58 protein-coding genes and 4 pseudogenes (1 of these 62 only partly in view) are annotated in these 57,671 nt (G+C 38.3%); 45 read left to right on the top strand and 17 right to left on the bottom strand.

Annotated elements, in window-relative coordinates; all coding sequences use genetic code 11:
• A protein-coding gene (gene rpsI, locus AC4HAN_RS08805) for a 30S ribosomal protein S9 (protein WP_491092187.1) crosses the window boundary here: on the top strand, positions 1-67 show its 3' portion. It extends 326 nt beyond the left edge of the window; the window shows 67 of its 393 coding nt (coding positions 327-393); the start codon falls outside the window, past its left edge; it ends in the stop codon at positions 65-67.
• Between the two features lie 110 nt (positions 68-177).
• Here the strand turns inward: rpsI and AC4HAN_RS08800 are convergent, their stop codons facing one another.
• From AC4HAN_RS08800 to AC4HAN_RS08760, 9 genes are all read right to left on the bottom strand, one after another.
• Complete coding sequence (locus AC4HAN_RS08800; protein ID WP_491092186.1) at positions 178-1,395, bottom strand: site-specific integrase; 1,218 nt, start codon at positions 1,393-1,395, stop codon at positions 178-180.
• Positions 1,396-1,462: 67 nt separating this feature from the next.
• A complete protein-coding gene (locus tag AC4HAN_RS08795; protein WP_491092185.1) occupies positions 1,463-1,723 on the bottom strand; it encodes a helix-turn-helix domain-containing protein in 261 nt (86 codons plus the stop codon).
• 288 nt (positions 1,724-2,011) lie between these two features.
• Entirely contained in the window at positions 2,012-3,160 is a 1,149-nt protein-coding gene (locus tag AC4HAN_RS08790) for a replication initiation factor domain-containing protein (RefSeq protein ID WP_491092184.1), read from the bottom strand.
• Between the two features lie 492 nt (positions 3,161-3,652).
• Positions 3,653-3,949 (bottom strand): DUF5960 family protein, encoded by a 297-nt coding sequence (locus AC4HAN_RS08785; RefSeq protein WP_491092183.1) that lies wholly within the window; start codon positions 3,947-3,949, stop codon positions 3,653-3,655.
• Positions 3,936-4,307: a hypothetical protein gene (locus AC4HAN_RS08780; RefSeq protein ID WP_491092182.1), complete on the bottom strand. Its 372-nt coding sequence runs from the start codon at positions 4,305-4,307 to the stop codon at positions 3,936-3,938. The genes AC4HAN_RS08785 and AC4HAN_RS08780 overlap by 14 nt, the downstream gene beginning before the upstream one ends.
• Positions 4,304-5,719, bottom strand: coding sequence for a Y-family DNA polymerase (locus AC4HAN_RS08775; RefSeq protein WP_491092181.1), 1,416 nt, complete (start codon positions 5,717-5,719; stop codon positions 4,304-4,306). Before AC4HAN_RS08775 ends, AC4HAN_RS08780 begins: the two co-directional genes overlap by 4 nt.
• Before the next feature lie 129 nt (positions 5,720-5,848).
• Positions 5,849-6,541 carry an XRE family transcriptional regulator gene (locus AC4HAN_RS08770; RefSeq protein WP_491092180.1) on the bottom strand — a complete coding sequence of 231 codons (693 nt, stop codon included), beginning with the start codon at positions 6,539-6,541 and terminating at the stop codon, positions 5,849-5,851.
• A gap of 88 nt (positions 6,542-6,629) precedes the next feature.
• Positions 6,630-7,442 carry a plasmid recombination protein gene (locus tag AC4HAN_RS08765; RefSeq protein WP_027975859.1) on the bottom strand — a complete coding sequence of 271 codons (813 nt, stop codon included), beginning with the start codon at positions 7,440-7,442 and terminating at the stop codon, positions 6,630-6,632.
• A 399-nt stretch (positions 7,443-7,841) separates the two neighbouring features.
• Complete coding sequence (locus AC4HAN_RS08760) at positions 7,842-8,168, bottom strand: helix-turn-helix domain-containing protein (RefSeq protein WP_491092179.1); 327 nt, start codon at positions 8,166-8,168, stop codon at positions 7,842-7,844.
• A 124-nt stretch (positions 8,169-8,292) separates the two neighbouring features.
• Between AC4HAN_RS08760 and AC4HAN_RS08755 the strand changes: the two genes are divergently transcribed.
• From AC4HAN_RS08755 to AC4HAN_RS08730, 6 genes are all read left to right on the top strand, one after another.
• Positions 8,293-9,417 carry a M48 family metalloprotease gene (locus AC4HAN_RS08755; RefSeq protein WP_491092178.1) on the top strand — a complete coding sequence of 375 codons (1,125 nt, stop codon included), beginning with the start codon at positions 8,293-8,295 and terminating at the stop codon, positions 9,415-9,417.
• A 24-nt stretch (positions 9,418-9,441) separates the two neighbouring features.
• Positions 9,442-10,080, top strand: a complete 639-nt coding sequence (locus AC4HAN_RS08750; RefSeq protein ID WP_491092177.1) for a hypothetical protein — start codon at positions 9,442-9,444, stop codon at positions 10,078-10,080.
• Positions 10,081-10,974: a hypothetical protein gene (locus AC4HAN_RS08745; RefSeq protein ID WP_491092176.1), complete on the top strand. Its 894-nt coding sequence runs from the start codon at positions 10,081-10,083 to the stop codon at positions 10,972-10,974. It begins immediately after the preceding gene.
• Positions 10,975-13,028: 2,054 nt separating this feature from the next.
• A complete protein-coding gene (locus AC4HAN_RS08740; protein WP_491092175.1) occupies positions 13,029-13,922 on the top strand; it encodes a Fic family protein in 894 nt (297 codons plus the stop codon).
• 295 nt (positions 13,923-14,217) lie between these two features.
• Complete coding sequence (locus AC4HAN_RS08735) at positions 14,218-14,979, top strand: DUF6414 family protein (protein ID WP_491092174.1); 762 nt, start codon at positions 14,218-14,220, stop codon at positions 14,977-14,979.
• The gene (locus tag AC4HAN_RS08730; protein WP_491092173.1) at positions 14,979-16,094 is read left to right on the top strand and encodes an AAA family ATPase; all 1,116 of its coding nucleotides are present in this window, start codon (positions 14,979-14,981) and stop codon (positions 16,092-16,094) included. Before AC4HAN_RS08735 ends, AC4HAN_RS08730 begins: the two co-directional genes overlap by 1 nt.
• Positions 16,095-16,478: 384 nt before the next feature.
• Here AC4HAN_RS08730 and AC4HAN_RS08725 read toward each other — a convergent pair.
• The 3 genes and pseudogenes from AC4HAN_RS08725 to AC4HAN_RS08715 all read right to left on the bottom strand — a co-directional run.
• Positions 16,479-16,728: pseudogene (locus tag AC4HAN_RS08725) on the bottom strand (transposase); the annotation flags it as partial.
• 391 nt (positions 16,729-17,119) lie between these two features.
• Positions 17,120-18,265, bottom strand: a complete 1,146-nt coding sequence (locus AC4HAN_RS08720; protein WP_491092172.1) for a tyrosine-type recombinase/integrase — start codon at positions 18,263-18,265, stop codon at positions 17,120-17,122.
• A 66-nt stretch (positions 18,266-18,331) separates the two neighbouring features.
• A complete protein-coding gene (locus AC4HAN_RS08715) occupies positions 18,332-18,895 on the bottom strand; it encodes a helix-turn-helix domain-containing protein (RefSeq protein ID WP_002292078.1) in 564 nt (187 codons plus the stop codon).
• Positions 18,896-19,055: 160 nt separating this feature from the next.
• Here AC4HAN_RS08715 and AC4HAN_RS08710 point away from each other — a divergent pair, with 160 nt between their 5' ends.
• The 15 genes and pseudogenes from AC4HAN_RS08710 to msrA form a co-directional block, all read left to right on the top strand.
• Positions 19,056-19,334 (top strand): hypothetical protein, encoded by a 279-nt coding sequence (locus tag AC4HAN_RS08710; protein ID WP_002282923.1) that lies wholly within the window; start codon positions 19,056-19,058, stop codon positions 19,332-19,334.
• A 13-nt stretch (positions 19,335-19,347) separates the two neighbouring features.
• Positions 19,348-19,671 (top strand): replication initiator protein A, encoded by a 324-nt coding sequence (locus AC4HAN_RS08705; protein WP_002282922.1) that lies wholly within the window; start codon positions 19,348-19,350, stop codon positions 19,669-19,671.
• A complete protein-coding gene (locus AC4HAN_RS08700) occupies positions 19,661-20,326 on the top strand; it encodes a thioredoxin domain-containing protein (RefSeq protein WP_491092171.1) in 666 nt (221 codons plus the stop codon). Before AC4HAN_RS08705 ends, AC4HAN_RS08700 begins: the two co-directional genes overlap by 11 nt.
• Before the next feature lie 314 nt (positions 20,327-20,640).
• Positions 20,641-21,498 carry a replication initiation protein gene (locus tag AC4HAN_RS08695; protein WP_491092170.1) on the top strand — a complete coding sequence of 286 codons (858 nt, stop codon included), beginning with the start codon at positions 20,641-20,643 and terminating at the stop codon, positions 21,496-21,498.
• 305 nt (positions 21,499-21,803) lie between these two features.
• Positions 21,804-22,985 (top strand): MobV family relaxase, encoded by a 1,182-nt coding sequence (gene mobV / locus AC4HAN_RS08690; protein ID WP_491092169.1) that lies wholly within the window; start codon positions 21,804-21,806, stop codon positions 22,983-22,985.
• A gap of 165 nt (positions 22,986-23,150) precedes the next feature.
• Complete coding sequence (locus tag AC4HAN_RS08685) at positions 23,151-23,612, top strand: hypothetical protein (RefSeq protein ID WP_491092168.1); 462 nt, start codon at positions 23,151-23,153, stop codon at positions 23,610-23,612.
• Between the two features lie 165 nt (positions 23,613-23,777).
• Entirely contained in the window at positions 23,778-23,876 is a 99-nt protein-coding gene (locus tag AC4HAN_RS08680; RefSeq protein WP_002282917.1) for a type I toxin-antitoxin system Fst family toxin, read from the top strand.
• A gap of 1,087 nt (positions 23,877-24,963) precedes the next feature.
• Entirely contained in the window at positions 24,964-25,623 is a 660-nt protein-coding gene (locus tag AC4HAN_RS08675) for a hypothetical protein (protein WP_491092167.1), read from the top strand.
• 127 nt (positions 25,624-25,750) lie between these two features.
• Complete coding sequence (locus tag AC4HAN_RS08670; RefSeq protein ID WP_491092166.1) at positions 25,751-26,740, top strand: zinc-binding dehydrogenase; 990 nt, start codon at positions 25,751-25,753, stop codon at positions 26,738-26,740.
• A 267-nt stretch (positions 26,741-27,007) separates the two neighbouring features.
• A complete protein-coding gene (locus tag AC4HAN_RS08665) occupies positions 27,008-27,487 on the top strand; it encodes a MarR family winged helix-turn-helix transcriptional regulator (protein WP_491092165.1) in 480 nt (159 codons plus the stop codon).
• Between the two features lie 6 nt (positions 27,488-27,493).
• Positions 27,494-27,853 (top strand): class Ib ribonucleoside-diphosphate reductase assembly flavoprotein NrdI, encoded by a 360-nt coding sequence (locus tag AC4HAN_RS08660; protein ID WP_491092164.1) that lies wholly within the window; start codon positions 27,494-27,496, stop codon positions 27,851-27,853.
• Between the two features lie 39 nt (positions 27,854-27,892).
• Positions 27,893-28,201: an antibiotic biosynthesis monooxygenase family protein gene (locus tag AC4HAN_RS08655; RefSeq protein ID WP_491092163.1), complete on the top strand. Its 309-nt coding sequence runs from the start codon at positions 27,893-27,895 to the stop codon at positions 28,199-28,201.
• A gap of 27 nt (positions 28,202-28,228) precedes the next feature.
• Complete coding sequence (locus tag AC4HAN_RS08650; RefSeq protein WP_491092162.1) at positions 28,229-29,578, top strand: dihydrolipoyl dehydrogenase family protein; 1,350 nt, start codon at positions 28,229-28,231, stop codon at positions 29,576-29,578.
• A 51-nt stretch (positions 29,579-29,629) separates the two neighbouring features.
• Positions 29,630-30,067 (top strand): peptide-methionine (R)-S-oxide reductase MsrB, encoded by a 438-nt coding sequence (gene msrB, locus AC4HAN_RS08645; RefSeq protein WP_491092161.1) that lies wholly within the window; start codon positions 29,630-29,632, stop codon positions 30,065-30,067.
• Between the two features lie 30 nt (positions 30,068-30,097).
• A pseudogene (gene msrA, locus AC4HAN_RS08640) lies at positions 30,098-30,592 on the top strand (peptide-methionine (S)-S-oxide reductase MsrA); the annotation flags it as partial.
• A 187-nt stretch (positions 30,593-30,779) separates the two neighbouring features.
• On the opposite strand, the pseudogene AC4HAN_RS08635 reads toward msrA, so the two are convergent.
• A pseudogene (locus tag AC4HAN_RS08635) lies at positions 30,780-31,147 on the bottom strand (tyrosine-type recombinase/integrase); the annotation flags it as partial.
• Between the two features lie 350 nt (positions 31,148-31,497).
• Between AC4HAN_RS08635 and AC4HAN_RS08630 the strand changes: the two are divergent.
• From AC4HAN_RS08630 to AC4HAN_RS08600, 7 genes are all read left to right on the top strand, one after another.
• Positions 31,498-32,166, top strand: a complete 669-nt coding sequence (locus AC4HAN_RS08630) for an ArsR/SmtB family transcription factor (RefSeq protein WP_491092160.1) — start codon at positions 31,498-31,500, stop codon at positions 32,164-32,166.
• Between the two features lie 306 nt (positions 32,167-32,472).
• Positions 32,473-32,787 carry a thioredoxin gene (gene trxA / locus AC4HAN_RS08625; RefSeq protein WP_491092159.1) on the top strand — a complete coding sequence of 105 codons (315 nt, stop codon included), beginning with the start codon at positions 32,473-32,475 and terminating at the stop codon, positions 32,785-32,787.
• A gap of 8 nt (positions 32,788-32,795) precedes the next feature.
• The gene (gene trxB / locus AC4HAN_RS08620) at positions 32,796-33,716 is read left to right on the top strand and encodes a thioredoxin-disulfide reductase (protein ID WP_491092158.1); all 921 of its coding nucleotides are present in this window, start codon (positions 32,796-32,798) and stop codon (positions 33,714-33,716) included.
• Positions 33,713-33,982 carry a hypothetical protein gene (locus tag AC4HAN_RS08615; protein ID WP_491092157.1) on the top strand — a complete coding sequence of 90 codons (270 nt, stop codon included), beginning with the start codon at positions 33,713-33,715 and terminating at the stop codon, positions 33,980-33,982. The genes trxB and AC4HAN_RS08615 overlap by 4 nt, the downstream gene beginning before the upstream one ends.
• The gene (locus AC4HAN_RS08610; RefSeq protein WP_491092156.1) at positions 33,983-34,162 is read left to right on the top strand and encodes a type Z 30S ribosomal protein S14; all 180 of its coding nucleotides are present in this window, start codon (positions 33,983-33,985) and stop codon (positions 34,160-34,162) included. It abuts the gene before it with no gap.
• A 19-nt stretch (positions 34,163-34,181) separates the two neighbouring features.
• Positions 34,182-34,832 (top strand): DsbA family oxidoreductase, encoded by a 651-nt coding sequence (locus AC4HAN_RS08605; RefSeq protein ID WP_491092155.1) that lies wholly within the window; start codon positions 34,182-34,184, stop codon positions 34,830-34,832.
• Between the two features lie 138 nt (positions 34,833-34,970).
• Entirely contained in the window at positions 34,971-35,534 is a 564-nt protein-coding gene (locus tag AC4HAN_RS08600; protein ID WP_491092154.1) for a TMEM175 family protein, read from the top strand.
• 483 nt (positions 35,535-36,017) lie between these two features.
• Here the strand turns inward: AC4HAN_RS08600 and AC4HAN_RS08595 are convergent, their stop codons facing one another.
• A complete protein-coding gene (locus AC4HAN_RS08595; RefSeq protein ID WP_491092153.1) occupies positions 36,018-37,130 on the bottom strand; it encodes an oxidoreductase in 1,113 nt (370 codons plus the stop codon).
• Positions 37,131-37,252: 122 nt separating this feature from the next.
• On the opposite strand from AC4HAN_RS08595, the gene AC4HAN_RS08590 reads away from it, so the two are divergent.
• Positions 37,253-37,783: a TetR/AcrR family transcriptional regulator C-terminal domain-containing protein gene (locus AC4HAN_RS08590; RefSeq protein WP_075347224.1), complete on the top strand. Its 531-nt coding sequence runs from the start codon at positions 37,253-37,255 to the stop codon at positions 37,781-37,783.
• A gap of 245 nt (positions 37,784-38,028) precedes the next feature.
• Here the strand turns inward: AC4HAN_RS08590 and AC4HAN_RS08585 are convergent.
• Positions 38,029-38,160 (bottom strand): annotated as a pseudogene (locus AC4HAN_RS08585) (site-specific integrase); the annotation flags it as partial.
• A gap of 59 nt (positions 38,161-38,219) precedes the next feature.
• Entirely contained in the window at positions 38,220-39,071 is an 852-nt protein-coding gene (locus AC4HAN_RS08580) for a MurR/RpiR family transcriptional regulator (protein ID WP_491092152.1), read from the bottom strand.
• A gap of 137 nt (positions 39,072-39,208) precedes the next feature.
• On the opposite strand from AC4HAN_RS08580, the gene gnd reads away from it, so the two are divergent.
• The 12 genes from gnd (at position 39,209) to AC4HAN_RS08520 (ending at position 51,971) form a co-directional block, all read left to right on the top strand.
• On the top strand, positions 39,209-40,120 hold the full coding sequence (gnd, locus tag AC4HAN_RS08575) for a phosphogluconate dehydrogenase (NAD(+)-dependent, decarboxylating) (protein WP_491092151.1): 912 nt from the start codon (positions 39,209-39,211) through the stop codon (positions 40,118-40,120).
• On the top strand, positions 40,120-41,988 hold the full coding sequence (gene ascF, locus AC4HAN_RS08570) for a PTS cellobiose/arbutin/salicin transporter subunit IIBC (RefSeq protein ID WP_491092150.1): 1,869 nt from the start codon (positions 40,120-40,122) through the stop codon (positions 41,986-41,988). Before gnd ends, ascF begins: the two co-directional genes overlap by 1 nt.
• Positions 41,985-43,406, top strand: coding sequence for a 6-phospho-beta-glucosidase (ascB, locus tag AC4HAN_RS08565; protein ID WP_491092149.1), 1,422 nt, complete (start codon positions 41,985-41,987; stop codon positions 43,404-43,406). Before ascF ends, ascB begins: the two co-directional genes overlap by 4 nt.
• Positions 43,407-43,418: 12 nt before the next feature.
• On the top strand, positions 43,419-44,873 hold the full coding sequence (locus tag AC4HAN_RS08560) for a gluconokinase (protein ID WP_491092148.1): 1,455 nt from the start codon (positions 43,419-43,421) through the stop codon (positions 44,871-44,873).
• A gap of 355 nt (positions 44,874-45,228) precedes the next feature.
• Positions 45,229-45,387: a hypothetical protein gene (locus AC4HAN_RS08555; protein WP_491092147.1), complete on the top strand. Its 159-nt coding sequence runs from the start codon at positions 45,229-45,231 to the stop codon at positions 45,385-45,387.
• A gap of 242 nt (positions 45,388-45,629) precedes the next feature.
• Positions 45,630-46,511, top strand: a complete 882-nt coding sequence (locus tag AC4HAN_RS08550; protein ID WP_491092146.1) for a substrate-binding domain-containing protein — start codon at positions 45,630-45,632, stop codon at positions 46,509-46,511.
• 10 nt (positions 46,512-46,521) lie between these two features.
• Positions 46,522-47,367 carry a phosphate ABC transporter permease subunit PstC gene (gene pstC / locus AC4HAN_RS08545; RefSeq protein WP_491092145.1) on the top strand — a complete coding sequence of 282 codons (846 nt, stop codon included), beginning with the start codon at positions 46,522-46,524 and terminating at the stop codon, positions 47,365-47,367.
• Between the two features lie 2 nt (positions 47,368-47,369).
• The gene (pstA, locus tag AC4HAN_RS08540) at positions 47,370-48,254 is read left to right on the top strand and encodes a phosphate ABC transporter permease PstA (RefSeq protein ID WP_491092144.1); all 885 of its coding nucleotides are present in this window, start codon (positions 47,370-47,372) and stop codon (positions 48,252-48,254) included.
• The gene (gene pstB, locus AC4HAN_RS08535; protein ID WP_027975455.1) at positions 48,247-48,996 is read left to right on the top strand and encodes a phosphate ABC transporter ATP-binding protein PstB; all 750 of its coding nucleotides are present in this window, start codon (positions 48,247-48,249) and stop codon (positions 48,994-48,996) included. Before pstA ends, pstB begins: the two co-directional genes overlap by 8 nt.
• Entirely contained in the window at positions 48,993-49,649 is a 657-nt protein-coding gene (gene phoU, locus AC4HAN_RS08530; protein ID WP_491092143.1) for a phosphate signaling complex protein PhoU, read from the top strand. The genes pstB and phoU overlap by 4 nt, the downstream gene beginning before the upstream one ends.
• Positions 49,646-50,323: a winged helix-turn-helix domain-containing protein gene (locus AC4HAN_RS08525; RefSeq protein ID WP_491092142.1), complete on the top strand. Its 678-nt coding sequence runs from the start codon at positions 49,646-49,648 to the stop codon at positions 50,321-50,323. Before phoU ends, AC4HAN_RS08525 begins: the two co-directional genes overlap by 4 nt.
• Complete coding sequence (locus tag AC4HAN_RS08520) at positions 50,316-51,971, top strand: sensor histidine kinase (RefSeq protein ID WP_491092141.1); 1,656 nt, start codon at positions 50,316-50,318, stop codon at positions 51,969-51,971. Before AC4HAN_RS08525 ends, AC4HAN_RS08520 begins: the two co-directional genes overlap by 8 nt.
• 184 nt (positions 51,972-52,155) lie before the next feature.
• Here AC4HAN_RS08520 and AC4HAN_RS08515 read toward each other — a convergent pair whose 3' ends face one another.
• Positions 52,156-52,908, bottom strand: a complete 753-nt coding sequence (locus AC4HAN_RS08515; RefSeq protein ID WP_491092140.1) for a MurR/RpiR family transcriptional regulator — start codon at positions 52,906-52,908, stop codon at positions 52,156-52,158.
• A 158-nt stretch (positions 52,909-53,066) separates the two neighbouring features.
• Between AC4HAN_RS08515 and AC4HAN_RS08510 the strand changes: the two genes are divergently transcribed.
• The 3 genes from AC4HAN_RS08510 (at position 53,067) to mvk (ending at position 57,493) form a co-directional block, all read left to right on the top strand.
• A complete protein-coding gene (locus AC4HAN_RS08510) occupies positions 53,067-54,914 on the top strand; it encodes a glucose PTS transporter subunit IIA (protein ID WP_491092139.1) in 1,848 nt (615 codons plus the stop codon).
• A gap of 10 nt (positions 54,915-54,924) precedes the next feature.
• Entirely contained in the window at positions 54,925-56,388 is a 1,464-nt protein-coding gene (locus AC4HAN_RS08505) for a glycoside hydrolase family 1 protein (protein WP_491092138.1), read from the top strand.
• A gap of 109 nt (positions 56,389-56,497) precedes the next feature.
• A complete protein-coding gene (gene mvk / locus AC4HAN_RS08500; RefSeq protein WP_491092137.1) occupies positions 56,498-57,493 on the top strand; it encodes a mevalonate kinase in 996 nt (331 codons plus the stop codon).
• Positions 57,494-57,671: the final 178 nt, after the last annotated feature.

The raw sequence follows: 57,671 nt of genomic DNA, 5'->3' as shown, positions 1-57,671 counted from the left end.
TATGGTTGAACGTAAGAAACCAGGTCTTAAGAAAGCACGTAAAGCTTCACAATTCTCAAAACGTTAATCAGTACGATTATATCAACGTTTCAAAGCACTTCATGGTTCACACCATGGGGTGTTTTTTTGATACTTTTTAGCAAAATTCACACCACTTTTCACACCAAATTCACACCATTACTTTTTAAGATTGCGATAGGCGATTTCTCCAACAGCCATAGGAACAATATTAGAAGTATTGACATAAGTTTTTGTTGTGAGAGTGTCGCTATGTGTCAGAGCTTCTGAAATGGCTTCTAGTGATGTTCCTGCTTGCTTGGCAAGAGTTGCACCAGTATGGCGTAACTTGTGTGGTGTGGCGTGTGTAAGCTTCTTATGACAACGGTTAACTGACTTCATCTTATTGTTAAGATAGTCAGAATGTAATAGACTATTTACATTGCCTTTCATGTCGATATACGTAAAGACATATTGTTCATCAGATTGGATAATGCCAAATTTGGCTAGTTCAGCTTTTTGTTGCTTTTTCCAAGATTGAAGTAAGTCAGCTAATTCAACAGGAATTTGAAAGGTAGTTTTCTTATTCCCCTTTGTAGACTTAGGATTTTTGTATTTATCCAAGGCTTGCACTAATTGAATTTCTTGCTTCTTAGTGTTGATATGTTTCCATTGAAGGGCATAACTTTCAGATTTCCTATCTCCTAAGAAAAAAGTTGTGTAGAATAATACATAGTCCTTGAATAGGAGTTTATCGTTTTCCAAGTCTTCCTCAAACGCTGTAAACCATGCTTGAAGCTCTGCCTGTGATAGATACAAATTTTCATCATTTTTAGCTTCTTCTAACTTGATTTTCTTAGTTGCCTTGATATGGCTTATGGTTTTGGAAAGACGGTTAGTTTCGATATATTCCAATTCCTCAGCCCAATCAAAAACAGAGTTAACGTAGCTTCTGATGACTTTGAAGTTGGCATATTCTTCTGCTTTTTGGGTTAATAGGTTCAAAACAACTTGTCTATTTTGATTGAGAAAATCAATAGAATAATTTCCAAGTAAAGGCAGGATATGCTTTCTAAAGACAATTTCAGTACCATCAATAGTAGCTTGTGAAGGTGGTTTTGTAGTAGATGTTGTTTGACCTGCTTTATAGGATTCCCACCAAATATTGTGATAAAAATCTTCAAAGAGAATTGAACCATTTGTTTCTAAAGGGGTAGATTCTCCGCTTAAAATTTTATCAATCTTGTTTTGCAAATCAAGTTCGTATTTTTTAGCCTCACTCCTTAATTTGAAACGTTTTTCAATCACTTTTTTATCAATTCCAAGAGAAGATTTTACTTCTTCTGGGATGTAGACACGTAAGCGATAAGTTCCATTTTTGGTTTTGGTAATTGACATAGTATTCTCCTCTTGAATTGAGCTAGAAAATACCGTGGCTCTATTATATCAAATCACGGTCAAAATATTATTGCTTTTGTAACCAGCGAATAACTTCGTTCCTATCAAAACGTACGGTTTTGTTAACACGAATTACTGGTAACCCCATTTGAATCCAGGAATCAAGGGTATTATTGGAGATGCCTAGAAATTGACAGGTTTGTCGTTTGTTTAAAAACGGGCTTACAATATTAATATTATTTAATCTAATTTCGACTTCTTGTTTAATTAAATCAGCTACTAAAAGTTGAATTTGATGAATTTGCTCATCAGGTAGTATGACTTGCATATTATTTACCTCTTGTCTCTTGCTTTAGGTTTTGAGATAATAGCAACAACAGAAATAGTTGTTGACTATTTTTGTGAATGTTTTGGGTTATCATTATTGGCTTGGTCGTTGGTATTGATAACCTTTTTTATGAATTCTATTTTTTATTATGGTATCCGTTTTTAATTTTATATGTTGTAATCTGCTCCATGAACCGATCGTTTCATGAAGTTGAAAACATACAATATTGTTATTTTAAAATAATCATAATTTTTCCCTATGGACATCTTATAAGTTACCTTTTCTGGACTAAATCCACGGTTTTTTTGTGCCTTTAAGCTCGTGTTGATACTTATTAAACCAACTCAAATGGTCTTTATTTGGCTTGAATGTATTTGTGTAAATCCGGTAAAAGTATTCTAGTAATTTTGGGGAACTTCTCTGTCCATAGATTTGGTCAACTTTCCACAAGATTGCTAACAAGCCAGAGCCTTTTATAAGATATTGAATACTTTTTTCTAAGCTATTATCGGTGATTTTTGGTGTAGTAAAAGAAAATATACCATTTTCAAGTTGTTCTAACATTAACTTTGATATTTTATGAATCCTGTTAGATTTAGTATAGAAAAATAGATATTTATCAAGGATAGCTGATAGCATAATATTTTTGGCCTCGTTATCTGATTGACACTCAAGTAAGGCTGAGGTTAGCTGGTGTGCAAATGCTGATTTAAACTCAACTTCAAATCGAACCCAATCTTCCACATTTTTATCTATATTTCTTTCTTGCAATTCTCTTTTTTTATCATAAATACGTACTAGAGCCTTACTGTTTTTAGAACGAGAACCGATATAGATTGTTTCGGTCTTAAAGTCTTTAGAAATATCATTGATTTGAGAAAAATTCCTAGGATAAGGCTTTTTTAAGTTATCCTCTTGAATATTTTTAGGGTTTATTTTATCAGAGTTTTTGTATTTTCCGTATCTGAGCTCGGTTCGTCCAGTTTCTAATGAGCGCTTTAGCTTTGAGATATTGATTTTTTCGTTGATAAAATCAACACAAATATCTATCCGACTTAATCTTATATTGAGAGAAGAAAATTGTAGTTCCTGTAATAAAGTATGGACATTAATAGGTTTGCCAAATCTTTCTTGAAATGCTTGCTGATAGTTATTCCATGCCTTAGCTGAAAAATATATGATAATCCCCATTTGTGGATTGTCAGGATGATATGCAATTGATAACTGAAAGGTCGCATTGTCTATATTGAAACCGACTGTATATCCCCGCGGTAATTTTACGTTCTCATCAGTAAAACTATATAATTCAGAAAGTTTGCTTAGGTGCAATAATTTTTGAATATTTTTTTGGGCTCGTTCCTGCCAAAATGTATGTTCGTGCTGAGAATTATTATCAAATACAACTAAAGTAACTTGATCAACTTTTATGTCTATCATAAATATCTCCTTTTTAAAATTTTTAAATAATTGGAAAGACTATCCTTAAAGGACTTCTTTTGGTTGGTACGACCGGTCGAGAGGGGGTATATTACTCTCCTCTATGTATTTGTGAATGCTTGAAAATTAATCTTTAGAAAATTGTTTGTATTTTAGAGCTCTAAGTAAATCATTTTGATATAATTTATGTTAGATTTATTTTCTCGCATAGATAGTATGCCATGAACAGCTAGGATTTCTTTAAAAATCGTCGTAAAAACCTATGTTGTTTTTGGCAACTATATTATGCCACGAAAAAATTTAGTCTCATTCAAAAATTCATTTTTTTTTAGGGATAAATAATTTTTCAAGTATTTATCTACTAATATTTGTAAATGTTAAAGAATACTCTATTGATAGTTTTTCAATATTATCTATGGATATAACAAAAGGAGTAAGCGATAACGCCTACTCCTTTTGTTCATATATATAATTTAATTGCTATTAGGTACTTCAAGAGAAGAGATGAAGAGTTGTTTTTAAATAGACAAACTTTCGAATTAGCTTTTCTTCCTCTACAGGTTTAATATCAAAGATGAAGTAGTGGTCCCTATTATCCTTAGCATTCTCTTTATTGAGCTTAAAGTAGTTATGTTGGGATTTGGACATGGCCAAGAGAATATCATCTGTTAAGAACGTTAAGGGGATATCTAAGGCAGAGTAGCGGTAGAAGTCTGTTTCAAAACGACGATAGTTATCGCTAAAATAATCCATTTGTAACTCATTGTGATGAAAGTCAAGCTGATTCATGCAGGGGCACCTCCTCCAAAAGTTCAATAGCAAGCATATCTTCAAGCGCGATAGTGACATGCCCATCAGTTGATTTCACTAAAACATGGTCACTTGTGAGCGTTAAGACGTTACCAATGACATAGTTTAAATTGTTCTTTTCTTCTATTGTGATTCGTGCAGTCAATTGATTCACATACAACTGGCTTAGCAGCAGATGTTTCATCTCCATAGTTAATTCAGACTGATAAGTCCTTCTACTCGCATCATCAAAGAGAGCAGCAGTGTGCTCTGACAAGAAAAATCCCATCCATTTTTGCATCCCAACATCTTGATATTCCCTTGCTGATTGAAAAGGTAAATAAGAACGATTTATCATTTTAGTCCCTCTAACCCTCCAGCGGAGTGTCCGCCGATGAGTTTACTTCTTTCAATATTTCTGGAACCTTCTGTAAGGACGGTTCCTTTTTGTATAGCCAAAAAACCAAATTGTTCCCTAACAGTATCAATGGCTGCTTGGAGTCTTTCTTCCTTTTCTATCGTTTCAACATCATCGAAAAGTGATAGGAGCCCAATGCTCTCATCGACAAAGCCACTGTAGAATACGCCGATGTTTCTCACGGCCCCAGAGTTATATTTACTGCGGAATAACTCCAGCACATGATTTACCATTGTTTTTGTCAAGTTGGCAGGCTCTATTTTCTTTTGCGCCATAATAGGTTGTTTCCTCTCTATTTTTGAGTAACCGACTTGGATAGATATTACCGTGGCCTTTTTATGGGCCATTCTTAATCTATTCGCTACCTGTTCTGCCATTTCCGATAAAACGGTCTCAATCTCCCGTTTTGAGTGGTAGTCACGAGGTAAAACCTGAGAATTACCTAGACCATGAGACTTAGGTTTGTAAGGCTTGTGGACGTTACTTTCATCTACTCCATTCGCATGAAACCACAATTGTACGCCGACTTTTCCAAATTCTTTTTGAAGTAAGTCTGGATTAGTGTTAGCCAGTTCTTTGATAGAGGTGATGCCCAATTTATGGAGTCGTTTCTCTGTACGTCTGCCAATACCCCAGAAGTCAGTTAGGTGTGGAAGAGACCAAAGTTTTGATTCGACATCTTCATAAGACCAATTGGCTCGCATGGTCGGTGTCTTTTTCGCTTCATTATCAAGAGCTAATTTAGCTAATAATGGGTTAGCGTTGCTCATACCAACAGTTGAATAGATCCCTGTCTTTTTCCAAATGTCATGTTGTAATTTGGAAGATAGTACATCCAGTTTCTGTTTTCGATTCAATGAGTTATCTCTGATGAAGTAGTTGAGAGAAGAGGTTAGATCAATAAAGCCCTCATCAATAGAGTAGGGAAGAATGTCATCAGGTGCAGCATAGTCTTGAAAGATATGCTGAATTTCGATGTTTTTCTCAATATAGCGATCCATCCGGGGAGGGACAATCAGTGTTCTTTTAGCCCAGCTTTCAATATAAGAGATGTACTTAGGTGTGATGTCAAGTCCTTGGCGTTTAGCATTATAGTAATTGAACTTTCTCGTCTGAATATCAAAGGGTAAATCGTAAGCACGTCCGACATTGTTTTTTCCAAAGACTTTTTTAAACATGGGAGACGATGCTAAAATTAACCCCGCAGCGTTTTCAGCTCTACTCATAACGCACAGAGAAGTGTGCAAGGGATTTAATCCACGGTCAACACATTCTACACTGGCATAGAAAGACTTCATATCAACGAAAGCTATATCAGATTGAGGTTCTTTGGAATAATCAATATAGCCCATGGTTTTAGTTCCTCCTTATCTCCTTCTAACTTTCCAGTTCATCAATATGATCTGTTATCTCATATTCAATATGCTGTGGTGCAATGTAAATTCGTCTATAAATAATAGTTTTAACAGAAAACATTCTAATCAGTTTCTTATAGTAGGCATGAAGTGGCTAACGACTAAACCAACAATACGAGGTTCATCCTCATAGGGGATAAATCGATCAGGATAAGCATCATTTAGAGATACCATCCGAAACCCATTTTCTTCTCGATAGAGTTTCTTGATATAGACGGACTCATTCCATGACAGTGCATAGACGGCTCCGTCGTAATCAAAACCACTGGCACGGATAAGAGCGACTTCACCATCCAGATATATAGGTTCCATAGAGTCTCCTTTAATCCAAGCAGCAACATCGTAGCCATATTGTTCTTCATCTGAATAGACGGTTTCTGTCTCATATTCATCAAAGAGAGATTCACCAAGACCAGCAGAAAGAGCCACATCAGATAGGACTTCCACAGAAAACAGTGGAACAATGTTATCATGTGATTGTTGTGCTTGAAGCAATTCTTCGGCATAGCCATCAACCTTTTTTTGATTATCCGAAGAGAGCTGGAGGTAAGTACTAACAATCTTGTATTCAGATTCAAAGTAAGTCTCTGGAACTTTTAAGATGGTGGCCAGTTGTTGGAGATTCTTTTGATTTGGCTTAGTCTTTCCATTTTCCCAATTGAAGTAGGAGGAACGGTTGATATGAAGTTTATCTGCCACAGCAGATTGCGAATAACCTAATGCTACTCGTCTTTCTTTTAAACGATTTCCCGAAAACATAGAACCTCCTGAATCATCTGTTGTTTTATAAACTAACAAAAGTATACCAGATTTTTTGAGTAAGAGCAATGGGGAAAGTTTATTTTCTTTACCGATCCTGTTGATTGAATTTCTGATTCTGTTCAATTTGTTTAAGCACCTTATTTTCATACTCCCGACTGGTAATGTAACGGATATATGCCTCTTTTGACATGTGCGGACGTTTGCTGTGTTCAACGTCAATGTTAAAGCCCATTTCAATAGCCAGGCGTTCCCCTTCTTCACGAATAAGACGAGTATAGGTCATTAAGCGGTTGTTATACTGGCCTTCAGGTTTTTCAGGATTTGGAAGTGGCAATCCCAATTCTATCATAGCTTTTCTTTTCCCAATCTTGAGGAGCTCTTTTCCATCCTCATTTTTATCATGATATACCCAAACTTGTCGGATATGTGCATGAGGGGTTGCTTCATCGTTGTGAATAGCACCATCAAGGATAAATAAGTTTTCTTTGGTTAATTTCGACTGATATTTTATCAGTTCATTATTCCATATACGAAATTCAGTTGAAGTAGGAGCTATATCTTTGTTTCCAATTTGATAAATCACTTCTTGTGGCTTAGTATTCCGTCCTTTTCTTAAATCTTCACTCGTCTTTTTGCGTTCTGGATGGTATTGTTTGATTGCTTTTGCATTAATATCTTTAAGCCAATCCGAAAAATTAACTCGATAAAATCGTTTTTCCGTTTCAACGAAATTATATTTTAAATCGGGATAGGTAGAAATGTAATGATTTAGGTGAGACCGACTTTCATCAATATGAGAAGCAGATATTATATTAAAATTTCTTGAGTTATGAGAAGGACTTCCTGTATTTCCAATTTGAACAGTAACCTTCATAGGCTTGTTTGCTTTATTTGTCATGTCAGACTCCTTAAAATGTATTCATTAATATCATGCCATATAATTAAAAAAATAAAAACTTGATAATGAAATGTCGTTGAATCTAGGGTTGGAGATATTAATTTTTCCTGATGAAAATAAAGAAAGAGTAGGCACAGGCTGCTCATTTTCCTTTGACTAACAGCGCTGTATACACGCTAAGATTGTGGAGTAGTCAAGAATGAAAAAGACATCCGAAATGGATGCCTAGATAAATACTTTGAGCAGATGGATAGCTATTTCATATGGTTTATCTTTGCCAGTTGTAACTTTATGCGCGTGGAGGCATACAGGATGATGAACAAGCTAGGAGTACTCTCCTCAGTTGATGTTGTAACATTATTCTTAGCTTCACAATGGCTTGAAGATAAATTTATTTCTCTATTTTAGAGACTTAATCAGAATTGATAGAGCCTTCGTGAACTCATGACGTTTCTGTTTGGGAAGTTCGGCTAAGAGTAGTAATAGATCTTCGGCTTCCTCATCAATACCTTGCTTCATATCGAAAAAAGTGGGTATATCTACTTCAAGGGCTTCTATAATTTTGTAAAGTGTACTGATAGTAATATTACTAGGTTTATTTTCTAGTTTGTAAATATAATTAAAACCTAAGCCAGCTTTTTCTTCGAGCTCCATTTGTGTCATACCAGCTTGTTTCCGTAGAATTCTGATGCGCTGAGCAATAAATTTCTGTAGTTTATTTTCCATAAACCTATCATACAGGTATTAATTTTTCAAAGAACCACTATAAAAAACTGAAAATAAATTTAACAGTCACAAAAGACTGAAAATATGGTAAAATAGCTTTATATATAAGAATTAGGAGAATACTATGACAAAAGAAGAATGGTTAGAAGCTTTTGAAGCTATAAATGGAAGAAGAGCTACTGAGGAAGAAATGACTTCCGCGAAATTCAGCGGAGAGTTTATAGAAAATACCACTGCAGCAATGAGTCAACCAAATCTTCAAGAAAATGCCGAAAATAATCTAAATGAACCAACCAAAGCTATGATATTTTGTACTTCTTGTGGTAGCCAAGCTATAGAAGGAACTCAGTTTTGTCAGAACTGTGGTCAGAGATTGAAAGGTGAAAACCACTCAAGTGACATGTCTGCTCAATTTCAGAAGACTTCAATAATAGACTATTTGACAAGTTGCATACAGCATAAAAGATGGATCTTATTAATTTATTTAGCTATAGCCAGTTCTTTTCAATCTGGGATACCGATTCTTTTGATGATGTTTGCGATATCAAAAACAGGGCAGGGGCTAGTGTGTCGGATTATTGGTGCCAGAAAGATTGAACGCCAAGAACAAATAGAATATTTAAAAGTCCCCATAGATAATATGATAGCCAAAGCTAGATCTGAAGGTTTGTTATTGCCTGAGACAATTGATATTCATATTATTAATAGTGATGTACCAGTTGCTTATGCGGTTGGTATGAACAAACTTGTTATATCAGAATCACTGGCTCAACACCCAGAAATTTTTGAATCTAAAGTAATGTTTGAATTGCATCGAATTAGCGATATGGCCCCGAATTTATTATTAGTTGTTATTTCTGCCAACATTATCGTCGTATTAGCAGCAATTGCTATTTTAATCTGGAGTGGATTTAATAAAAACTATGGAGACAGAAGGACATCATTTTGGTCTGGTACGTCACAAAGTAAGGACGGTGCTATCATCTTTTATGTTTCTTTAGCAATAATTGCGGCTTGGGTAGGCCTAACCTATCTATTTGTCAGAAGTACGATTAAAAAAGATGTTTTAGCTGCTGATCAATATGTAGCTGAGCACAACTTAGGAGAAGTGCACTGTTATTATTTAGACAATATAACATCAATTGATAATTCGAGAATTACGAAATTTTTTGAAAGAGGTTTCCCAGCAGTGAGCCAACGTATAGGTTTTATGCAAAATATGGGAGTTGCTTATAATAAAGCTTACTAGACGATTTCAAAAGGATGAATAGCTATGTTTAAAGATGAATGGATTGAGTCTTTTGAAAAAGAAAAAGGCCGCAAACCAACACCAAAAGAGTTTATTGAGGCTAAGAATGCTGGATTGTTTTTAACTGAAGATGCTAAAGGTAGTTCTGATTCTATTGAAAATCCAGAACAAATCCTAAATAGTCCAATCATACCGATGATGGCAGATGGGATAGAACATGGTGAGAAAGTTGAACTGACAACCTCACCTCTATCTAACTCTAATCATTCTCAGAAAGAGCAGCCGTTAAAAAATTTCTGCTATAAATGTGGAAATCAGTTACAAATAGATAGTGACTATTGTCCAAAATGTGGAGCAAAGTTTGGCTCAACAGATGGGGAGCATTCCTTTTTGACAGATATTACAGAGAAAATATCAGGTGTCAGTTCGTTAGCTTCAAAAAAGACAAAAGAGTTGACAAGTAACGTAAGGACTAATATTGAGGTCAGTTTAGAAAAACGGAAACTTGATGCGCTGTTTAAGCAATTAGGCGAGGCTTATTATAGTAAGTTTGCTAATGATTGGGATTCGGAGTTTCGATCATTAGTCGGTCAAATCAAAGAATATGAAGAAAAGATCAATCAATTAAATCCTAGTTATAAGAAATCGAAAGGACGTGTGTAGATGATGAATAAATTAAAATATTTTTTTATCTTGATAATTTGTGGAATGCTATTAGTTGGCTGTGGAAAAGGAAAAAACGGATCAGTAGAAAATAAAAGTTCAGATACAGCAAGCAGTAAAACAATTTCTGCTGATACTGTGCACAATTTTGAAACGTATGAGTCATCAGAAGGTAAATTGGATGACGAGGGAATCTACCGTTATAGTTTTTTGAAAAATAATGATTCTGTATATGATGCAATGTCATACCTAGATATTGACCAAATACTACCAGTTCATAATCAAAAGAAGATAAACGTAACTCTTGGAACAAATTTTGTAATTGACTCTTATCATTTTAATCTGCCTAATACTGTTAGAAAAATTTGGGAAACTGTTGAGGGCGAAGAGATGGAAGGTAACGATGGAGCAATGACTGAAATAGATAATGGAAAGACAGCAACACCATTTGAGTCTATCTCAGCAAAAAGTAGAAGGGAATCAACGACCTTCTTTCTTTCAGCAAGTGTTATCAACACGAATAGACGTAGTGCCCAGGCTGTTGATTCGGATATTAACGGTCTTGCTTTCCAATATAAAGGCAGTGTCAATAGTGCAATTAAGCCAAATGAAAATGCAGGGAATAGGTTATCGTACGAAGGGATTAATTTAGGAATTACAAGAAATCAATTTTTAGATAATGTCAAAATTAAGAACCCTGTATATAAAGATGAGTATTTCAGATATGACAGAGAGTATGATAAGAATGATACACGCTGCTTCATAAGTTACATACTAGATGAGCGTGAAGAAAACGGTTATCCTTCATATGTAGAGTTCACTTTTGATAATGAAATTCTTACTCAAATTAACATACATTGCACAAATGAATACCTTGGTATTGAAGTTCAGTAATAATTATATGGTATAGAATTAGAGAGGGTCTGGAGCAGTAGTTCCAGACCCTCTCTAGTGTATATGCTTTTTATTTCATAGGAAATGTGGTTACACAAAGACCGATTTTTTATTAACTATGATCTACATATAAAGTTCATACTATCATTCTTTCATGAGCTTATTTAGCGGTTCATGAATCAGCAAAAGATGGGCTAGTATAGAAGAGCGCTTATATAAGGTGGTATGGGCATCTATATTAGGATGTAAATTTTCAAATAATGGTCAACTATAGTGGAACATAAGCAGTTAAATCGTGTGCTACTATACAAGACCATAAAATTCCCCATTTGGGTACTTTATACTGGCCCATTATTTCGTCATTGGTGGTTAGCTATAGTTGACCATGAATTAAAGGAACATGGCCCGCTATATTAGACCATCATTTATTATCTTTATGAGGTACTATACTGTACCACGAATATCTCAATAATGGATTACATATAAGGCCCATATTTTTGTTAAACATGGGCTTCTATATTAGGATGTAAATTTTCAAATAATGGTCAATTATAGCGGGACATAAATAGTTAAATCATGTGTTACTATACAAGACCATAAAATTCCCCATTTGGCTACTCTATACTGGCCCATTATTTCGTCATTGGTGGTTAACTATAATTGACCATGAATTAAAGGAACATGGCACACTATATTAGACCATCATTTATTATCTTTATGAGGTACTATACTGTACCACGAATATCTCAATAATGGATTACATATAAAGCCCATATTTTTATTAAACATGGGCTTCTATATCACACCATTATTAAAAAAAAACATGGTTCACTATAGTTATCTGTATTTTTAAATTTCATGGTCTACAATATAAGGCCATGAATTAAAGAAAAGCAGGCTAATATAGTAGGTTATATAAGCCGATAGCATGGACTTCTATAGTTAAACATAATCGTAATTTTAATGGCTCTCTATAGTAGATCACGAATAAGACTCATTATGGACATCTATACTATACAGATATCCACATCATGCGCCATAAGAAAAGAGAGAAAGCTACGCTTGTTATCTTTTAATAATCATGGGCTTCTATACTGTACCGTGTTTTCTAACTGCTATGGGCTTTTATAGTGAGCCGTGATATAAAGGCGAAAGAAAAGAGAAAAGGCAGTGTCATATTTCTTTTATAAGGGATAGAGTTTGCCTTATAAATGGCTTCTTTACGGTCTGCTTTATCTTTGTCCTTTCGGCCTATTTTCTTAGGTTATTGCGCGTGATTTAGTTATTAAAATGTGGATAAACCTTGATATTATGCGCTTTGTGTGAATTTTTCCATATTGTGTCACTACCTTAATTGCGGGAAGAATAGAGAGAAGGCTACGCCATTTTTCTATTACAATTCATGGTCTTATCTTTGTTTTATATGTTCCTTGAACCTTGGTGTCAGTGCGTTTCTTGTGGTAGGGTTGCAGCATCTCTTTTCTTTTTCTCTTCTTATCTCTATCTGAAGTGGTGAGAGAATAGAAAGAAAATAGCATTGTTTTTCTCTTATTTATTATTAGTTGAAGGTTTCTAAACGTTATTTTGATGCGGTTCTTTGTGTGACCTACCATGGATTCATCTTTGAATTTTCAATTCTTTTTCTTAGATTATTGGGTATAAGATTGAAATATCATTTTAGTGATTGATATTTAGTGAGATGAGGCAGATTTTTGTTAGAAAAGAGAGAAAGCTTCGCTGTTTTTTTCTTTTGTTTTATCGAATACTTTACTAGCAAGGGGTTTAGTTTAAATCCGCAACTACATAAACGCAATACGTAGTTGCGGAAATTTTACTAATTTCTTTCTGCTAACGAATGACTGATGTGAACAATAATTTAGAAGGTTTTATGTTGTAGAATCTCAGCTTGTTATAATGGTGGAGAATATCGTTATTCAGTTTTAGATGATAATATAAAAAAACCACTATTATTCCGCAAATAGCTAAATGTTGTTCCGATAATAGACCTAGTGTTCCGAAAATGTTACAATAGAAGTCGAAAAGAGGTGGAGTATATGTACATTACAACACAAGAAGCTGCTATACGTTGGGGAATCTCTGATAGGCGCGTGCGTACCTTGTGTGTACAGGGGAAAATTGAAGGAGCCTACCGTGATGGAAAAATTTGGAGAATCCCAGCGGATGCAGCACAGCCCAGTGACGGTCGTTATAAAAAGGCTTCCAGTTTACTATCAGTGATTGAAGAGAAAAAGGCACTCTTAGCAACAAGGAGGCCCTTGACTAGTGGGGAGTTAGATCGACTAAATGAAGAATTCCTTATAGAGTACACCTATAATTCAAATGCGATTGAAGGGAACACCTTGACTCTTCGGGAAACCGATATGGTGCTAAGAGGATTGACCATTGATCAGAAACCTTTGAAGGACCACCTTGAGGCTATTGGTCACAAGGAAGCCTTTCAATTCGTTCAAACACTGGTTTCAGAAAATCGTCCCTTAACGGAGCAAGTTATTAAAGATATTCATTACCTTGTTCTGTCAGATAAAAAGGAAGATAGAGGTGTCTATCGAAAAGTTCCTGTTAGAATCATGGGAGCTGCTAATGAACCTGCTTCGCCTTATATGATACGTCCAAAAATGGAGCAGCTTCTGCAAGATTATCAAAAGGATTCAAGCTCAATCATTACCAAGCTAGCCAAATTTCATATCGATTTTGAAAGTATACATCCTTTTATTGATGGAAACGGTCGAACAGGCCGGCTTTTGGTTAATCTTGAATTGATGAAAGCAGGATTGCCACCGATTGATATTAAATTTACAGATCGTGTATCCTATTATAAGGCTTTTGATGACTTTCATGCCAGAGGTCAAGTATCCAGCATGGAAGACTTGTTTGCTAAGTATGTCAATGAACGTCTGGATGAGTATCTAGCAATTTTGGCAGAGTGAAAGAGAGAAAAATAATGAGGTATATTATGTCCATTTTAGTTGCTAACAGTTACATGAGTTGAACTGGTATGATTTTATCAAAGTAGTATCAAAGGCAGAGTAGTATGACAAGCTGACGGAGGATGTGCAAGAAAGTGTAAGTCTGGTTCAAAAAAAGTACGTTCTTTATTGATTAGAAGAGAGAAATCAACTAACCTATTTTATGAGTATGTTAGGGATTATAATGGTTAATTTGGTATAATAAAGAAAGCGGAGATTGGCTATCTATAGCTAAAAACAAATAATAGAAAGGACAATGATGGTAGAATTTTTCAATGGAAAAATTGTTTATCTTGACGAACAAGCTGTTTTTGATTATTTAGAATTACATCAGGATGGCATACAGTCTGATATTATAAAACGGGTGTCAGAAACTATGGTTAAGACAGAGAGTGAAGGGAAGGTTGGTATGAATTTTTTCACTCGATTTAAGATAGGGCTTTCTGGCAATGCTTCATATCAACGAAGTGGTGTAGTAGAATCACAGATTACGTCTACGTTATTAAGTAACTTTAAAAAGCTTGTAATTAATAAAAAAGATTCTTCAAAAGTTGAATATTTAGATAATGTTAAGCTTTTTATTGAAAAAGACTCTCCTGCTTTTTACCGTAATATTACTCCTGTTCTCGACATGATTAGTGATATTACTAAAATGAATAGTATTACAGACGATGATAAAAATAATTTTAAAGGTATTGAAATAAAAAATATTGAACGCACTTTAGACAGACTATCGGGATATTATGAAATTAAGGGTATTAGTTCCGAGAATAAAGAAATGATTTTGAGATTCAATATATCAGGTTTGCGTAATAATTATACTTTGAGTGATTTAACCAAGATGGATGTCAAACTTTATGGACTTAAGGTTGGAGAAGTGGATTCAATTGATTTAAGCTTTAATACAATGATTGATAGATTATCAAATCAGGGGCAGTTGCAACTAGGTGCTGACTTTGATGAAGAACAAGATAATGAGAAAATACCGATATATGATGTTCTAGTGGCAGGTGTGTAATGGTAACATTTAATATTTTTTTTGAACCAGTTCAAAAGTTTAATGAACGAGTTACTAAATTAGGTAACTATGTTTCGTTTAATGAAGTACTTATAAATTGGCCAAATGGAGCTGGGATTCAGGACATAGCAGAACCTCTTAAGGAAAAAGATATTTGTATTTTCAGAATGGACTCATATTCATTATCAACAAGTTTAGTTTTTGAGAATATTGATTTATTAGTAAAAATTTTTGAAACTGCTAATATTTTAGAAGTCTACCTTCATAATCCTCCAAAAAAGTTTTTCCACTTAATTAGACAACGAATTTCCTCGGAAAGTATATTTGTTGAGCAAAGTTCTTTTGAAAAGATTAACGAAAAGCAACTCCAAGATGTAACACAAGACTTAAATGAACATATAATTGGTCAAGGAAAAGCTAAGCAAAGTTTATTGAGAAAACTGGTTGCTCAGCTAATACGTCCGAGTGCAAAACCATTAGTTCTAATGTTTTACGGTGAACCAGGAATCGGAAAAACTGAAACAGCAAAACAACTATCAACTACACTATATGGAAATGACAATATTATCAGAGAACAAATGTCGATGGTTGGTGGTGAATCAAGTGTAAAATATTTTAAATCAACAAACCATAGCGAAGACTCATTTTCTAAAACATTACTAAACAGAGAATCTAATGTTATTTTGCTTGATGAGTTCGCTTTAGCTCCTGCCTTTTTTCATAGCACCTTCTTTCAAATGTTTGATGAAGGTATCTATGAAGACCAAAATTATAAAGTAGATTTAAGTAACTCAATTATTATTTGCACATCTAATTTTAAAAGTCGGTCAGAAATGGAGAAAAATGTTGATGTAGCATTATTAAGTCGATTCGATGGTTTTATTAAATTTTTTCCTTTATCTTTTGATGAGAAAAAACAAATTTCAAAGATAGTATATTCAAAAATTATTAACCCAGAATCTATAACTAAGGAATATGAGGAATATTTAGATGAAGTTGAGATTCTAGAAAGCGTTGAATCTAAATTAAATGCTCTTCCTAATGTTAGAGCGATAAGGAAGTATGTTGAGGATATAATTTCTGATAAATTATTAGAAATTATATTAAATAATTGAATGTTATGATTAAAGAATATTTAGTGAAGACTGGTTATTAAGTATAGTTGTAAATAGGTTACAAGTGGCCTAATATACTTCTTGGATTTATGAATAGTATAATGACTGTTTATGTAAAAACAATGAATATATAGAAGTTCATAGAATAGCTAGGTAATGAAACAAAACAAGTAACTTATTTAGGCTAGTTGAGCCATACTATGAAATTTCTATAGTGTCAAACATATCTATCTCAATAGTCCAGATGAAAATCAAAACCACCCGTCAAACGGGTGATTTGAACCAGGGCTATAAGCCCAGATAACCAGCCAGCGCCTAAAGACGTTGTTTGTTCAAGCCTCATTGCTCTTGACTCGTCACCAGCCTCTTAAAGAGGCATTCGTATTATTTGCCACTATTCCTAAAGGGATCTTCGTATTCTTTAACACTTAATTTATCAAGGGCTATATCATGGTTTTCTTGATCCTGAATATACTTTTTATCGTGGCTTCGTTAAGGCCGACCGTACTGACATAGTAACCTTCTGCCCAGAAATGACGATTCCCAAATTTATATTTGAGGTTGGCGTGTTTGTCAAACATCATCAGAGCAATAGGTAGCCCATGAAACTTGAAATGCTAATTCTAGGCGGAATTAGGAGGTCTATCATCCAAGAAAAACGTACGTGATAAAAAATAATTTAACTAATGGTGTGAACTTTTGGGTATTTAATAGCTCAATTCGTATGTTTTTGTAAAAAAATTCACACCATTCAGATGATATTAGTTGAAATTAGATGAAATTTAGCTTTCATAAAACGCTGAGGAACCTTGGTATTAAAGGATTTTGAAATTCATTCAAACAGGGATTGTTCAAACCAGGTCTTAAGAAAGCACGTAAAGCTAGTCAGTTCTCAAAACGTTAAGAACAGCTTTACAGCAACGATTACAAGCATTTTGCAAGTCCCTTGCAAGGTGCTTTTTTTGTTAATTTTTGCTCGTGATACCGTTTTTGATACCGAGTTGAAAAACTTTTACACCTATTTTCTAATTGCTTTTGAGATAATCAGCATAATGATTGACTGATTTATCTTCACCTGCTCTTGTAACATGGCTATATGTATCCAAGGTCATTTGACTGCTTGCATGACCTAGTCGCTTGGCTGTATTAACTGGATCAATTCCAATTTCAGTCATTAGGGTTGCATGAGTATGTCTGAAGCCGTGAGGACTAATCTTTTTTAGGTGGTGATGTCTGATGATACGATTTAAAATATTATTGATATAATCGGCGTGTAATGGCTCGACTGCTCCTGCTTGTGTACGATAAGTAAATAGATAATCTTGCTCAATAGAAAGAGGTGTGACTGAAAGTTGAGCCCTTTCTTTTTGGCTTTGCTGTTTCCATTTGTACAAAATGGCCAAAGTTTCAGTATCAAGCTTTATTTTTCTTACGGAAAACTCGTTTTTTGTACCCTTTTCAATTGCTTTACCTTTTACTCTCCCTAGGCTTTTACTTATACTGAGGGTTTCGCTGTCAAAATTTATATCAGCCCATCTTAGGGCGTAAAGTTCGCCTTTTCGCAGTCCACTATAAGCCAGTAGCCTGAAAAGAACATAATGCTTGTACGGCTCTTCTTTTAAGACAATGGACAAGAATTCCTGTAACTCTTGGACAGACCAAAAATTCTCTGCAGACGCATGCTTTCTTCTTGGCAGTATAATTTCAGCCATAGGGTTATGTTTAAGCAATCTCATTTTTATAGCGAAATCAAACACTTTGCTAGTGTATGACTTGATTTGCTTGATATTTCTATAAATCTCTGCTTTTTCTGTAATAAAGTCCTGGCAATCTAAAGGACTTATTTTTTTAATCTGTTTATCTCCAAAGGTTGGTAAGATATGCAGCCTAAAAATATCAAGCGTCCTCGAGGCTGTAGTCGCCTCTACTGTCCCCTGATAGCTTTTAAACCATTTCTCAAAGATTTCTCTGTAGAGCTCCTTAGAAGCTCTCTGAGGGGCTATAAAAGCCCCTGTATTCATTTTATGGTTAATAGCATTCTCATACCGTTTTGCTTCTCTACGTGTCTTAAAACCACGTTTTAGGTGGTCTCGACGTTGACCATCTAAGGTCATATAGATTTTCACAAAATATCGGTTGCCTTTTCTAGTCTTGTATTTATGAATAGACATTGTAATTTCTCCTTTATTTCTAAGATTTCGGAGCTTATAAAATAAAGAAATTACGAGCTGTCCTAATTATTTTTTATTCTTACCAGCTATTAGTCTCTTGTACTCGTCAGAGTTTTTCCAAGCTTCCCATACATAGTGATAAGGAGAATTTTTAGCACTTGATTTGTTGATGAGAAGTGGCAACAATCCTTCTCCTTTGTCTGATATAAATTGTTTGATGGCTTTAACCAAAACAGGATTAAAGTCTTTTTTATTAACCATGAAATCAATATAATCTGCCAGTTGCTCAGATTGGTTAATTTCGGCCAGCAAAACAGCTAATTCATCACCAAAAGGAGTCCATTCGGTAATCTTATTTTCTATGGTGCTTTGCCCTCTTAGTATTTTAGAAAAGCCTTTTAGAATCTCTTTGGTTGACCCAGGGTTTATCAAATTTGGATTATCGTCAAGTCCTAACAAGTAGGGAACTGATACGCCAAAATAATCGGCTAGAATTTTGGCATTTTCTTTTTTAGGGGTTCTAATCCCTTGATTATAACCTGATAAAGTAGGGTAAGCAATACCAGTTTCAGCACTGATTTGTGTAAGTTTCTTCCCGCTTTCTTTTATTAATTTTTCTATATTGGTCATATTTTTCCTTTCTATAATTAGTATTTATCATATTATATCATATATCATTCAAATTGAATAAAATCTCTTGACTAAAATTCAAAAAGAATTTATAATGTATATAAATAATTCGATTTGAATTATTTCGGAGCTTATATAATAAAGAAATAGAGGTGATCATATGGCAGAAAATTTTACTGTTCAACTTCCTAAAGCTACAGAAAAGAAACTGCTAGCTCGATACGACAGCATGGTACAAGAGGCGATCGAAAAAGCATTTGCAGATAAGGACTTAAACAAGCCCATGGTGCGCATGGCCGGCTTGTGTCGTTGGCTAGATGTCTCAACAACAACTGTTATTAAGTGGCAACGTCAAGGTATGCCTCACTTTGTTATTGATGGTGTAACCTTGTACGATAAACGCAAGGTCGCAAAATGGTTAGAACAATATGAAAGATAAGGAGATTGACAAAATGTATGATGAAGAATGCTACCTAATCCCTAAGGTTCTCCTTCAAGATGAATTTTACAGTGCTCTAAGTGTTGATGCTATCTTTGTTTATACTATTTTGAAAGAGAAACAGAAAGAAGCTGTCTTGCGCCACTGGATAGATGAAGAAGGCAATATTTACCTTTCTTACTCTATCGAAGAATTAATGAAACTGTTTGGTTATTCTAGAAGCAAAATGGTTGTTCTTATGCGCTCCCTGGAGGAGCACAATCTTATTGAACGTGACAGAGTTCCTGTATTTTATGGACACTCTTTGCCCTATCGGACATACATCAATGAAATTTAATGGAGCTGGCAATATGATGAAAGTATTCTTTGGCAGTGATGCTGCTATTAAGGCTCAGTTGACCCAACAACTAGACGCCTATCAAATTACCTATCAGGCAATGGACAAAGACGCCTTAACTAAGCAAGAGTTTTTGAAGATGATGGCAATGACAAGTGATTTCTTTGAGTTGCTATCTCCGAGTCTTTATCTTTATAAACTAGATAATCGAACAAGTCTCAATAACTTTATTGATAAGGTTTTATCAGATAAAGAGAAGAATATCCGTTTTCCTCTTGTTATTTTTGAAAATGAAGTTTATCCAGAGATGTCGGTAGAAGAGGTGAGGAGATTTCTACCGAGAGAGTACAGACAAGCAGAACGAGAACAATTATTCAGGAAGCTACAAATTATTGATGAAGGTAGGATGTTCTGGAGTAATTTTGAAATACTCCGTAAGAAGTCTGAGTTACGTTGGTTTGAATTCAATGATTTGATGTTTAGAGACGATTCATCTAACTTAACTCAGGCCAAGAGGAATAAAGATAGATTCTTTTATTACAAACATGAACATAAAACTCCACCTGATAAATACGTAGAAAAGATGGCAGAAATTTTGTTTGTCGATAAAGAGGATTTCTTCAAAAAAACTGTTTTAGATTTGCAGACGATATGATGATTTTTGAAAAAATTTTGGGAAGAAAAATCTGTTGAAAATAGCTCTGAAAATTCTTTGAAAATTGGTTTTTGGAGACAGGATTTTTGAATTTGTGAAATCTTCACAACGCGGGCTCCTCTAACAGCCCGCTGAACGCACATTTCGTGTGCATTTTCTATCCAAGTTTTTTGACAAGTTTGGTTGAGCAAATTGTAAGATGTCCGACGAAGTCGGCTTGGGGTTGCTCCCCCAAGTTCGTCAATTTACGAGATCTTTACGCAGGCAAAAAAGAGGCGCCGATAGGTGACCTCGAAAAAGAAAGGAGGTTAAATTTGAATACCCGAGTAAGCTTAGATAATATCACGCTAACCGCTTATATCCAGTCAAAATGGCTGCAATCCCTGAAAAATTTGGTTGAGAATAACATAGCCATAACTATGAAACTAGCTACAACTGATAGATTTGAGGCATATACTCAGGATGTAGGACGAGTAGTTCTCCTGATGCAGTATGACAAAATAAAAGGACAAGCCTTTAATGCTCGCCCTTTCAGGTTGGAGTTTAACCCAAATAAGCTCCGACCTGTAGATAAAAGTATCCTTGGTACGATTATAGCATATCTCGAAGATATTTCAATCTCTCGTGCTGACTTAGCGTTTGATTTATTCGAGCTTGATTGTAGTAATTTTATTTTAGAGAAAAAAGGAAGGGGGGTTGCAACAAAAGAATTCCGCTCCAAAGATGATAAGTTGGAAACAAAATATTTAGGAGCTTCCCGCTCCGAGAAACAAATTCGACTTTACAATAAAAAATTGGAGCAATTGAGTAGTGGAACAGAGAGTGAAAAGCAGTTTGCTAGTCAGTTCAAAAATTGGTGGCGTTTAGAATTTCAACTTCGCAATAGGGCAGTTGATGAAATATTTACAGTCATCAATGAAATCATTTTTAAACCTAACAATTTTGAAAATCTCACTTTGGAATCTCAGATTTATCTTTCAGCTATGTTACATGATAAAAGTACATGGAGAAGAGTTCATAGAAATACTCGAAGCAAGTACAAGAAAATGCTAGATACCTATCAGACATCTGAAATTGATTATTTGGCAGAGATGAAAAATCTACTCAAAGAAAGACGAGAGAAACTTGAAACTGAACTAGCCTTTTATGCAGGGAAATTTGTTGGACAATAGCGAAGCTGTCCAACAAGCATTTTGAAAAAATGCTTTGCTCGTATCGGCGAGCAACTCTGAAAAGCAGCTTGTGGCTCGAGCTGCATTTTCAGATCTCCTCACTGAATAAAGTGAGGAGAGAGCCGTCTGCAAGACCCTTCGGAGAACGCACCTTTACCTTGGTAAAGTATAGTGCGTTATACTTTACATGGAAGTTGTGCCGAAAATACAGGCGAAGCACTTAAAAATAGCCGTTAATATTTGGGTGAATAATAGTGGAACGATTCACCCCTTGCTCGCTATTCGAGCAAGAGAAAGGACATAATATGAGTTATGCAGTTGCAAGAATGCAAAAAATGAAATATGGTAATTTACGAGGAGCATACAAGCACAATGAACGAATTTTTAAAGAGCATTCTAATAAGGATATTGACCCTAGCAGGTCACACCTTAACTATGAGTTGACGGAACGTGACCATTCTATATCGTATGAAAAGCAGATTAAAGATTACGTGAACAAAACTAAAATCTCAAATCGGGCAATTCGAAAAGATGCCGTGTTGTGTGACGAGTGGATTATTACTTCGGATAAACAATTTTTTGAAAATCTGAGTGATGAGCAAACACGAGAATTTTTTGAAACAGCTAAGAATTATTTTGCAGAGCACTATGGCGAGGAAAATATCGCTTATGCAAGTGTGCATTTGGATGAGAAGACACCGCATATGCATATGGGTATAGTTCCAATGAGAAATGGCACATTATCATCAAAAGCTATGTTTAACCGTGATGAGTTGAAAAAGATACAAGCTGATTTTCCTAAATATCTAAGTGACAATGGCTTTGACCTAGAAAGAGGGAAGGTCAATAGTGAGACTAAACATCTTAGCGTTAAGGATTACAAAGAGAAACAGCAAATGCTTGAGAACATGGACGCAAAAATTGATTTAAGGCAAGCTAAAATGCAGCAGCTTACGAAAGACTTAGCTGATAAGAAAGAAGCGTTATCCACGGTTGATAAAATTTATGAAGATCTAAATGGATTAGGTTTATCCGACTTGCAGGAAGGGAGGCTTGGTAAGAAAACGTTAGGAGGAAAGGTAAAGATTGAGCAAGAACAGCTGAATAGGCTGGTAAAAACAGCTGTTGATAATATCAGCAAAAATCATCAGTTAAGAACTAATCAAGAAAGGATGACCAATCGTATAAAGATACTTGAAACCCAAGTATCCAATAAGGGTCGGCTGCTGAATGAGCTTAATAGCACAAAAGAGGAGGTGACCAAACTAAAAATCGAAAATAGCAATCTTAGGGATAAACTTAATACGTTAATGGAAAGGCTAAACGTGGCAACTAAGAGGCTAGGTTTGTGGCGTACCCAAGCAAAAAACTATATGCCAACAAAGGACTTTAAGAAGATTATGAAGAGTATAAATGCAATAAAGCCAGAACCCCTTGTTATTAAAACAGTTCAGATAGTTAAAAAAGTAATTGATAAGTCAATGTAGAATTTTTATGCCGAGAAAACTTTTGTCAGTAAGCTAAGCGATTTAGACTAGACGTGTCTGAGTCGCAAGGCTGAAGACTTGCGAGCAGAGCACGTTAATTAAAAATCAGCGAAGGTTACTTGCTGACAAAAGGAAATTGGAATAAATTAGAAAAAGGAGAGCAAAATGAGTTTTGAAACAAAAGTGATGAAATTTAAATTGGATAAGATGACTGGAGAACGGTTTATAAACCTCTTAAAGTATTGTCAGACACAAGTTAGTGAGGTATCAGAACTAGAAGATTGGTTACGATTAAATCAGATTAAGGACAAGCCTAACTTTCAGGATTTTTTAAAAGGTAATATAAGCTTTCTGGCCATGGTGAACTATTTGAAAGAAAAAGGGATAAAATGTGCTATGGATGGGTCGCGTTCTCTTCGTGATATTTATGTACGTATTGACGACTTAGAAGCTTTTGAAATTAGTGTTAAACAGATTATTGATGACTTACTATCTTTAGAGATAGAGGACTGGTTAAGCTCTAAATTGCTAAAACCAACAGCGAAAATGGATTTTTATGATAGCTTAGAGTGGGCCAAGCAAGAAACTCAAAAGCTCATAGATGCTAAAAAGGGTAAAAAGAAATGAGAAAAAAGCTATTTGTTTTCAGCCTTTGTTTACTTGTCGCAAAAATGCTGTGCAGGTCTGTGGCAGAGACCTTGACTTCAATAAGTATGATTTTCAAGAAATAGCTTGTATGTTATAATAGGGCTTGGCACAAATGACACCGCCTCGAAAGGGGGTGAGTTGCCCATGTGGGATTTTGTACTTCTAAATATCATCGCACCAATTTCGGTTGGGGTAGTGCTTGCACTATTTTCTAAATGGCTAGATAGGAAAGACGATGATTAAGTGCCACTAGCTCGGACGTAGTTTCGCACCTACGCAAAAAAAGCCTCAGGTCTGGACACCTGGGGCTTTTCCGTTGCCTCATGTTGAGGGAAGATGTACTTCTTCGCACAACTATTATCACACAGTAACCAAAAAAAGTCAATAAAAAAAGCTAAGAGCGAATCGAGGATTTACCTGATGATCATCAGGAGGCAGCACCCCTACCTGAAGCGATAGTACCGCTTCCTTTGAATGAGTCGTCACCGACTAAAACTCAGCCTCAGCTTTCCTCCATTATATCTCAGCAGAAGACCAAAGTCAATAAAAAGGTCTTCACCAATGCGAGACAAATTTCTTTATTGTATAAGCCCCGAAATCTGATTTTTGATACCTTTTTGATACCGTTTAGGTTCAAATATTTGTGTATATGTAACAATTTTTAGAATATCTGATAAAAGAAATGTTGATTTATAGCTTATTTGACTGTATGCAGTGTTTTTGACAAACAACCAGGTCTTAAGAAAGCTCGTAAAGCTTCACAATTTAGTAAACGTTAATCAATACGATTATATCAACGTTTCAAAGCACTTCATGGTTCACACCATGGGGTGTTTTTTGATGATTTTTTTGCAGAATTCACACCACTTTTCACACTATTATTACTTTTTATAGGGAAAGGGACAAATCAGCAAGCTAAGCTTCATTTTTAAGTCCGTGCTTTTAGACTATAACTAATCCTAAAACTTTTCTTTTTCGTAATCTTCTTGGAGAAGAGATTGGGACAAAAGTCCTGCTTCCGATTAACTAGTTTGGATAGAGCAGTTTGAACCACTGCTGATTGGAAGTCCTTATCCTTTGCTAAGGCGGATAGTCTTATCCAGTGAATGATTTCTAGCTGAGCCTTAAAATAAGAGAGCGAGGAAAATCGAAATCGCCATTTCATGTCATGACGATTTAATTTTTCTTCCACGCTCTGTTTTTTATTAAAATATAATCGTAAGTGGTATACTAGAGATATAGTGTGTCTAAAGTCATTGAGATTTTTTAAAATAGCATTTGCAGAATTGATGAATTAGCTATTTAACAAAAGAAGGGGAGTGGTCAGACGATGAAGCTGACAGATGAATTATTTGCAAAATATACATTAATAGAAGATACTCTATTGCCCTACGGATTTCAAAAAAGAGGGGATTCGTATTTCTATAGCAAGCTGATTCACAATAATGAGTTTGACCTTCATATTCTAGTTGAAAATCAAAAAATAGATGCGAAACTGACAGAAGAGGAGTTTGGTGAAGAATACACCTTGATCAATACTGATGCTACTGGCAGTTTTGTGGCTGCCTTGAAAGAAGAGTGTCAAAAGGTGCTTCTTGATATCAGAGACAAGTGCTTTAAAAAAGACGATTTCTTTTTTGCTCAAACAAATAGAATTGCTGATTTGATTAAAAAGAAATACGGAGTAGAACCAGAAAGAAGTAAGAATGGCAATGAAAGCAATGGGATATTCCGTAACCCTGCAACAAAGAAGTGGTTTGGCCTTGTTATGTTCGGGAAAAAGAGCAATCTGATAGGTGATTCAAAAGAAAGGGTCGAATATCTGAACTTAAACTTTAAGCAGGATGCAGCAAAATATCATCAAAAAGGAATCTACCATCCTTACAAGAAAAAGAACAAACATTGGGTTGCAATCATCATGGATGATACACTGACTGATGAGGAGATCATGACTTTAGTCGATATCAGTTATGAAAAGTCAAACCAGTAATAAAGCTGTCAGCTTTTAAGTAAATAGGGGAATGCGATCTATTGGCGGCTTTTTTAAACGGTGTAATTATGATACAATGAAAGCGCTTAAACAAATGGTTTTAAGGAAGAAAAAATGAGGTGACATTATGAAAGCTTGGGTTTTATCCAGCCAAACTGAATTAGGTGTACCAAATTTAGAATTGGTCGAAATGCCGAAACCACAGCCAGAATCAGGAGAGGTTTTAATTGCTGTTCGTGCAGTAGGTTTAAATCCTGCTGATTACAAGCTGGCCCAGCAAGGTTTTGCTTCTTGGCAATACCCGCATATTTTAGGTTTGGATATGGCCGGTGAAGTTGTTGCTGTTGGCGATAATGTTGAAAACTTCAGTATTGGAGAGCGAGTAGCTGCTCATATTGATTTAGCCCAACAAGGTTGTTTTGCAGAATTTGCGACAGCTCCAACCTATACGGTGGCCAGAGTTCCTGAAAATGTTTCTTTTGAAGAGGCTGCAGGTCTCTTGTCTACAGGTATTACTGCCTATCAGGCATTACACCGTAAGGCTAACTTATCAAACAGAAAATCTATACTTGTTCATGCCGGTTCGGGCGGTGTCGGCTCCATGGCTGTACAGCTGGCGAAAATTGCAGGGCTGACAGTCTTTACGACAGTCCCCGGTAATAGGAAAGATTTCGTGTATGGATTGGGTGCAGATGTGGCTGTTGACTATGAAAAAGAAAATATTGCTGATGTCATCAAAGAACGGACTGCTGGTTTAGGTGTAGACCTCATCATTAATACCTTGGGACAAAGTTACGCGGACAAAGATCTTGATATGCTCGCATTCAATGGGGACTTAGTCTGTATTGTTGCTCCGCCAAGTGCCAGTGCCATGGATAAATTATTTTCTCGTGGTTTGGGGGTTCATCTGACTTTTGTAGGGGCTGCCCATCAAAGCGGCAATATGCAGCAAAAGCAGGATTTAGGACAAATGGCGCAAGCCGTGTTGTCATTGGCTGCTGAAGGAAAACTGCAAGTTCCAATCGCCCGTTCGTTTACCTTTGCTGATTTACCGTTAGCACTGGCGACCTTAGAAAAAGAGCCGCCTGCTGGAAAGTTTGTTGTCCAAGTTGATTGATAAGATAAACTTCGGTGTGAAGAGACAAAAACACTTAAAAGGGCCAAACAGGCCCTTTTAGTTTGTCTAAAATAACAGCTAAATTTTTTAAGATTATCCTAATGTAGTTTGTGTCCAGACAGCAATGATATTTTGATTGCCTCTTCACTTTGACAGTCAAGGCAATAAAAATCAAGGCTGTAAGCAAAATTTTTGCAATGCCGATTTGATTTTGTTAAACTGGTTGCAAGCAATCGATTGAACGAAATTAATTTTAAGGAGGCTGAAGTGATACAGACACAAAAAATAGGTGCTAAGTTCCAAGAGCAACAATCATCTCTGCTTTTAGAAGAGAATCTCTGCTTTTCTTTGTATGCAGCGTCTAGAGAATTCATCAACCGCTACACGCCTTTGCTGACTGACATCGGGCTGACCTATACACAGTATGTGGTCATGATGGTTCTCTGGGAAGAGCACAGCACTGTCACCCGCGAACTGCGAGATAGAGTGTTCCTTGACAGTGGCACCCTGACACCGGTACTAAAGAAATTAGAGGAAAAAGGATTCATCATTAAGGAGCGCTCGCAGGCGGATGCGCGTGACTTGATTGTTACCCTCACTCAGGAAGGCGCAGATCTAAAGCAAGCTGCTCTGGCTGTTCAAGCTGAAATTGCCAAAAACTTTAAGGGCAGTTCGGACAATGGCAGGCTTTTGCATCTGCTTCAGGAAATGATGGAGACCTTCCGACAAGAACGAAAGGGGAAATAAACCGTTATGACTAAAATCGTTTATGCAAGCCGTACAGGCCATGTTGAGAAAATCGTGAACCAGCTGGGCGTGACAGATGTCTTAAAAATCGAAACAGGTACCGAGACAGTTAATGGAGATTATGTGATTTTCACTTATTCTACAGGAAAAGGCCAAACGCCGAAAGTCGTTGAGCAGTTTTTAGCGCACAATCCAGGCGTCAAGGCCGTTGTTGGGAGTGGTTCCATGGCCAAACATGCCGAAACCTTCAATTTTGGCGCAGAAAACATTGCCCAGATCTACAAGGTACCTATCTTAGCTAAGTTAGACGGCGTAGGAACGCCTCAAGAGATTGAAAACTTAGCTAAGAGCTTAGAAAACATGTAACCAAAGCAGAAATGTATCAGATAAAAAGGAGAACTCATTATGACAATCGTACAGACAGCCGTATTTACCGTAGACAAAGACTACCAAGAAGCTTTTCTTGAAAAAATTAAACGTGATGTTGCTTCCCTCAAAGCGTGGCCGGGAAATCTGACAGCTGAAGGCTGGCAAGGCGAAGACAAGGGAGACAGCATCGAATTTATCCTTCTCTCAAAATGGAACTATAAAACAGATTTTGAGGCTTGGCTGAACCGTCCGGGTCACAAAGAAGGACATGCAGACCCAAAAACACAGGAGATTCGCAAGCACGTGTCACGCAAGGTGAACACCTACAAAGTATTAGCTGACTAGCATTCAAAGAAAAGTGAGAAAAAACCAATGAACTATGATGTGATTTTTATCGGAAGCGGCCATGCCAACAACCACGGCGCACGTCTGCTGGCCGCAGCAGGAAAAAAGGTTGCTATGATTGAGGCAGACAAATTTGGCGGTGTCTGTACTAACTATGGCTGCGATGCCAAAATTCTTTTAGATGGCCCCTTTGAATATTTAGACGGCTTGAACAACTACCAAGATTTGGGCTTGAAAGCTGATGTTCAGATTGATTGGGCAGCTATGATGGCTCATAAACGCAAGACCTTGGCTGGTTTTCAAGAGGTATTTCCGCCCATGTTCCAAAGCTTAGGGATTGACATTATCCGCGGACGTGGTTCTATTGTCGATGCCCACACTGTCACTGTAGATAATCAGCACTACACGGCTGACTACATCGTCATCGGGACTGGCGCCCGCAATGCTAAACTCAATATCCCGGGCAAAGAATTCACGCAAGGCAGCACCGAATTTTTAGATTTGGATGCTTTGCCTGAACACATGATTGTAATCGGTGCAGGAATTATTGGGATGGAATTTGCGTCAATGGCTTTACTGGCAGGCAAGAAAGTGACCTTCTTTGAATATGCCGATCGTCCTTTGCTGGCTTATCCAGAAAAATATGTCCAAAAAATCGTGGCTAAATTTGAAGCCCAAGGCGCTGTCTTCCATTTTGGCCAAGCCGTTGCCAAAGTCGAAAAAGCCGGCAAGGGCTTCCGCGTAGCGACGCAAGCAGGTCAAGAAGCTACTGGCGACTTTGTGCTGGATGCGACAGGACGTGTCGCCAACGTTGAAAACTTAGGATTAGAAAATCTGGGTATCGAAGCAAGCCCGCGTGGTATCAAGGTAGACGGACACATGCGCACCGCTGTGCCGAATATCTATGCCTCAGGTGACGTTGTTGACAAAACGATTCCCAAATTAACACCAACAGCCGAGTTTGAGTCCAACTATATCGCACGTGACATCCTAAATCCTGAAGGAGCGGCCATCACTTATCCTGTTATCCCTAACCTTGTCTTTACTTTGCCTCGCATTGGGCAAGTAGGAGTTACTGTTGATGAGGCTAAAGCTCATCCTGAAGAATACAAATTGGTTGAAATCCCATGGGGAGAGCAACACGACTGGGTCAATAATCACGAACGGGATGCTGAACTGGCTTTGATTTTTGATAAGGAAGACTACTTGGTGGGTGCTGCTGCCATTTCCAGCCAAGCTGGCACTTGGCTGGACTGGCTGACACCGATCATCGAGAAAAAGATGACCGCACAGGACCTTAACAGCATGATCATGTCCTTTCCAACCCAAACCTATGTGCTCTGGTCAACATTGACATCACTTTTAAAAGCACAATAGTTGGAAAAATGTTAACACCTATCTTTATATCAATAAAAAGGAGGACCACACATGACAGAAGAAACAAAAGAGGCATTACGTGAACGTATCGGCGATTTAGCCTATGAGGTGACACAAAACGCTGCAACTGAGCGTGCTTTCACAGGAAAATACGACGAGTTTTTTGAAAAAGGGATTTACGTTGATATCGTAAGTGGCGAGCCCTTGTTTTCCTCAACAGATAAGTATGACTCAGGCTGTGGTTGGCCAGCCTTTACCAAACCTATTGACAATCATCGGGTGACCGATCATGAAGATCGTTCTTTCGGTATGCGCCGGATCGAAGTTCGCAGTCAAGAAGCTAACTCACACTTAGGACATGTCTTTAACGATGGTCCCATTGACCGCGGCGGTCTGCGCTACTGCATCAACTCTGCTGCGCTCAAGTTTATTCCTTACGAAGAAATGGAAAAAGAAGGCTACGCAGATTATATGTCTATCGTTGAGTAAAGGCTTATTTCAGAAAATGGAGGCAAGTATATGAAAACAATTTATCTGGCAGGCGGCTGCTTTTGGGGTGTTGAAGGCTACTTTGACTTGATTGACGGTGTTGTGGGAACCCGTGTGGGCTATGCCAATGGTCAATCTGAAGTCACGTCTTATGACTTGATTGATGCGACAGATCATGCAGAAACTGTCGCTGTCACTTACGACCCGGAACGCATCACCCTGCGTGAGCTGCTCCAGCACTATTTCCGCATTATCAATCCTTTCTCTATCAATCGTCAAGGCAACGATATGGGTCGTCAATACCGCACAGGTATTTATTACACAGATGAGAGTGACAAGGCGGTTGCGCAAGAAATGATGCAAGCCGTCAGTCAAAAACACGATGGCCGTCCTCTGGCTGTTGAGCTGGAACCTTTACGTCACTTTATAGATGCTGAGGATTATCACCAAGATTACCTCAAAAAAAATCCCAACGGCTACTGCCATATTGATTTATCTTTAGCTAAGGTACCAATAAAAGAGATTGATTGAAATTAGTTTAAGGATTTTTAAAAATATTAACATTTAATCCTAACAAATCAAGTCTTACGAAGGTTCATAAAGCTTCACAATTCTCAAAACGTCAATCAAAGCGATTATATCAACGTTTTAAACACTTCATGGTTCACACCATGGGGTGTTTTTTTGATACTTTTTAGCAAAATTTACACCATTAGTTTTTAAGATTGCGATAGGCGACTTCTCCAACAGCCATAGAAACAACATTTGAAGTATTAATATAAGTTTTGGTAGTAAGGATATCGCTATGTGTTAGAGCTTCTGAAATAGCTTCTAATGAAATTCCTGCTTGTTTAGCAAGTGTTGTGCCAGTATGACGTAATTTGTGCGGTGTAGCATGACAAGCTCTTTATAGCGACGTTTAACTGATTTCATCTTGTTATGGAGATAGTCAGCATGTAAAGGCTTATTGATATTTCCTTTAGTGTCTATATAAGTAAAGACATACTGCTCATCAGGCAGTATGTCTTGCTGCTGTTTACTTTTTGTCTCTTGATTTAGGCTTTGAGATAGTAGCGACAACAGAAGTAGTTGTGGACTATTTTTGTGAATGTCCGAAATTAATCATTAGAAAATTGTTGGCAGTTGAGAGCTATAAGTAAATCATTTTGATACAATTTATGGTCGCATATAGATAGTATGTCACAAAAGAAACTGCGGCTCGTTAAAAATTTCATTTTTTCAGAGATAGGTCTCTTTTTACATGATTTACCTATTAATATTAGTAAATGTTAAGGATAAGTATTCTTTTTATTTTTTGGCGAATGCCTATCTTTTTGCCACAAATGAGTATCAACATCTTTCGAATGGAATAGTTGACAACTATTTTTAAGAATTATACTATTGAATTGAATAGATAAGGAGTTGATTTGATGCAAGAGACAATGACTGATTACAAACAAAATATTTACCAAGAGCTATCTCGCTTAACAAAGGGGCTAGGAAGTGAGAAGCGTCTTGATATTTTAAATATATTATCACAGGGACCAAAGACAGTTGAGGGAATTGCGCGTGCGACGGGTCTCTCTGTTGCCAATACTTCGCGCCACCTTCAGGTTTTAAAAGAAAGTCACTTGGTGGTGACGAGTCGAAATGGTAATTTTATCCGTTATAGCTTAGCTTCTGAAAAAGTTGTCCAGCTAGTTCTTCTGTTATTTGCTGTCGGTGAAGAACAGTTAGCAGAAGTCAGAGCGATTGAGTCAGACTATGATGAGGCAGCTGGTGTTCCTCAGATTGAGCTTGATAATGCAATTGAATTAGCAGCTAAGACAGATACTCTCCTACTTGATTTAAGGCCTGCTGAAGAGTATGAAGCAGGGCACTTGCCAAAAGCTCTTAATTTACCAATCGATGAGTTTGATCAAAAGAAAGCTCAGCTTCCCAAAGAGAAGACCATCATTGTTTATTGCCGCGGGCGCCAATGTGGCTATGCCAACCTAGCAGCACAGGATTTACAAAGTTTGGGCTACAGTATCTATAGTCTCAATCGCAGTTTTGCTGATTGGAAGTGGGGTGCATCCTCTCGTTCAGAACTTGACTAAGGTGTGTTCCTTAGTCTTTTCTTATAATCAGAAACTCGTGAGCAAAATCATTGCAAAATAGATTTGGTGTGTTATAATTCAATTATTCAATAAAAAAGTTGAATTTCTTTTTTACTCAATCTATTCAACGATTTTATTGAATCATATCTTTGAAATACTTCTTATTTAGTATCTCAAAGAAACTAAGTGATACAAATTGAATTTTTAGAAGGGCTACGTTAACCTTTTTGAAATTCATTCTTTTATTCTTATGCTATTCAATTAGATGATTGAATAGAAGTGATTTATTTTAGATAGGAGTTTTTTATGACGACACAACTAACAACTGAAACATTTGCGAAATCTATCCAAAATGGGGTAAGCTTTGTCGATTTTGGGGCGCAGTGGTGCCCGCCTTGTCGGATGATGGAACCGGTAGTGGAAGAACTTTCACAGGACTTTGACGGAAAAGCAACGATTGCTCAGGTGGATGTGGACCAATCACAAGATCTGGCCAATCTCTTTGGTATTCGTTCTATTCCAACAATGGTGATTTTTAAAGATGGCAAACCCGTTGATGCTCTTGTTGGCGTTCATCCTAAACAAACATTGACGGAAAAAATCCAAGCACAGTTATCATGAGGTGATTTATGTATGATGCAATTATTGTAGGTTCAGGATCTGCAGGGTACACAGCTGGCATTTATTTAAGTCGAGCTGGTTTGAAAAATCGATTAATCACAGGCTATTCTGAGGGTGGTCAATTAACCACCACAACCCTCGTAGAAAATTATCCAGGTTTTGAAAACGGGATTGATGGCAATAAATTAGTCCAAACGATGCGCCGCCAAGCAGAACAGTTTGGCACCGAAATGACCTTTGGATTTGTTCAAAAAATTGAAGGCGAATCGTCTCCTTTCAAGGTATATCTGGATAATGGTGAAATCATTGATACCAAGGCCGTTATTATCGCAACAGGCTCTAGCGCTAAATACCTGGGGATTGAAGGCGAAGAAGAGGCCGTCGGAAAAGGTGTCAGCGCTTGTGCGACCTGTGATGCTTTCTTCTATAAAGAGCGTGAAGTCCTTGTAGTTGGCGGGGGTGATGTGGCTATGGAAGAAGCCCTCTATTTGACACGCTTTGCATCGAAAGTGACTGTTGTCCACCGCCGCAATGAGTTACGCGCATCTGATATTATGGCCAAACGGGCTCAGGCAAATGATAAAATTCATTGGATGTTAAATTACACGCCTGTCAAAGTTGTATCTAATCTGATGGGAATGACTGGTTTGGATGTTCGTAATAATGAAACAGGTGATATTGAGCACATTCAGGCTGACGGTCTCTTTGTGGCCATTGGTCATCAGCCAAACACCGATTTTCTTGATGGGAAATTAGCATTGGATGATAAAGGCTATATCCAAACACAGGCAGGAACAGCAAAGACCTCTGTTGCAGGTGTTTTTGCAGCTGGTGATGTGCAAGATCCAAAATACCAACAAGCCATTACTGCAGCAGGCAGCGGTGCCATTGCTGCCCTAGATACATTGGCCTATATTGATAACCTATGATGAAATCAGTCACGTCTAGTATCGAATTAGAAGAACTGTTAGCCGAACATCAAAATCTAGCTCTTCTTGTTTCAGGAAATCAATGCAGTCTATCGTCTCTTGGGCAAAAAGAACTCATAGACACGGCTGAACGAGAGCATTTGGTGCTTTACCAAGCAGATATTTTTCAAGTGCCCCGTCTCATTTCTTTATTTGGCATTCAGCCTACCCTGACGAGTTTATTAGTCTTTAAAAAGGGTCAATTAGTTGAGAAGAAAGAGGTTTAAATGGCAGGAAAAGCTTTGATACAAAGAAAAAAGAAGGCCTACCCGGTTCAAGAATACTCACGCTGTTTGGCATGCGGCCGTCCGCATTCGGTCTACCGCAAGTTTAAACTTTGCCGGATTTGTTTACGTCAGCAAGCTTATCAAGGTGTCATTCCTGGGTTGAAAAAAGCTTCTTGGTAGTGGAAAGAAAGGAAGAAATATGGAAATTAGTTACTGGTCAGATGTTGCCTGTCCATTTTGTTACATTGGTGCTAGTCGGATGAAGCGTGCTATGGCAGCTGTTGGTTTAAACCCGGAAGATTTGACAATGAAAGCTTACCAGCTAAATCCCAATGCGCCTTTAGAAACAAGCGAAACCATGCTCACAGAGTTTGCTGCCAGTCACGGTATGACCACTGAGCAAGCTAAAGCTCAGTTTGCGCACATGGAAAGCATGGGAAATGAAGAAGGGCTGCGTATTGATATGGCGGGGATTATTCCAACCAACACCTTTTCAGCTCACCGTCTTATTAAATGGTCGCAGAAGTATTTAGATAAAAAAGATCATCAAAATTTCATTATGGCCTTGTACCGTCTTTACTTTGAAAAACATGCCAATATTGCGGATCATTCTGTGTTACTGGCTGCGATCAGTGAATTTCGTTTACCACAAGAAGAGGCAGCGCAGGTTCTTGCTGGAGATGCGTTTGCTGACGAGGTTAAACGCGATATCTTAGAAGCCCATCAATCAGGCGTTCAAGGTGCACCTTTCTTTGTTCTGAACAATAAGTATGGCATTTCAGGTGCTCAGCCTTATGAATACATGTTAGCGGCATTAAAACAAATTCAAGCAGAGGAAGGAGCAAAATAAAATGAAAGATACCCCTTTTCAACTACTAGACAGTGATTCAGAAGAGACCGGTTTAGTTTGTGGGATTGATGGCTGCAGCATAGAGCCCTCAACACAGCCATTAGAAAAGAGCAAAAAAGCAGTCATTAGGAGGGCAGAGTGGAAAAACAAAGGGTAGAAGCCTTGTCAGATGCTATATTGGCCATTATTGTCACAATTATGGCCTTGGAGTTACAGTTACCTAAGGAGTTGACCGTAGCAGGACTTAGAAGCATGCTGCCCATGCTTTTTATCTACATTACTAGTTTTTTGCAAATCATGGCAGTCTGGCTATATTATCATGAACTCTACAAATTAGTAGATCATGTCAGCTTTCATTTATTTGGAGCCAATAGTTTTTGGCTCTTAACGGCTAGTTTTGTTCCCTTAGCGACTCGAGCGATCGGACAGCATTCCGCTAATTTTGCCTTTCTCCTGTTTTACCTCATTGTTCTTGCCCTTTGGGATGCAGCTTGGATAATCATGACAGCAATGGTGATCAAGACGAGTCAAAGACCGTTATCAGCTGAAGAAAAAAAGATACCTTATCGGTGGGCACTATTATATGGATTGCAGCTAGTGATCATATTATTAGTTGGCTATCTTTTTCCAAATCTCATTCCTTTTGCCCCGCTACTGATGATTGTTAATGTTATTTATGGTTTTTTAAGCAACAAATCTTGAAAAGGACTAAAAATAATGGGTAACTAGCATCGGTTATAAAATCAATTATTAACCTTCAGAACCCCATTTCTCAGTAAGAGAATGGGGTTTTAAGTACGACTTATCCCGTGAGCCTCTTGGATGAACAGCGAATCATGAGACCTCAGCAGATTATTTTAAAAAGAGAGAAAGCTTGAACTGCTATTCTTTTCTTTTATCTAACGCATGCCTGAGTTGATTAATAATTTAAAAGAACTTATGTTGTAGAATCTAATTCTAATATTGGCGGGAAATAGTATTATGCAGTTTTAGAAAATAATATAAAAAATTACTATTGTTCCGTGAATTGCTAAATGTTATTCCGCAAATAGATCTATTGTTCGATATGAGTCTTTCTAATGTGAGTTTAGTTGCTTTTCTAAGTCATATGGGACTTTTTTGATACACAAAAAATCCCCCAGAAGTTACATGCTATCTGGGGTCTTTTGATGTTAGTGATGATGTTTAAATGCCTTCGACTGGAGGAAGCGGAGTGTCTTCAGCACGGAGCCACTCTACTAAATCATCCGGCCAGTTCAGCTCTTCTAAATTTTCGACTCTTGTCCGAATGGTATCTGCCTTGCCGTCTTTGATTTTTTGCATAAATGCCGGTTCAACCAATGCTGCTCGGCCTATTGCGACCAAATCAGCTTCATTTAGGGCATCTAAAGCGTCATCGGCAGTAAATACGCCGCTGACAATGATTAACTTGGCGCGCTCTTTGATAGCTTTATTGGCCAGAGCTGCGTAACTTTCTTCGTGTCCGTCCGGTTTAGCATCATAGTGAGTAAACAGCGAGATATGGATATAATCCAATTTATTGTGTTCCAGCAGTGCATCAACTAATTGCATGCTGTCATCCACGGTATATCCGACGGTTTCTCCATGGATTTCGTCTGGAGAGATGCGATAGCCTAAGATAAAACCTTCTGGCGCATACTCATCAACAACACGGCAGACTTCCTTGGCGACAGCCAGGGGAAAATTCATTCGATTGGTTAATGAGCCGCCCCATTTGTCGGTGCGATGATTTGAATAAGAAGAGAAGAATTGCTGAAGGAGATAGTGATTTGCTCCATGAATTTCAACGCCGTCAAAGCCTGCATCGATTGCACGCTTGGCAGCTCTGCCAAAGTCCTTAATGGTCTCTTCAATTTCACTGGCAGACAATTCCCGAGGATGATGATTTAAAAATGGGAAATCCATCTCAGTTGGCACAGCAGCAACGCCGCCATTCTGTGTAATATCTGCCTCACGGCCTGCATGGTAGAGCTGTGCAATGGCTTTACTGCCATCTTTTTTGATGGTTTGTGCCAGTTCTTTAAGACCTGGAATGAATTCATCATCAAAAATGCCGATTTGTCCTTTAAAACCGCGTCCGATCATGTTAACATTCATGGCCCCGGTGATAATCAAGCCGGCAACTTTGGTACGAATACTAAAGTAATCTAAATCGGCCTGGCTGACGCTGCCATCAAGATTAGCGCCTTTTGCTTCCATCGGAGCCATAACAATAGCTGATGGAGATTTTCCGCCATTCGGGAAGTTAACTTCCTCAAGAAGTTTTTGATAAGTCATGTTTAGACCCCCTTTTATATCCTCATTGTGATATAATTATCATAGCACAATGAAACCGTTTTCAAAGCGACAGAATTTTAGTTTTGTTGTGACAAAACAGAGAAAGTGTAAGAGCACCTGTAATGACAGTACCAACTAAAAAGATCATTTCTAATTCCATTATCCACTTACTTGAAAAAACCAGTTATGAAAGTCTCACTGTCTCAATGATTATGAAAGAGGCCGGTATGTCCAGGCAAACGTTTTATCATTATTTTCAGGATATTCCTTCGGCCATGTTTTCGATTTTTTCCGAGGATTTAGAAAAAAGTTTTGCCTTATTTAAACAGGGAAAAAGCTACCGGGACAGCACGGAGTATCTGCTAAATAATTTAAAAGAAAAAAAGAATTTTTTGCGTGTGCTGGTTACTGAATTCGATAATAAGTTTTTTGTTGAAAATTATTATGATTTATTAATGGATGTCTCGTATGATTATATTGGTTTAGCACAAATTGATGATGAAATTGAATTCTTATTGAGTTTGTACTGGTTTGGTGTGATCTATAAAATGATTGGCTGGATTAAGTCAGGCATGTCATTGGAGGTTGAAAGATTAGTTGAACTATTGTATGCGGGGATGCCAAACAGGCTGCAGGCTTATATGTCATTTTAGTTCAGCCAATAATTGTTTTTGATTATAGTTCAATTTTATTAGACTAGGACGAAAAGTGCAGGATTGAAGGCACTTGATATTGAGGAGCTAATTGGTTAATCGTAAAACCTTTTTGTCTCAATTCATAAATACAAACTTTGTCATTATAACTTAACTTCATTGAAAAACATCCTAATCGTCAGATTTTCTGTCTAACTTTTGGGGTGCAGGTCACAAACGGGTTGTTTTTAGCGAAATTCACGCCATTATTTTTTAAGGTTTCGGCAGACAATTTCGCCAACTGCCATTGAAACAATAGTTGAAGCATTGACATAAGTCTTGGTTGTGAGGGTGTCGTTATGGGTTAGGGCTTATGAAATGGCTTTTAAACTTATACCGGTTACTAGTTAAAATAGCGGATATCAACGTAACTTGGTATCCGCTATTTTTAAATCTATTATAGCCTTGTTTGTTTTATGGCACTTCTGATATTATTTAACGGCTCAATAACCTTTTCATTATTCCTAAGACCATAGACCATAAATATAGCATCTAGGATAGAGATTTGAGATACAGTTGAGGAAACTGCTTCGGGTCTGTAATTGATTTCATCAGATACAGAAATGAAAGAAATATCAGCCATAGTGTCTATTTTTGATCCTTTGAAAGAAGTTATACCAATTATTGGAACATTTCTTTCTTTTAACAGTTCAACCAGTCGGATGGTATCTCTATTTTTACCAGTGTGCGAAATAACAAAAGCTAAGTCATGGCTAGCGAGACTGGCTGCAATCATTTGCTGAAAATGGAAATCAGAATGGTAGTGGCAGTTTAGTTCAGTCCTTAAGAATTTATGATAGGCGATATTAGCAATCGCATTTGAACTGCCCAAGCCAAAAAATGCACATGATTTTGCAATGGTTAATAATGCTGTCGTTTTTTTAATGGAATCTTCCAAAGTCAAATTTTTAGTATTTAAAAGTGAATTAATATTACTATCAAAAATTTTGTCAAATATTTCTTTATCGGAATCCTTATCAGAAATATCTCCAAAAAAAGATTTTTTTATATTAAGATTTTTTGAGTTTGAGAGACTAATATCTAAACGAAATTCCTGAAAAGACCGATATCCCATTTTTTTTACAAATCGTGATAAGGTGGGGGCAGAGATACCAATATTTTCTGCTAATTTATGGATGGTAAATGATGAAAAATCTTCATTACTATTCATGATATAATCAACGATTTTATTTTCTAAAATACTAAAATTTTCTTTATTTGCATGGATTCGACCGATTAAGTTATTCATAATTATGACACCTCATCTGTATTGTAACACAAAAAATAAAATAAGAAATACCGAGAAATAAAATTTCATAAAATCTATTGACTAAAGAAATAAAATTTCGTATAATTTCATGTGTAACTGGATACAGGAGGAATAAAATGAAATTCGGAATAATAGGTTTAGGTAAAATGGGTCTAAATCTTGCAAAAAATGCTGTAGATAATGACTTGGATTTGGTGGTATATGATGTCAACCATACAGCTATGGAAAATGCTATGGCATATTCAAATCGCATTGAGGGAGTGGACTCAATTGATGATTTGATTGAAGCTTTACCATGTCCAAAAATTGCTTGGGTGATGCTGCCTTCTGGTACCATCACAAATTCGATGATTGATGACTTAACAGAAAAACTCTCAGAGGGCGATTTATTAATTGATGGAGGAAATTCAAATTATAAGGATAATCTTAATCAATATAAAAAAACGAGTCGAAAGGGGGTCAAGCTATTTGATGTTGGGACGTCAGGTGGTATTTCAGGAGCTCGAAATGGTGCGAATTTTATGATTGGTGGGGACAAGGACTCTTGGCCTATATTAGAACCAATTATTGCTAAATTAGCACAAAAAGATGGCTACTTATTTACAGGGGAGATTGGTAGCGGTCACTATCTTAAAATGATTCATAATGGAATAGAATATGGAATGATGCAAGCTATCGCAGAAGGATTTGAAATTTTGGATGCTTCACCATATGAATATGATTTTGAAAAAGTTGCAAAACTTTGGAATAACGGCTCGGTTATTAGGAGTTGGTTAATGGAGCTTGCTGAGCAAGAATTTTCTAAAGATCCTAAGTTAACAAAAATTATCGGGAGGGTTCAAGCATCAGGTGAAGGAAAGTGGACTGTGGAGGAAAGTTTGGATTTGCAAATTCCTGCACCAGTTATTGCTCTTTCATTAATGATGCGAAATAGGTCGCTTCAAAGTGATACGGTTTCTGGCAAAGTTCTCGCAGCCCTTAGAAATGGCTTTGGAGGACATGATGTTGAAAAAAGTGGAGATAAATAATGGCTAAAGATTATAAAAACATGGCTTCCCAAATTTTAAATGAAATTGGGGGTATCGATAATGTAGAAGATTTAACTCACTGTATGACGCGATTGAGGTTCATTTTAAAAGATGACTCGATACCAAGCACTGACAGAATTAAAAAAATAGATGGAGTTTCGGGAGTAGTTAAACAAGGCGGTCAGTATCAAATCATTATTGGAAACGATGTTGCTTATGCCTATAAAGAGTTACTTGATCTGGGAATCAATGGTGAATCCTCTATTCCTAAGGAGAAGGGAAAACTGACGTTAAAACAAATTGGAATAAATATTCTTGATGCAATCATTAGCACCATGTCTCCATTAATTCCGGCCATCATTGGTGGATCAATGATTAAATTGTTAGCTATGATTCTCAATATGGTTGGTGTGCTCAGTTTAGAGAGTTCTACATATAATATCTTAAATACAATAGGTGACGCTCCTTTCTTCTTCCTACCAATTTTAGTTGCCGTTTCAGCTTCAAAGAAATTTAAAACAAATGTTTATCTTGCTTTAGCGGTTGCTGGAGTGATGGTTCACCCAACTTTTATTGACTTGATGGCTCAGGCTGCGGAAGGTAAAGATGTTACCTTTTTAATGATGCCAGTTCTATCTGTAAAATATACTTATACAATTATCCCGGCAATTGTAATGACTTGGTTATTAAAATATATTGATAATTGGGTGGATAAAATTACACCGTTAGTAACAAAGAATTTTTTGAAACCGATGCTTATACTGCTTATTGCAGCGCCCATTGCTATCATTGTTGTAGGACCGTTAGGTATTTTAATTGGTACGGGAATTTCAGAAGTTGTTTATTTCGTTCATGATAAATTAGGATTTTTAGCTGTTGCTATTATGGGTGCAATTTGGCCAATATTGGTAATGACCGGTATGCATAGGGTGTTTACACCAACTATTGTTACTACAATCGCCGAAGCTGGTAAAGAAGGTATGGTAATGCCTTCAGAAATTGGAGCAAATCTTTCACTCGGTGGTGTATCTCTTGCCGTAGCTTATAAAACAAAAAATAGAGAATTAAAACAAACCGCATTAGCAGCGGCTTCATCTGCCATTATTGCAGGGATTACAGAGCCTGCCCTATACGGTGTTGCAGTTAGATTGAAAAAACCAATGATTGCCTCTGCAATTACTGGTTTTGTGACGGGAGCTATGGCCGGCTTAGCTGGTCTCGCTAGCCACTCAATGGCTGCACCTGGATTATTTACTAGTGTTCAGTTTATTGAGAAAGATAATCCTTCAAGTATTCTTTGGATTATTGTCATTATGATTACTTCCGTCATCCTTTCATTTGTATTAACTTTAATCATTGGATTTGAAGATATTCCTTATGAAATTGAAGAGGAGGGTGATGAAGACCTCCTTAATTCTAATGTGATTTTTCCTCCGATTGAAGGGAAAATAAAACCATTATCTAGCGTCAAAGATGACGTTTTCAGTCAAGAGATTTTAGGTAAAGGTGTTGCAATTGAACCAACTTCTAACACTATTTATGCTCCAATTTCAGGGACGATCACCTCAGTTTTCCCAACACAACATGCTCTAGGATTGGTTGCACCTAATGGATTAGAAGTGCTGGTACATATTGGCATTGATACGGTAAAATTAAACGGGGGAGGATTTAATATTCCAGTTCATAAGGATCAAAAAGTCAAAAAAGGTGAAAAGTTGGGAACCATTGATATTGATTATATTACAGAACAAGGCTATGATCCGACCACTATGGTTATTGTAACTAATACTAAAGATTATAAAAGTGTTTCAATAAATGAAAAAGATTCTCTATTGTTGAATAATCCAATTATTGAGGTAGAGAAATGACGAATGAGATTTTTCCAAAAGATTTTTTATGGGGTGGAGCTATAGCTGCTAATCAAGCTGAGGGTGCTTGGACTGATGGGAAAAGAGGAAAGAGTAATATTGATTTCATTCCTTATGGAAAAAATAGAAGCAAGATAAAATTAGGAGAAGTTTCTCCTGATAAAATTAATAATACCGAGTATTATCCAAGTCACACGGGAATTGATTTCTATCATAGATATGAGAGCGACATAGCTCTCTTAGGTGAGTTGGGATTAAAGGTGTTCCGAACATCTATATCTTGGTCTAGGATATTCCCTAATGGAGATGAGTCTGAGCCTAATCAAGAAGGAATTAATTTTTATAAAAAGTTATTTCAAAAGTGCAGAGAGAATAATATGAAAGTTTTAGTAACTTTAGCGCACTTTGATATTCCATATGGTTTGATAGAGAAATATGGTGCATGGAGGAATAGAAAAGTTATCGACTTTTATGTCAATTATGTAGATAATTGTTTTCGTGAATTTGGCGACCTTGTTGATTACTGGATTACTTTTAACGAAATTAATATTGTTTTGCACAGCCCTTTTTCAGGCGCAGGAATCACTTTATCTAAGAATGAAAATAGAAAAGAGGTGCTCTTTAAAGTCGCTCACCATATGTTAATTGCTAGCTCAATTGCGGTTAAACATTGCAAACAAATTTGTCCTAGAACGAAAATCGGCTGTATGATTGCTGGGGGTAGTTTTTATCCTTATTCATGTAATCCTCAGGATGTTTGGCAATCTATGGCAGATGATCATCTCAATATATTTTTTGTTGACGTTCAAGTAAACGGTGAGTACCCTTATTATTTTCAGAGCCTTCTTAAAGAGCATCAAATAGGTCTCGAAATAACAGAGGAAGATAAAAAGCAACTAAAAAGTTCAGTTGATTTTGTTGCTTTTAGCTATTATTCGTCAAGGACATCCGCATTTAACTACCAAAACGTTGAGAAAAATGAAGGAAACGTTGTAAAATCAGCAAAAAATCCCTATCTTGAAAATACTGAATGGGGCTGGTCTATTGATCCACTAGGTCTCCGCATTACATTAAATCGATTGTACGAAAAATATAAGAAGCCATTATTTTTGGTTGAAAACGGTATCGGTGCTAGAGATACTGTTGAAGAAAATAAAATAGAGGATTTTTATAGAATTGAATACATGTCCAAACATATTTATCAAGTTTTGAAAGCACTAGGAGATGGTATCCCTGTTATGGGATATATTGCTTGGGGAATTATTGATTTAGTTTCTGCCTCAACCGGTGAAATGAGTAAACGGTATGGTGTGATTTATGTTGATAAAGATGACTATGGTAATGGAACATTTAAGCGTATAAGAAAAGAATCTTTTTATTGGTACCAGAGTGTCATTAAACACAATGGTCTTAAGTGATAAGGAGAAGATATGGACTTTATCATAGGAGTAGATATTGGAACTACAGCCACTAAAGCAGTGCTCTATGATTATTTTGGAAATGATATTTTTCATAGCAAATTTCAAAATAAATTGAAACGCGACAGTACTGGTAAGGCTGAGCAAGATCCACAAGAACTAATAGAGTCTGTTTTTGAGGTTCTTAAAGAGGTATGTAAAGAACTTAAAGACCCAGATAAAATTATTTCAATAGGATTTAGTTGTCAAATGCACGCCTTAATTGCATTAGACTATTCTTTTGAGCCATTGACTAATGTCATTACGTGGGCAGATAGTCGTTCAAAAAACTATGCCCAAAATTTGCGATATACTGATTTTGGAAAATATTGTTGGAAAAATACTGGGACTCCTATTCATGCAATGACTTGGCTAAGTAAAATTCAGTGGTTACAGCAAGAGGATGCTAATTTGTTTCGTAAAACAGCTCATTTTATGGGAATAAAAGAATTTTTGTTCTACACCCTTTTTGGAGTTAATAAAATGGACTGTTCGTCTGCAGCTGGTACAGGATTGATGTCCTTAGAGTCCAAAAATTGGAATCAAAAAATTCTTGACTATTTACAGATATCAAGCGATATGTTACCCAAAATTGTCAATATTGAGAGTTATGAATCAGGGGTGTCTAATTTACAAGTGGGACTGAATGGAGTAGACGCAAACACTCTCTTTATTTTTGGTGCCGGGGACGGTCCGATGGCTAATTTAGGACTGACTAACCATTTGAATTTAGAAACCGTTATTACAATCGGGACATCGTCGGCAGTAAGAACTGTGGTGAAGTCTACACAGGTGAAATTTGATAACTTGTCAGTTTTTGTCTATCCAATGACAGGGAGTGAGTGCGTTGTTGGCGGGGCAAGTAACTCTGGAGCCAATATTCTTGAATGGGTTAAAACTAACTTATATAATAATGAGTCGACATTTGAGGAAATTATTGATGAAATATCAAGAACAGAAGCTGGTTCAGGCGATTTATTATTTTTACCCTATTTGGGTGGAGAAAGGGCTCCGCTTTGGAATGAAGAAATTAGAGGAAGTTATTTAAATTTAACATTTAATCATACTAGAAAAGAAATGGCTAGATCAGCAATTGAAGGAATGTTGTTAAATTTGAGATGTATCTTAGAGGATTTAGAGTTTATAGCGGGAAAAACAAACGTGATTACGTTATCGGGAGGTTTCTTTCAAACGCCCTTATTTGCTGAAATATTATCTGATATTATCAATAAACCAGTATATATTACGAATCAGTCAGAGCCGGGTTGCTATGCAACATATGTTCTAACAAAACAGATAGAGGGTATAGATAAAGAGAGTGAAAAAAGTACGTTTAGCCAAAAAATAACACCAAACAGCAGCAGAGCTTTAAAATATAACACTATTTACCACAATTTTCTTAAAAAATTAAATCTTGAAAATTTCTAGTAAATGGGTTTGGAAACGAGAATTTCCTTTTTATATAATTATTTTATAACTTGCTTATCTCCCTTTGATGAAAGACCTAACATTTCTGATAAAGCAACAGCTTAGTCGGAAAGTATATGTTCCTTAACTGCTTAACATAAGTTCATAATTCTAGTTTACTGTTGTTATTTTTCGGAAAGAAATTTAAAGTAGGATGTTTTTGTCCTACTTTTTGTTTTCTTGTCTTAAAAGCGGTAAAGTTAATCAAAGAGCTTCGTGACAAGCTGTTTCTTGACAGCGGAACCCTGACGCTGGTTCTTAGGATAAGGGGTTAATCAAAAAAGAGCGGTCAAAAACTGATGCCAGAGATGTGATTGTGACGATCACGCCGGAAGGTCTGGCTCTTAGAGAAGATGTCTTATATGTTCAAGCAGAGGTGGGTAAGAGTTTTGGAGGGATGAAAGACAGCAGTCACTTGATGGCATCGCTTCAAGAGATGATGCATTTCTTCCAACAGCAAAGAAAGGAGAAATAGGTATGATAAAAGTCGTTTATGCCAGCTGTTCTGGTAATGTTGAAAAAATTGCTTGCCTTATTTTAAAACGCCCAAAATACCCTAAAAAGCAGCGATTTCGATTGCTTTTTGGGTCCGTTAGCAGGGGTAGTAATATCTAGATATTTTACAAAAACTTTACACAATCAAGGTAAAAGATTTGATGTTTGGTGCGTATAATAAAAGCTGTAAGATTAATATGTCTTTTAGATTAGGAGTCTATCATGAAAAAATTGAAATTCTTATCGGCGCTTGCAGTGACAGGTTTGGCTGGTTTAGCTTTATTGAGTGCCTGCGGCAGTTCCAGTGAAAAATCGTCTTCGCAGACGATCAATGTTGTTTCCCGTGAAGACGGATCGGGAACACGGGGAGCTTTTGTTGAGCTGTTCGGAATTGAAGAAGAAAAAAGCAACGGTGAAAAGGTTGATTTGACAACCGATAAAGCAGCTGTGACCAACTCAACAGCCGTGATGCTGACAACAGTTGCCGGAGATGAGAATGCCATTGGTTATGTTTCCATGGGCTCTTTAGATGATAAGGTCAAGGTTTTGTCAATTGACGGCGCCAAGGCATCGGTAGAGAATGTCAAAAACGGCAGCTATAAAATTTCCCGTCCATTCAACATTGTGACGCAGGATAAGATTAGCGACGTAGCTCAGGACTTCATCAGCTACATTATGAGCAGCGACGGTCAAAAAGTTGTTGAAAGCAACGGCTATATTGCAATTGACGGGAAAGAAAAATACGAATCCAGTGTGGATTCCGGAAAATTGGTTATCTCAGGTTCAAGTTCAGTAACACCTGTTATGGAAAAGCTTAAGGAAGCTTACCTGAAAGTCAATCCTAAGGTGACGATTGAAATTCAGCAGAGTGATTCTTCAACCGGAATTACCAATGCTATTGATAAGACCTGTGATATTGGAATGGCTTCAAGAGAACTTGAAAAATCTGAAACCTCAAAGGGTGTTAAATCACAGGAAATTGCTCTGGACGGAATCGCTGTTATTGTCAACAAAGGCAATGATATCAAGGAATTGAGCAGTAAACAAGTTAAAGCAATCTTCAAAGGCGATACAACAAAATGGGATGATATTCTCTCAAAATAAGGAGCTGTGAATGAATCATTCTAAAGAAAAAGTAATGCAAGCGGTATTCTTTCTTACCGCCTGTATTTCTATTATATCGGTTATTTTAATCTGTGTTTTCCTTTTTTCAAGCGGGATCCCTGCCATTCAAAAAATAGGTCTTAAGGATTTTCTTCTGGGAACTGTTTGGCAGCCTGCCAATAATATGTATGGCATCTTTCCTATGATTGTGGGATCCGTTTATGTGACTCTGGGAGCCCTTGTGATAGGGGTTCCTATTGGTGTGCTGACAGCGGTTTTTATGGCCAGATTTTGTCCGGAAAAAATTTACAGGCCCCTGCGCAGCGCTATCAATCTCATGGCAGGCATTCCGTCTGTTGTTTACGGTTTCTTTGGTCTCGTGGTTTTAGTACCTTTTGTCAGAGAACATATCGGCGGATTTGGTATGGGTGTTCTTACGGCATCAGTTTTGCTGGGATTGATGATTTTACCAACCATTATCAGCGTTTCTGAATCGGCCATCCGAGCAGTGCCCAACAGTTATTATGAAGGCGGGCTTGCCTTGGGAGCCTCGCATGAGCGCAGTGTCTTTTTTGCCGTCCTGCCAGCAGCCAAACGGGGAATTCTGGCGGCGGTCATTTTAGGAATCGGCCGTACGATTGGTGAAACAATGGCTGTTATCATGGTTGCCGGAAATCAGGCTGTTTTGCCTGATTCTCTGACCTCCGGTATCAGGACCCTGACCACCAATATTGTTATGGAAATGGGCTATTCAAGCGGTCTGCACAGAGAAGCTTTAATCGGGACAGCGGTTATTCTGTTTATTTTTGTCCTTATTATCAATATCAGTTTCTCCCTGCTTCATAAAGAGGATTAGTCATGGAAAAGGAAAACATCAATCAACGAAATTTTCAGCAGCAATTAAAATCCTACAAGCAGGATCCGGTCTCTCTGGTTTTATTCCTGCTGGTATACGGTGCGGCTGTTCTTACCTTTGTCTCCATTGTCTTTATTGTGGGCTATATCTTAATCAAGGGGATTCCCAATCTCAGTTCTAAGCTTTTTGAGTTTAAGTACACCAGTGAGAATGTCTCCTTGCTCCCTGCCCTTGTTAATACTGTCTTTATCACGGTTTTGTCCCTGGTTTTGGCAGTTCCTATTGGTATCGGGGCATCTATTTATTTGACAGAATACGCCAAGCGGGAAAATCCTTTTGTTTCTGTTATCCGTATTGCAACAGAGACACTTTCAGGAATTCCGTCCATTATTTACGGTCTCTTTGGGGCACTTTTCTTTGTGAAATATGCGCATTTTGGCCTGTCACTCCTGTCCGGGTCAGTGACCCTGAGTATCATGATTTTGCCCTTGATTATGCGGACGACAGAAGAAGCCCTTTTATCTGTGCCTGACAGCTATCGCGAAGGCAGTTTTGCTCTTGGTGCCGGCAAGCTCCGCACGATTTTTCACATCGTGCTGCCGAGTGCTATGCCGGGTATTTTTTCGGGTGTCATTCTGGCTATCGGGAGAATTGTCGGTGAATCAGCTGCCCTTATCTTTACGGCAGGAACAGTGGCAGAGGTTGCTAAGAGTGTTTTTCGCTCTTCCAGAACCCTGGCAGTGCACATGTATGCTATTTCGGGAGAAGGACTGTATATTAACCAAACCTATGCGACAGCAGTTGTCTTGCTGGTGCTGGTGATTATAATCAATCTCTTATCGGAGACTATTGCAAGAAAATTAGGAAGTGAGACAGGCGATGAGTAAATTAGCCATCAATCATTTGGATTTGTATTACGGGGATTTTCATGCCTTAAAAGATGTCAATCTGGCTATTGAAGAGCACGAAATAACGGCCTTTATCGGACCGTCAGGCTGCGGGAAATCAACCCTTTTAAAAAGCCTTAACCGCATGAATGATCTCGTTAAAAACTGCAGAATCACCGGCGATGTGCTGCTTGATAAGCAAGATGTTTACCGCGATATTGACATCAATGTTTTACGCAAAAAAGTCGGCATGGTTTTTCAAAAACCCAATCCTTTCCCCATGAGCATCTATGATAACATTGCTTTTGGTCCGCGGACGCATGGTATTCATGCTAAGGCGCAGCTGGATGAAATCGTTGAGCACTCTTTGAAAAATGCTGCCATCTGGGACGAGGTCAAGGATCGGCTGACGAAATCAGCTCTTGGTCTGTCAGGCGGCCAGCAGCAGCGCTTATGCATTGCCAGAGCCTTGGCTATTGAACCTGATGTACTGTTAATGGATGAGCCAACCAGTGCCCTGGACCCTATTTCCACTGCTAAAATCGAAGATCTGGTAACAGAACTTAAGAAAAAATATACCATTGTAATGGTTACTCACAACATGCAGCAGGCGGTCCGTATTTCTGATAAAACAGCCTTTTTCCTCCTGGGAGAAGTGGTTGAATACAATAAGACCAGTCAGCTCTTTTCACTGCCGCAGGATAAACGGACGGAAGAATACATTACAGGGAGGTTTGGTTGATGCGTTCAAAATTCGAAAATCAGCTTAATGAGTTAAACAAAGATTTAATTTTAATGGGGGCTCTTTGCGAAGAAGCCATTTCCAAATCTCTTGATATTTTAGAAGATGATGAATTTTATCTGGTGAACAATGTCAGTGAAATTGCGGCTCAAACCGATCAGCTGGAAAGAGACATTGAGTCACAGTGTTTAAAACTCCTGCTGCGGCAGCAGCCGGTTGCCAAGGATTTACGGCGGATATCAGCTGCTCTTAAAATGATCTATGACATGAAGCGTATTGGTTCTCAGTCCGCTGAGATCGCCAGTATTATCGCCCTAAAACATATTAAATCAGGGCAAAAAGAAGTTCAGATCCTCCAAGAAATGGCACGCTTTGTCGTTCAGATGGTGACAGACAGCATCGATGCTTTCGTCCGTGATGATGAAGCCCTGGCGCAAGAAGTTATTGTTAAAGACAGCCATGTTGACCAACAATTTGATACAATAAAAGAAGGACTGATTTCATACTTCGCCGAGCCGGATGCGGACGGCGAGTATGCCATCGATGTCCTGATGGTTTCAAAATATATTGAGCGAATCGGAGACCATGCAGTTAATATTGCCAAGTGGGTGCTTTTTTCAATCACAGGGCAGTTAGATGGAGAAGCAACATGATATTTTGCATTGAAGATGACGATGATATCCGTGAGCTGATGCTATATACCTTGCGCACTGCGGGTTTTGAGGCTCAGGGATTTCCTGACAGCCAATCTTTCTGGCAGGCTCTGAATACAGAGCAGCCCGAACTCATTCTTTTAGATATTATGCTGCCTGAGGAAGATGGAATCAGTATTTTAAAAAAGCTGCGCGCAGACAGCAGGAGCTCCCATATTCCTGTCATTATGGCAACAGCTAAAGGAACCGAATACGATAAGGTCAAGGGCTTAGATTTGGGAGCGGATGATTATCTGGTTAAGCCCTTTGGTATGATGGAGATGGTATCTCGCATTAAGGCCGTGCTGCGCCGCAGCGGGGGAGTGCAAAAAGATGAAGAGCTCACTTTTGGTCAGCTGAGGCTCAATCCGCGCAATTACACAGTGACACGAAACGGAACAAGGATTGATCTGACACTCAAAGAATTTGAACTGCTGTCAACACTCATGCGCCATCCCAGCCGTGTTTTTACCCGTCAGGAGCTATTGGATAAAGTGTGGAGCGATAATTTCCTGATTGAAACGCGGACGGTGGATGTTCATATCGGTACCTTGCGGACAAAGCTGGGTCCTTGCGGAGAATACATTCATACCGTGCGCGGAGTTGGCTATCGAATGGAGGAGCCGCATGACTAAAAAACTATTCCGGTCGATTTTATTAGCCAGTATTGGTGTTGTTCTGTCTTCTTTGATTTTAATAATGGGGGTGCTCTACCGCTATTTTACAGATGTAGAAATGGAGCAGCTGCAGACGCAGACAGCCTTGGCAGCTCAGGGGATTTCTCTGGACGGAGAAGATTATTTTGAGAGTCTGAAGACCTCCAATGTTCGTATCACTTGGGTGGATAATACAGGGAAGGTTCTTCATGACACCAAATCAAATCCGGCTAAGATGAGCAATCATGGCAATCGCGAAGAAATCAAGGAAGCTTTGAAGGAGGGCTATGGTGAGAGCACCCGCTATTCATCAACTCTGACCCAGCGCTCGCTCTATGTGGCTCAAAGATTGGATAATGGAACAATTGTCCGCCTGTCGGTCACACAGCGCAGCATTCTTTTGTTACTGCTGGGCATGCTGCAGCCCTTGATTCTGATTGTGATTCTTGCGGTTGTGCTTTCAGTCTTTGTGGCCAGATACACAGCCAGAAAACTTGTCCAGCCTCTCAATCGCCTGAATCTGGAAAAACCGCTGGCTAATGATGTTTATGAAGAATTATCGCCTCTTCTGAGACGAATTGACCGGCATCAAAGAGAGCTGCGCAGGCAAGATGCCCTGCTGACAAGACGGAAAAAAGAGTTTGATACTATTATTTCCAAAATCAGAGAAGGCATGATTTTGCTGGATGAAAAACGTTCTATTATCAGTATTAATGCCGCGGCTATGCAGCTTTTTCAGACAGATAACAGCTGTATGGGCAAAGATATTTTAGAAATAACACGCGATATCACACTCAACCAGCTTTTAGAAGAAGGCCTGAAAGGCAAGAAAAAAGAAGGCTTGGTCACCTTTGGCAAGGAGAATTACCGTGTGCTGATACGGCCGATTACTGCAGACAGCAAGGTAACCGGTGTCATGATTTTGCTGTTTGATGTAACGGATCAGCTGCAGGCAGAAAAGATGCGGCGTGAATTTACAGCGAACGTTTCCCACGAGCTAAAAACGCCTTTGCACTTGATTGCAGGCTACTCTGAAATGATGACCAATGATTTGGTTTCTGACCAAGATGTACAGCAGTTTTCAGAAAAAATCTATATTGAATCCCAGCGCATGATTCAGCTGGTTGAAGATATAATCAATTTATCTCATTTAGACGAGTCTTCTCAAGTAACTATGGAATCTGTTGATCTGTATCAGGTGGCAAAAAATGTGATGGATACTCTTTCATCAAAGGCGACCCAAAAGAAAGTGTCTCTGCATTTGTCAGGAGAGTCAGCTCAGCTAACAGGCAATCCGGCTCTGCTCCATTCAGTTATTTACAATCTGTGCGACAATGCGATTAAGTACAATCGCGAGCACGGCGATGTTTATGTCAGTGTGAAGCCTCAGCAAGATACAGTTGTCTTAGAGGTCAAAGACAATGGCATTGGAATTGATGAAAGTGAACAAGAGCGCATCTTTGAACGCTTTTACAGAGTGGATAAGAGCCGCTCGAAAAAAGTCGGCGGCACAGGCCTAGGACTCTCCATCGTCAAACATGCCCTGCAAATCCACGATGCCGCAATCACCGTCCAAAGCATCCGAGGTCAGGGAACAACCATGACGGTGACTTTTAAGGCAGGGTAGAAAAACTTTAGAATGAGGCACAGCGCTTTTACTGCTGCCAACAGTCTATTAAAGAGTAGGGATATTTTAACAAGCCAGCTACTGCTTCATTCAGCATTTTAATGTATCGCTTGATAGAAACAGCTGCCGCATTGCGGCAGCTGTTTTTTATATCCCCGATAAATAAAAGTTTAGCCAGAAAAAGTTAGCCCAGCTTTTCATGAATCAAGTTGAGAAGTATTTCCACAAAAATAATGGAGACAGACTGAACATCTACAATAGACTGCCGGCTGAACACGCTTCCGGGAAGAACAATGGTATGGCCAAAATATTTTGCAGATGTAGCCTTTTCGTTTAACGTGATTAAGTAGGAATTTTTTGGCATATTGTTCTGCAGTGCCGACAGGACTCTTTTATAGTTGGAAATACTGCCTGTCATAGAAAACATGATCAGTGTATCTTCTTCGCTGATGATGTTTGTCAGGTGGGAGCCGCTGTTTAAATCACCTGCAAAATGGCTGGCAATGCCGATGCTTTGCAGCCCCATATACAGGTATTTAGCTGGCAGAGAGGACAAATAGATGCCAAAGATATGGAGATTCTTTGGGGTCAAAATAGCCTGAGTCAGCTGCTGAATATCATCACGGTTGAGATTGCGTATCTGGTTGATAAGGCTCGTGTAATTATCAGTCATCTGATCCAAAATATCAACAGAGCTGCGCTTGTAATAATGGTGGAGATAATCAATAGCTGCGTAGCGGAAGTCTTTAAAACCTTTATAGCCCAGAGTTTGACAGAACCTCAGAACAGCCGAAGTTGACGTGTGGGACAGCTCAGCAATTTTAGTAATGGTAAAGGTTTCTAAGGTCTCGATGTTTTTAGTGACGTACTGATAGACTTTCCACTCGGTCTTTGAATAATCTGTTTTATGATGTTCAATGTTTTCTAAAAAATTCATAGCTTTCTACCTAATATATTATTGTAATTAAAAGAGACAAAATTGTCAAAATGAATCAAAAAAATTGCCAAAAAATATTGACACCGTTTTCAAAAGGTCGTATAATTTCTGTAAAAAATAACAATTTTTTTTGATAATTTTATCAAAAGGGGGAAGCTATGGATTATAATAAACTGGCTCAAGATATTGTTTTAAACGTAGGTGGTGCAGCTAATATTGAACTACTGTCGCATTGCATGACGCGCCTGAGATTTAACCTCAAAGACAGCATGAAAGCTGATAAGAAAGCTCTAGAAGGGCTGGACGGTGTTATAGGGGTGGTTTATGCTGGCGGTCAGTACATGGTCATTTTGGGAGAAAACCTTATCCCTGTCTATGAGGCAATTCTTCGTGATTTTGATGTTAAGACTGGGGGAGTGGTTGACGAAAATTTAGACGGAGACTTGAAAGAAAAGGAACCTTTGACGTGGGGAAATGTTTTAAATAAGTTAATTGGATTCGTTTCCAGTGCAGTAACGCCGATGATTCCGGGTCTGATTGCCGGAGGTATGCTGAAAGTAGCGCTCCTATTGGTGGTTACTTTTATTAGCGCAGCTTATGAGAAAACTCCCAGCTATCAGCTGCTTTCTGCTATAGCGGATGCTCCCTTTTATTTTATGCCTATTTTTGTAGCCTACGGGGCAGCGACTAAGCTTGGAGGTACTCAGATTTATGCCATGGCCGCAGCGGCATCTTTGCTGCATGGGAATTTTACTGTTTTGGTGACAGCAGCAAAGCCTATTACGCTGTTTGGTCTGCCGGTAAATCTGCTTTCTTATGGAACAACCCTGCTTCCTGCTCTTTTGATTGCTATTGTAGCTTACTATGCAGAAAAACTGCTGAATAAAGTTATTCCTAATATTTTTAAGGCTGTCTTTGTCGGTATGGGGACAATCTTTATTGCCGGCAGTTTAGGTTTTCTTATTTTAGGCCCTCTGGGCAATTATATAGGCCGGGGAATTGCTGCTCTCTTTATGTGGCTGGATGGAACTGTCGGCGCTTTGGCGGTCGGCTTGTTGGCAGCGGCGCTTCCATGGATGGTCATGGCCGGTATGCATACGGCCATCACACCTTTTATGCCTCAGCTGATTTCTGATCCGGGTTATGATGCAATGCTTCGGCCGGCCTTTTTGATGCATAATATGGCAGAAGGCGGTGCAGTTTTGGGAGTGACAGCGCGAACCAAAGATAAAATGAAACGTAGTGAATATTTGTCCATTGCTATCGGCTGCATTGTTGCCGGTGTTACCGAACCGGCCATTTACGGAGTCAATTTGAAATATAAAAAACCGATGTATGCTGTTATGGCCGGAGGTTTTGCCGGCAGTCTTGTGGCAGGTCTTCTTGGTGTCAGGGCTTATGTTATGGGGTATTCGAATATTCTGTCTCTGCCGATTTTTAAGGAGACAGCTGTGGCTGCTGCAGTCGGTATTCTGGTGTCCATTGCTGTTGCAGCAGTTGTTGCCTTTGTTTTAGGTGTTGACAGCCAAGAATCGGAAAAAGTGACGGAACCTGTAAAGGTTCAGGTAGCAGATGACGCTATTGTAGCTGTTGCTGACGGTCAGCTTTTGTCGCTTGAAAATGTTGCTGATGAAGTTTTTTCATCAAAAATGATGGGAGACGGTGTAGCTATAAATCCGGAAAGCGACTTTATTGTAGCTCCTGCAAACGGAAAGCTGACAACAGTTTTTCCAACCGGTCATGCTTTTGGGCTGACACGAACAGACGGTGTGGAAATTCTTGTCCATATTGGAATCAATACGGTTGAATTAAAAGGTCAAGGATTTGATGTCCTCGCTGGGCAAGGAGATTTGGTCAGAGCCGGGCAGCCGGTTGTTAAAATTGACCGTGAGGCTTTGGCGCAAAAAGGCTATGACACAACTACAATGACGGTTATTACTGATAACAAGGGCAAGAATATTTCCCTCAAACATGAAGGAAAAGTAAAATCAGGAACAGTGCTGTAGGAGAAGATTTATGACTTATCAATTACCAGAAGGATTTTTATGGGGCGGAGCTACTGCCGATTTTCAGTTTGAAGGAGGTTTTGGCGAAGGCGGCCGCGGTCTTTTATCTCACGATTATGAAACAGATGGCTCCCCAGAGCATCCCCGTCATCATACGATGGAAATGCCGGATGGCTCTATTATCAGGCCCAGAAGTTCTTTCTTCTATGCTGATCCGGTACCTCCGGAAGCTAAACCTATTTTCCTAGATGAGGAGTATTATCCCAGTCATAAAGCCGTAGATTTTTACCACCATTACAAAGAAGACATTGCTTTAATGGCTGGTATGGGCTTTAACGTTTTTCGCTTTTCAATCTGCTGGAGCCGTATTTTTCCAACGGGTGAAGAAGAGTTACCAAATGAGGAAGGCTTGCAGTTTTACGACAAGGTCATTGATGAAATGGCCAAATATCACATGGAACCTTTGATTACGATTTGTCATGATGAGATGCCTATGCAGCTGGCTCTGAAATATGACGGTTGGTCTTCCCGGTACTTGATTGATGCTTATGTCAAGTACTGCCGTGTTCTTTTTGATCGTTACGGGGATCGTTGCCGCTATTGGCTGACCTTTAATGAAATAAATGCTGTGCGAGGCTTTGGTCCTTGCGGTACCAGAAATTCAACTGGTCAGGATCGTTATCAGGCAGCACACCATATGTTTGTAGCCAGTGCTAAAGCTGTTAAACTGGGGCATGAAATGATGCCGAACAGCCAATTCGGAGCTATGTATGCCATGAGTGAGCTCTACGCTGCTACCTGTAAGCCTGAAGATGTCTTTCAGCGCTTGCAGGAACGGCGTGAAAACTGGTATTTCATCGATACTATGGGCAGGGGCTACTATCCTTTCTATGCTAAGGATATTTGGCGGAGACACGGCGTTAAAGCCATTCAGATGGCCAAAGGAGATGAAGAAATCTTACAGGAAGGACAGCTGGATTTTATTTCATTTAGTTATTACCGCTCCAATACAACTCAGGCAGGCGATGATTGGTTCAATGTCGGGGGCTCATCCAATCCCTATTTAGAGGAGACCCCTTGGGGCTGGGCCGTTGATCCTTTAGGTCTTCGTCATGTCATGAATGAAATTTATGACCGTATTCAAAAGCCACTCTTCATTGTTGAAAATGGAATGGGGGCTGTTGATCAGGCAGATGAAAAGGGCTATGTGGAAGATGATTATCGGATTGAGTATCTGCGAGATCATTTGCGTGCCATGGCAGATGCGGTGAATATTGACGGTGTTCTTTGTCTGGGCTATACGATGTGGGGACCTATTGACCTTGTTTCTCTTTCAACGGGTGAAATGAAGAAACGTTACGGTTTTATCTATGTAGATATGGATGATAAAGGCCGAGGAAGCCTTAAGCGCAGTCCTAAAAAATCTTATGCGTGGATGAAAAAAATTATTGCCACTAACGGCGGTGCTCTTTAGATTTTAAAAGATTCCCTCTTTTCCGCGCCAAAATCAGACAGGATATCAACCTGAAGAAAAAATAGTTTTTAAGCCGAGGAGCCTTAAGAAAAGTGATATAATAAAAAGTATGACTAGTCCTCAATTAAAAGAAAAAAGAAATATTATCATTGAAAAGAAGGTTGCTTTAGGAAAAGCATCCGGGAAAATTATTCTAATGGGAGAACATGCAGTTGTTTACGGAGAGCCGGCGATTGCCCTGCCCTTTTCTGCAGTGGAAACAGTGGCAGAAGTAAAAGGAGAAGGCGAAGCTTTGACAGTCACTTGTGATTTTTATGACGGTCTGGTGCATAAAATGCCTGAGATTCTCGAAAGTCTCAAGCATGCCATTCGCTTTTCGCTCTACCGAATCGGGGCGCCGCAAGATCCGCCTGTGCACATAGATATCCGCTCTACCATTCCTGCTGAACGCGGTATGGGCTCCAGCGCAGCGGTCGCTGTTGCTATTGCCAGAAGTCTCTTTGATTTTTATGGCAAGGACTTAAGCGACAAGGAATTGTGGGAGATTGTTCAGTCCTCAGAGAAAATTGCGCATGGGAATCCTTCCGGAATTGATACAGTCACAACCAGCGGCAGAGCTCCAGTCTTTTTTGTCAAGGATCAGCCGATTGAGCAGCTGACAATTGACCTGGATGCCTATTTGGTTGTTGCTGATACCGGGCAGACAGGACAAACTTTAAAGGCCATCCAAGCCGTTAAAGAGCTCTTGCATGAGGGGAAAAGCCGGCTGGATGCCGAGCTGTCTATCAGAGAATTGGGTGAGCTGTCCAGATTGGCAAAAGAAGCCCTTCTTAATAATCAGATTCGGGAATTAGGTGAGGTTATGAACGAGGCGCAGCAGCTTTTAGCGTCTTTGACAGTGTCTAATCCCATGCTTGACCGCTTAAGTCAGGTGGCAAGGCAGGCCGGTGCTTTAGGTGCCAAATTAACCGGCGGCGGCCGCGGCGGCTGTCTGATTGCTTTGGCAGCGACTAAGGAAAGCGCAGAAAAAATCGCCGTCAGTCTTTTAGAAAATGGCGCGAGAAAGACTTGGTGCCAGTACTTGGGCAGTGTGCCGAGCCGGTAAGCTAATAAGGATTAACGAGCTTAGCTGCCGGTCAGTCTTTGTACAAGGCTGTCCGTTAAAGTTTAAAAAAAAGAAACCTTAATACCGGCACAGGACGTTCAACGATTCGCAATTTAATTTTATATGATTTGTCAAAAACCAAGACAGTAAAAGTGATTTATCTAATCATTTTGCAGTC

This window comes from Streptococcus sp. ELY_86 (genome assembly GCF_058314495.1).
Note: the sequence above shows the minus strand (reverse complement) of the source record. Positions and strands in the feature narration are given on the sequence as shown.

Coding starts and splice junctions, on each gene's coding strand:
- AC4HAN_RS08550 (WP_491092146.1), top strand. CDS start 45,630: ATGAAAAAATTGAAATTCTTATCGGCGCTTGCAGTGACAGGTTTGGCT.
- AC4HAN_RS08660 (WP_491092164.1), top strand. CDS start 27,494: ATGACTAAAATCGTTTATGCAAGCCGTACAGGCCATGTTGAGAAAATC.
- AC4HAN_RS08680 (WP_002282917.1), top strand. CDS start 23,778: ATGTGGGATTTTGTACTTCTAAATATCATCGCACCAATTTCGGTTGGG.
- AC4HAN_RS08650 (WP_491092162.1), top strand. CDS start 28,229: ATGAACTATGATGTGATTTTTATCGGAAGCGGCCATGCCAACAACCAC.
- AC4HAN_RS08675 (WP_491092167.1), top strand. CDS start 24,964: ATGAAGCTGACAGATGAATTATTTGCAAAATATACATTAATAGAAGAT.
- AC4HAN_RS08790 (WP_491092184.1), bottom strand. CDS start 3,160: ATGATAGACATAAAAGTTGATCAAGTTACTTTAGTTGTATTTGATAAT.
- AC4HAN_RS08560 (WP_491092148.1), top strand. CDS start 43,419: ATGGACTTTATCATAGGAGTAGATATTGGAACTACAGCCACTAAAGCA.
- AC4HAN_RS08505 (WP_491092138.1), top strand. CDS start 54,925: ATGACTTATCAATTACCAGAAGGATTTTTATGGGGCGGAGCTACTGCC.
- ascF (WP_491092150.1), top strand. CDS start 40,120: ATGGCTAAAGATTATAAAAACATGGCTTCCCAAATTTTAAATGAAATT.
- AC4HAN_RS08610 (WP_491092156.1), top strand. CDS start 33,983: ATGGCAGGAAAAGCTTTGATACAAAGAAAAAAGAAGGCCTACCCGGTT.
- AC4HAN_RS08520 (WP_491092141.1), top strand. CDS start 50,316: ATGACTAAAAAACTATTCCGGTCGATTTTATTAGCCAGTATTGGTGTT.
- AC4HAN_RS08580 (WP_491092152.1), bottom strand. CDS start 39,071: ATGAATAACTTAATCGGTCGAATCCATGCAAATAAAGAAAATTTTAGT.
- AC4HAN_RS08710 (WP_002282923.1), top strand. CDS start 19,056: ATGGCAGAAAATTTTACTGTTCAACTTCCTAAAGCTACAGAAAAGAAA.
- pstA (WP_491092144.1), top strand. CDS start 47,370: ATGGAAAAGGAAAACATCAATCAACGAAATTTTCAGCAGCAATTAAAA.
- AC4HAN_RS08730 (WP_491092173.1), top strand. CDS start 14,979: ATGGTAACATTTAATATTTTTTTTGAACCAGTTCAAAAGTTTAATGAA.
- msrB (WP_491092161.1), top strand. CDS start 29,630: ATGACAGAAGAAACAAAAGAGGCATTACGTGAACGTATCGGCGATTTA.
- mobV (WP_491092169.1), top strand. CDS start 21,804: ATGAGTTATGCAGTTGCAAGAATGCAAAAAATGAAATATGGTAATTTA.
- AC4HAN_RS08720 (WP_491092172.1), bottom strand. CDS start 18,265: ATGTCTATTCATAAATACAAGACTAGAAAAGGCAACCGATATTTTGTG.
- ascB (WP_491092149.1), top strand. CDS start 41,985: ATGACGAATGAGATTTTTCCAAAAGATTTTTTATGGGGTGGAGCTATA.
- AC4HAN_RS08765 (WP_027975859.1), bottom strand. CDS start 7,442: ATGACAAATAAAGCAAACAAGCCTATGAAGGTTACTGTTCAAATTGGA.
- AC4HAN_RS08700 (WP_491092171.1), top strand. CDS start 19,661: ATGAAATTTAATGGAGCTGGCAATATGATGAAAGTATTCTTTGGCAGT.
- AC4HAN_RS08735 (WP_491092174.1), top strand. CDS start 14,218: ATGATGGTAGAATTTTTCAATGGAAAAATTGTTTATCTTGACGAACAA.
- AC4HAN_RS08755 (WP_491092178.1), top strand. CDS start 8,293: ATGACAAAAGAAGAATGGTTAGAAGCTTTTGAAGCTATAAATGGAAGA.
- AC4HAN_RS08595 (WP_491092153.1), bottom strand. CDS start 37,130: ATGACTTATCAAAAACTTCTTGAGGAAGTTAACTTCCCGAATGGCGGA.
- AC4HAN_RS08670 (WP_491092166.1), top strand. CDS start 25,751: ATGAAAGCTTGGGTTTTATCCAGCCAAACTGAATTAGGTGTACCAAAT.
- pstB (WP_027975455.1), top strand. CDS start 48,247: ATGAGTAAATTAGCCATCAATCATTTGGATTTGTATTACGGGGATTTT.
- AC4HAN_RS08800 (WP_491092186.1), bottom strand. CDS start 1,395: ATGTCAATTACCAAAACCAAAAATGGAACTTATCGCTTACGTGTCTAC.
- AC4HAN_RS08750 (WP_491092177.1), top strand. CDS start 9,442: ATGTTTAAAGATGAATGGATTGAGTCTTTTGAAAAAGAAAAAGGCCGC.
- AC4HAN_RS08795 (WP_491092185.1), bottom strand. CDS start 1,723: ATGCAAGTCATACTACCTGATGAGCAAATTCATCAAATTCAACTTTTA.
- AC4HAN_RS08770 (WP_491092180.1), bottom strand. CDS start 6,541: ATGTTTTCGGGAAATCGTTTAAAAGAAAGACGAGTAGCATTAGGTTAT.
- AC4HAN_RS08685 (WP_491092168.1), top strand. CDS start 23,151: ATGAGTTTTGAAACAAAAGTGATGAAATTTAAATTGGATAAGATGACT.
- trxB (WP_491092158.1), top strand. CDS start 32,796: ATGTATGATGCAATTATTGTAGGTTCAGGATCTGCAGGGTACACAGCT.
- mvk (WP_491092137.1), top strand. CDS start 56,498: ATGACTAGTCCTCAATTAAAAGAAAAAAGAAATATTATCATTGAAAAG.
- gnd (WP_491092151.1), top strand. CDS start 39,209: ATGAAATTCGGAATAATAGGTTTAGGTAAAATGGGTCTAAATCTTGCA.
- AC4HAN_RS08605 (WP_491092155.1), top strand. CDS start 34,182: ATGGAAATTAGTTACTGGTCAGATGTTGCCTGTCCATTTTGTTACATT.
- AC4HAN_RS08590 (WP_075347224.1), top strand. CDS start 37,253: ATGACAGTACCAACTAAAAAGATCATTTCTAATTCCATTATCCACTTA.
- AC4HAN_RS08705 (WP_002282922.1), top strand. CDS start 19,348: ATGTATGATGAAGAATGCTACCTAATCCCTAAGGTTCTCCTTCAAGAT.
- AC4HAN_RS08775 (WP_491092181.1), bottom strand. CDS start 5,719: ATGGGCTATATTGATTATTCCAAAGAACCTCAATCTGATATAGCTTTC.
- pstC (WP_491092145.1), top strand. CDS start 46,522: ATGAATCATTCTAAAGAAAAAGTAATGCAAGCGGTATTCTTTCTTACC.
- AC4HAN_RS08715 (WP_002292078.1), bottom strand. CDS start 18,895: ATGACCAATATAGAAAAATTAATAAAAGAAAGCGGGAAGAAACTTACA.
- AC4HAN_RS08515 (WP_491092140.1), bottom strand. CDS start 52,908: ATGAATTTTTTAGAAAACATTGAACATCATAAAACAGATTATTCAAAG.
- AC4HAN_RS08615 (WP_491092157.1), top strand. CDS start 33,713: ATGATGAAATCAGTCACGTCTAGTATCGAATTAGAAGAACTGTTAGCC.
- AC4HAN_RS08655 (WP_491092163.1), top strand. CDS start 27,893: ATGACAATCGTACAGACAGCCGTATTTACCGTAGACAAAGACTACCAA.
- AC4HAN_RS08525 (WP_491092142.1), top strand. CDS start 49,646: ATGATATTTTGCATTGAAGATGACGATGATATCCGTGAGCTGATGCTA.
- AC4HAN_RS08630 (WP_491092160.1), top strand. CDS start 31,498: ATGCAAGAGACAATGACTGATTACAAACAAAATATTTACCAAGAGCTA.
- AC4HAN_RS08510 (WP_491092139.1), top strand. CDS start 53,067: ATGGATTATAATAAACTGGCTCAAGATATTGTTTTAAACGTAGGTGGT.
- AC4HAN_RS08745 (WP_491092176.1), top strand. CDS start 10,081: ATGATGAATAAATTAAAATATTTTTTTATCTTGATAATTTGTGGAATG.
- trxA (WP_491092159.1), top strand. CDS start 32,473: ATGACGACACAACTAACAACTGAAACATTTGCGAAATCTATCCAAAAT.
- AC4HAN_RS08760 (WP_491092179.1), bottom strand. CDS start 8,168: ATGGAAAATAAACTACAGAAATTTATTGCTCAGCGCATCAGAATTCTA.
- AC4HAN_RS08785 (WP_491092183.1), bottom strand. CDS start 3,949: ATGAATCAGCTTGACTTTCATCACAATGAGTTACAAATGGATTATTTT.
- AC4HAN_RS08740 (WP_491092175.1), top strand. CDS start 13,029: ATGTACATTACAACACAAGAAGCTGCTATACGTTGGGGAATCTCTGAT.
- AC4HAN_RS08780 (WP_491092182.1), bottom strand. CDS start 4,307: ATGATAAATCGTTCTTATTTACCTTTTCAATCAGCAAGGGAATATCAA.